We start from the raw sequence: 57,671 nt of genomic DNA on the forward strand, positions 1-57,671 counted from the left end.
AGCGCCCAAAACGAAAAAACCCGCACTGGGCAGGATTCGTAAGTCTTTGATTTAGATGGGGAATATTGGGGTGGCTGACGGGGATCGAACCCGCGACCTCAGGAGCCACAATCCTGTGCTCTACCAACTGAGCTACAGCCACCATCAATTTGTCTAGTTCAGCGCCTTGTGGCAACGCCGACTCACACCCTGCTTGTATGTCTAGCGTCTGTGCAGGGGGACCAGACTAAGCACTAACTTTGAGCCAAGACTGGCCAGATCAGCGTCATCTACCTGAAACCATTCCGAAAGAATGGCGCACCCGGCAGGACTCGAACCTGCGACCATCCGCTTAGAAGGCGGATGCTCTATCCAGCTGAGCTACGGGCGCTAGGCAACCCTGTCCTGGTCGGGGCAGAGGGATTCGAACCCCCGACATCCTGCTCCCAAAGCAGGCGCGCTACCAGACTGCGCTATGCCCCGAATCTACCAAGTTGGCAACGGAGTCTTGCAAACACCCTCCGCGATCTCTTTGGTCGGCTGTCACCTCCCGTCGAGAGCGCGCATGATACTTGCGCCCCGGGAGGGAGTCAACGCCGCTAAGCTGTTCTTTTTACAATAGTTTAGCCCTGAGTATGGAATCCCGGGCGAGGTGGGATTTTGTCGGCCCGCTGTGCGAAAATAGCCCGCTTTTGACAAGGTCTGCCGACCTGCGGGTGGGCGTGACGAAGCTCCCACTGCCGCCCCGCCATTCTCCGCAGGGTGGCTACGGCTCACTGACTGATAGAGAAATCCCTATGTCTGCACTGGTTCTGGACGGCAAGGCCCTGGCACAGAAAACCGAACAGGAACTCTCCGCAAGGGTTGCGAAACTGAAGGAGAGCAGTGGTGGCCAGACACCGATCCTCGCCACCATACTGGTAGGTGACGATCCGGCCTCGGCCACCTATGTCAAGATGAAAGGCAATGCCTGTCGCCGGATCGGCATGGATTCGCTTCAGGTGGAAATGCTGGCCTCGACCACCACAGAGCAGTTGCTGGCCAAAATCGAAGAGCTGAACAGCAACCCCAATGTCCACGGAATCCTGCTGCAGCACCCGGTACCATCCCAAATAGACGAACGCGCCTGCTTCGATGCGATCCGGCTGGATAAGGATGTGGATGGCGTCACCTGCCTCGGCTTCGGCCGAATGGCAATGGGTGAGAAGGCCTACGGCTGTGCGACCCCCAAGGGCATCATGCGCCTGCTGGAGGCCTATGACATTGAGCTAGCCGGCAAGCACGCGGTGGTCGTCGGGCGCAGCCCCATTCTCGGCAAGCCCATGGCGGCCATGCTGCTGAACGCCAATGCCACGGTCACCACCTGCCACTCACATACCCGGGATCTGGCCGATCACGTCCGCCGTGCCGATATTCTGGTGGGCGCAGTTGGCCGGCCAGAGTTTATCAAGGCGGACTGGGTTGCGGACGGTGCGGTGGTTGTGGACGCCGGCTACCACCCCGGCGGTCTCGGTGATATCGAACTCGCCCCCCTGTTGGACAGAGTTGCTGCCTTTACACCAGTTCCGGGCGGTGTGGGGCCCATGACCATCAACACGCTGATCTACCAGGCGGTGGATTCGGGCGAACGCAAGATCGGTTGACGCCGTTGCCCCAGACTATCAGGCTGGACAAGGCGGTAAGCCAGGTGACCAATCTGTCGCGCGCGGACGTCAAGCGCGCGGCCAGGTCCGGACGCATCACCGTCAATGGGGAAGTTATCACCAACCCGGCCACGAAAGTGGTGGATGGGGACATTCTATGCCTTGACGGCAGGCAGCTGAGCCAACCGGGGCCTCGCTATTTTATGCTACACAAGCCTCTGGGCTACGTCAGTGCCAGCAAGGACAGTGAACACCCCACGGTGCTGGATCTGATCGACGAGCCCAACAAACACCTGCTACATGTGGCGGGCCGGCTGGATATCGACACCACCGGCCTGGTACTGATTACCGACGATGGGCAGTGGTCCCACAAGATCACCTCCCCCCGGCATCATCACCACAAGGTCTATCATGTGCACCTGGCGGACAGTATCGCAGAGAATGCGGCGGACAAATTTGCCAAGGGTGTCTGGCTGGACGGAGAACAAAAGCGTACCAAGCCGGCACAGCTGGAGGCACTGTCTATGAAGGAGGCGCGCCTCACGATCAGCGAGGGGCGCTATCATCAGGTAAAGCGCATGTTCGCCGCGCTCGGCAACCGGGTACTACAGCTGCACCGTGAGCGCATCGGGACCATTGTACTGGACGAAGAATTGGCCGAAGGTGATTACCGGCCACTGACAGGTATCGAGGTCAATTCCATTCAATAGCTTGCCGGTGTCAAACCCGGCGAAATGGCGGTACCCGCAGGGCCCCAGCCGACACAAATGAAACCGATTCGCCAATGACTTTTGCTTTGCTTACACAACTCCTGCAGCAAAACCCGTCCGAGACCCTGTGGATTGCGGATGAAAACAGCAAGCCACTGCTGGTGCAAGGGGTGGATTTTCGCGGCGATCTGTTAACCAACCGATGGGATATTGCCAAACTCTCCGAGCACCAGACGGCCCGTACCTTTTTCAACGACTTTCGCATAGACGAATTGAGCCGGCGCTACCGATCCGTTGTCTACCCGCTTTCGAAGGAAAAAGCGGTAGTGCACCACATAATCAACTGCTGTCCTTCGATGCTTGGCCAGGGCGGTGAACTGAAAATGCTCGGTAGCAAACGGAGTGGCATCAAGTCCTATGCGTCCAAGTCAGCCGCCTACTTTGGCTCTGCGCCACAGCTACGCAAGTGTGGCAGTGATTACATCAGTGTCAGCCTATTTAATAGCGATGCGGAGCTTGGTAAAACGCTCGATGGCGACAACTACCCGGAATTGAGAAAACCACCGGCACTGGGTGGCCTGATCAGCAAACCGGGGCAGTTTGGCTGGGACAAAGTCGATATAGGCAGTGATCTGCTGGCGACTCAATTCGAGCAGTACCTGCCACCAACCGGTGCACGAATCGTAGACTTGGGCTGCGGTTACGGTTATCTCAGCAGCCGCTTGAAAAAACTCGGCAACTTCCATATCACCGCCACAGACAATAATGCCGCGGCGTTGCTGGCCTGTGAGAGGAATTTCAAGCTATTGGAAATCGAGGGGGTGGTGGTCCCCTCGGACGCCGGTGCTGACCTAGAAGCAAATATCGCTGATTTTCTGGTTTGCAATCCACCATTTCACCAGGGGTTCCAGGTGGAGGGTGACTTGACGGATCGCTTTTTGAAACAGAGCGCGCGACTGCTTTGCGATAGGGGGCAGGCTTTGTTCGTGGTCAACGAATTTATACCTTTGGCACGCAAGGCCAAACAGTTTTACGCCGAGGTGAAGCTCCTCTGCAAAGCACAGGGCTTTTGTGTTTATCGGCTTACCAACCACTAGCAGGTTGTTGAAAAAGGCATCCTGCCTGTTTCAAAATACGAAAAATGTGATTTTCACTTTTCTCCCAAAATCAACGACTAAGGCGTCGTTGATTTTGCCGGAACATCCATATTCCGGCACCAGGCGTCGAAATTCTTCGAATTTCGACAACCAGTTAGAGAAAATGGCTTGCGGTTGCAACCAGTCCTTTACTGCCAACTGGTTGCTGAAAAGACTTTAGCTGCAGATTGCTGTTCCGAACAGCTAGGTTGAGGCCGCTAAGCCTGGCTGAAATAAGCCAGGAATCGCTATTTTCAGCAAGCTGCGAATATTGACCCAGCAACTGAATAAGTTACCGGATTAATAGTCGCGCAAATTGAACAGATCTATAGAGAGCGCGTGTTCCTCCAGCTCCTCCAGTTCCAGCAGCCGCTGGAAGGCGTCTTTGGCCGAAGGGGTATCCGCACCCTGCAACAGGTCCCGGTACTGATCCGAAAGATACATATCGATGTCCATGGCCAACTTGGCGATACCCTCCAGGTCGTTGACGTTGAGGTTGCGCGCCCGCTGCAGGAACTCCGGCTCCCGCCCCTCGGGTGCAAACTGAACCCAGGTATGCAGGGCACCGGGGGAGATATCCTGGCGGAAATTCTCCAGCGAGTGCTTCATGGAGTCCTCGCGACGGTGAAGCTGGTCCAGTAGTAATTCGACACGCTTGTCCGTCGCCAACTGCTCGTATTCCCCATACTGGCGGGCAAGCTTTGCATGAAAATCCTTGCCTTCCTGAATGACATCTTCCACAGTTTTGTAGCGCATCGGGACTTACCAGAAAAGCACCCAGATACAACAAAGTATAGACATGCAGTGACAATAAACGCCAAGTGAAGCTTGGGGGTAGGCACCGGAAAATCAGTTGCTCAACGCAGGCGCCTTAAAAGACCGGTCAGTCGCCTTGTCGGATTCCCTGGATTTAGTGCGGCCGGGGCCCGCTGCTTGAGGTGATGGATAGAAAGTGGTTGACGGCTCACTGCAATCACACTGTTCTCGTAGCCCGGTAATTCGGCGGACCAGCTTCCCTTAAGCTGGTCACGTAGTGGCTTTTCCCGCCAACCACTGGCAAGCAGCTGCCGCCGGCTGCCGAAATTGGCCACCAGCAGACCATGGACTTCGGTAAGCCCCAACAATTGCTTACACCAGCTGAGATCGGCAGCGACACTCCGCTCCGGCTCTCCCTTGCCATGGCCAAAGAGATCGTCGATAACCAGGTCAAAACGCCGCTGCGTACGGGAAAGGCAGTTCACGAAGCGGACGGCGTCGTCGTGGACCAGTTGAATACCGCTCACACCAAAATAGCGCCGCGCTATGTGCAAGTGTGTCTTATCTATGTCTACACCGATGATTTCAGTGGGATCGAAAAACCGTTGCAAAAGGCGAATCAAGGCACCGCCCCCCACGCCCAGCATCAAGATAGAGCGGATCTGCTGTGAGGGCAGAAAGAATACCGGCAGTAACATCAATTCCCACAAGCTACCCTTCAATGGGTCCCGGGGATTCCATTGCGAGTGAAGCACTCCGTTGCTGTACAAACGGACGCTGGCACCATGGCTGCGCACCTGATACAAATCGCCACCGAGGTGTTTCTGCCACAGCAACGCCATCAGAACGCAGGAAGATCGGAGCTGTCAAGCAGGATCTGTACAAATGCCTGGAGGCCGGTGAGGTCGTCACTGGAGAAGCGGGCCAGCCTGGGGCTGTCCACATCCAATACACCGAGACAGCGGTTGCCGTCATAAAGCGGAATCACCACCTCGGAAACGGACACTGCATCGCAGGCGATATGCCCGGGAAACTGATTTACATCCTGTACCAGCTGCGCTTTGCCACTCGCCACTGCGGTGCCGCAAACCCCGGTACCGACCTGGATCCGCGTGCAGGCGGGTTTGCCCTGAAAAGGGCCAACCCGCAACTCGTCACCGTGGAGGAAGTAAAAGCCTGCCCAATTGATTTCAGGCAGTTCCATAAACAGCAGAGCGCTGGCATTGGCGGTATTGGCCAGCCAGTCGCGCTCACCGGACAGAAGGCCCTCAAGTTGCGCGTTTAGAGAAGTGTAAAATTCGTTGCTGGACATTCTGAGCCTTTCTCACTAAATGGCAAATAAAACCGTTGATCCGGCAATCCAATTGACGATTCCTCATCGGTCGGATTGTCGCCCATAAAAAACCTGCGCAATTCCACTAAGTTGGTGGCTGTTCAATGGCTCACGCCGGCCTCTGCCCGGCGGTGGTCACCTCTGTGCCGCATTAACCCGGCAATTTATTTAATTGCCGGGTCAATAGTGCCCCTATCGCCTACTTTCAGACCATAACCCCTTGTCCAGCAAAGTTGCTGAAGCTGCTTCTTTGTGAGGCCCCTATTGGGACCGGCATTGGCGTGCAGGGGCCAATTTTACTGATAGGGGTCCACTGTGGAAGCGTCATTACCGTTCTGTCTCTGGTATTCCTCCGCGTCCACGGTAGGGCGGCTCCACTCCCCCCGGTCCTCGGCTTCCTCATCCCGGCGGATTACCGGTGGCGCTGTGGTCACATCCGATGCAATCAATTCCCGTTCACTGCCGGGGCTAGCCTGGTGCCCCTGGCTGGGCGGGATTTGCACCGGGGCGGCGCGCTGGTCTGGCCGGGCCCTGGCCCTGAGACTGGGCTGACGCCGCCAGGCGAGCTTCGCCGCTTCCAGTTCGCCGTTGAGGCGAGTTACCTCGGCTTGCAAATCACCCAATTGGGCCTGCAACTCGGTGAGCTGGGTCAATACCCCTTTGACCTTGCGACTTTCCTGCTCATACAGAATGGCGGCGCCACCCAATATCACCGCAACTATCACCAACATCGAAAACTGACGCATACCTCCTCCCCATCCCCTAAGGCGACTCTACCAATCGGTGGTCAACTTGACAGTCCAACATCTTCGGTTATGGCAGCTGGCCGGTGCAAGTACAGAGTCGGCATTTTTGAACCTTCCCATATGCCTTATCCGGCTTTGGTGGCCATCTTCCTCCGGGCCTACAGCTTCATCCCTCCACCAGTTCCAAAAAATCCAGCGATACCTGCTGGCGAATGGCGCGGCGGTGATTGGCCCAAAGAGTGGCGATCTTGTCCCGGTTGCAGACCTTGCGATCCACATAGACGCGGGTGTGGAGTTCACCCACCGGCTGCGGGCTGGGGCACTTGCTGAACACGAACTGGTTCGATATCAGGTCCATAAAAGGTCCCGACTTGCTGCTGGGCATAATAAACAGCAACTGTAAGCCCAGTGTTTCAGTCAGGTAGCGGATCACCTCCCGGGAGCGCACCTCGTCCATCTTGGAAAAGGCCTCATCCACCAGCACCATCTGCAAATGGGTATTGCCGTCGTTGAAGCGGAAAGCGGACGTCACCGCGGCGGAGCGGATGATGTATGCGGGGGTTTCCAGCTGGCCGCCGGATCCGGTGCCATACTGGCTGAGGGCAATGGGTTCCTTGCCCTCCGGCTCCTTGTAGATCTCGTAACTGCGGTAGTTGCGGTAGTCGCTGATACGGTCCAGCTCGCGGCGGGCCAGCTGTTCGTCCTCACTCAGCAACATCGCCAGCAGCTTGTCGCGCACCTGTCGGTGGCGCGGCTCCAGCTCGGCATCGAACAGACTCTGCTCTTCCCCCAGGTTGGGCAGGTCGATCACGGCCTTGAAGAAGCCCCAGTACTCACGAAATTCCGGTACCCACTGGTAGTCAAAGCGGAAGCGCTCACGGTCGGCACCAAAACGATGGAATTCCAGTTCCTTGTTGAGATCGTCGAGAACCCGCTTACCGTCGTTGATGGACTGGTAGATGGCATGGCACAGATGGGTCACGAAAGTGGTGTTGAAGGACTTTTTCAGCCCCCGTAACTGCTCGTGGCGATCCACCAGCAGGTTGTTTTTCAGTCGGTTGCGCAAGGCCTCAACCTGACTGTGTAACTCACACACCAATTTGAACAGCGCTTCACCGTGACCATCGCCGTAATCCGGTTCGAATGCCAGAGCATCGCCGGCCGTGGTCGAAGTGTTGTGATCCATTACCCCCCGGTCCAGCTGGCGGCAATACTTTTCCAGCAGCCCCTGCCACTGCTCGATATCAGCGCCAAAATCGAACTTGTCCCCGGCCTGAGCGGCCTGCTCATCCGCCTGCTGCAACGCCTGCTGGACATCGAAATCCGGGTGGATATGGGCGATACACCGCACCGCCCCCTCGCTGTGGTCGAGCGCCTCTCCCAGCCTTTCCAGGTCGTCCGCCAGTACCTTTAGTTGTTTGGCGGTATTGTCCAGGTCCCGCTCCAGCCTGCCCGCATCCTGCAACAGGCCCGCGTGGTTTTTTTGCTGTGCCTGTTGCTGCGCTTTCACTTCCACCAGCTGTTGCTCCAACAGGCCGCTATCACTCAGGTCGAGATTCTGCAGCCCCTGTTCAGCACTGCGCCAATCCCGCTGCGCCGCCAGAGCGGCGTCCACCTGCACCTGCAGGGAAGGCGGGGCAAGCTCCCGCAACGCCGATGCCACGCGGCGCAGCAACTGCAGCTGCTGGTTGACCTGGCCGGCCTCCTGCAACAGCTGCTCCATGGCCTGCTGCTGGGCCGCCAGTGCCCTGGCCCGCGCGCCCTGGCCAAACACCAGATCGCTGTCGTCGATATCGCAGCGCCACATACTGTAATTCCCACTGGCCAGGCCATCGGCTGTGAGCCCGCGCCGGGTGCCGCGCAATTCCTGCTCGTCGCGCACCTGTATCACCGAACCGTAGGAGGCGCGCAGATAATACTCGGCCGTGCGGTGGCTAAATTCCATCAATTCGACGATGGAACCCCTGGGCGGATCGCTGCGCTCGGCATCGCGCCTGGCCCTGTCTCCCTGCACCACGCGCGCGCGATTGTTCCGCCCCGTCAGGCCGCGGACTATCCGGATGGCGGCCGCCTCGTATTCGGGTTCCACCAGGATGGCAAAGCGCGCACCGCCCAGATAGCCTTCCACCGCCATTTGCCAGCGCTCGTCCAGCACCTCGATATAGTCGCATAGCACGCGGGGATCGGCCTGAGGACACTGTTCGCGAATGGCCGCCAGAGCCTGCTCCACCGACTGGGGATAGCGGACCCGGTTGGCGCGCAGATGCAGAATCCGGTTCTCCTGCGCCTGCAGCTGTTTTTGCAGCTGCTGCACCCGCAGATCCCAGCGGGAAGCCTGCTGATTGATCTGCTCCCGCAACGGCAGCTGGCCTGCGGCAGCGCTGTCGATCGATCCGCACAATTGCCCGTGCAGGCTGTCGGTGGACACGGCGCTTGCCCGCATGGCTTCCAGGGCCTCAAGATCTATCCAATCCTTGCCCAGCAGTTTGTGCAAATCTGGCAGCTCGTCCTCGCGGCACACCTGCCTGACCTGGAACAGTAAACCCGGATCGCGCAGGGCGGGAATTTCCAGCTCGGCACTGGTCTCCGTCAACAGTTTTAACAATTCACCGGCTGCCTGGCGGTTGCGTCGCCAGATAGACTGCTGCGCCGACAGTGAGGCGCCCAGGGCGGAAAGCTGTTGCTGGGCGCTGGCGATACGCTGTTCCAACTCATCCTTGGTGCGGAGGGCGGGAATGCCCAGCCGCTGGGCCTGCAACTTCACCAGTTCCTGTCCCAGCTGCTCGACCCGCTCCTCCGCCAGCCGCGCCTCGCGTTCATTGTTCTGCTGGTCGGCGCGCAGTTGTCGCTGGGCATTTTTGCCGGCCACATAGGTTTTCTGTACCCGCATCTGCCGGTGGCGGGCATGCAGGTATTCCTGCACCCGCAATTGCAACCACTGCTCCCGATACAGATTGGCGGAACTGGCGATCTGTTCCAGGGACGCAACGCGCTCGACGATCTGGCGCGCCTCCTGCTCCATCCCGTGGATAGTCTTCATCAATTCGGAAACCGAGCGAATGGCCTCGCCCAGGTCGCGCTTTTCCAATACTTCCTGGGCCACAAAGTCATTGATACTTTTGACGGGCTTGTAGGCCATAAAGTTGGAGAAGGTCCGCGCCGCATGAATCGCCTCGCGGTCCGGCACGGCATCGCGACGGCCCCGCATGGCTCCGTAGAGCCGGCGCAGATAGGCCTTTTTCTTGTCGTACTGCTCTACCCTCTCGAATTGCTTGCTGACAATGCCGTAGAACTTGTCCAGAGGCAGAAGGTGGCGGCCGTCTTTGTAATCTCGAATAAAATCACCGAGCGAGAGCTGTTCACCGGGGAGGATAAAAAAACGCAGCTCGGACTGTCGCGCCTGGGCGGGCTTGGCGCTGCGATCGAGATGTGCCCGGATGGCCATCACCGCCGTAAAGGGCTCGCCCTCCTCGCCGCTGGTGGGATAGAAAACCCCGGCGATATAGCAGTCAGTAGGCTGCAGTCGCGCGTAGCTGCCGTCATCACAGCCCAGGACATAGGATGCAAGTGTGCGCACCTGCTTGCCACCCCGCCCCCTCTGGGTGGTTTCATCCTGCCCGGGGTTGAAACTAAACAAGGTATCGTGGGCCGCTGTCATCAAAGCCTGAATGGCATCCGCCGCAGTGGTCTTGCCGGAGCCGTTGCCACCGGAAAACAGGTTGATGGGGCCGAATTCATACTCCAGTTGCGGTATGTTGCCCCAGTTCACCAGGATCAGCTTTTTAAGAAACACTGTCGCTCTCCTCCAATTCCGCGACCTCCCCGCCGCCTCCGCTGTCGGCGTCCGCAGCCGGGTTGAACAGGCTGTGGTCCTCCACTGTTGGAGTCAGTCTCTGCGGGGATTCCGTCGATCTCCCTCCCTGGGCCAAACCGGAATCTTCGCTTTCGCTGTGTTCCCTGTTCCCGGTCGGGTGCGGCTGGTCCGCGCCGTCCAGCAACTGGTGCAGATTCTCCTCGGTGACAAACCGCACTATGGTCGGGCGCACACGCAACAACACATCGGCGGCGACCTGACTGTCGTCATCACTGTACTGCAGCAGGCGCAACTGGCGCAGCCTTTTCAGCAGGCTCCTGCGCTCCGCGATCCGCTCCGGCAGTGACATTTTCAGCAGGTTGCGCAGACCCAGCTCAAGGGCTTCCAGGTTTAGGGCGACACAGCCGTGATCATCCACCTGCCCTTCCCTCAGCGCCTTGTCATATTCGACACGCAGCACCAGTATCGCCGCCACTTCCTGCTGAGACAGGCGCGCGCGGAACCCTCCGTGGTGCGGCTCCTCTTGATCGGCCATTCCCGGCACTTCTGCGCCCGGCGGATACAAGCGAATAAACTGGAAACGCCCGTCGTGCTGCAAACGCAGGCCCAGTGGCCCCAACCATTCCCGCACCAGCGACTCACAGCGCTGGAAGCGGTCGTACAGCACCCCCTCTATCTGGCTCTCGTCCCGGCATATGACGCCGTAGTCCAGCAACCGCACCAACAATTCGGAAAACTCCGTCCGGGTAACACGGCACTCCCGCAGTGCTTCTTCCAGTGCCTGTTCAATCACTTTCTTTCAACTCGAGATAGTATTCGTCCAATTGTGCGAAATAATCATTGCTCGCTACTTCGCCGGTAAAGGTCACCGTCAGGCCGGCGGAACCGGTTGCCTGGCCGACCGCAGCGGACTCCAGTGCATGGCTCATGGCGAGCAGGTCGCGGGCATCGCGCAGTGGCAGGTCGCGGCTGCTGACGCGGCGCCCGCGCCCCAGTGCTTGTTGCAGATAATCCCGCAGATCGCCGCTGTTGAAGTTGAATGCCTGATCCAGCATCTGCTGCAACAGGATCTCCCGGCGGCTGTCCTCCTCCAGCGGCACATCCTCTGCCACGCGGGTATTGACCGGGGCGCGGCGCTGGCGCTGCCACAACTGGGTTTGTTTAGGGTCGAACAGCCGCAATTGAAAAGCAGCCAGCTGATCCCCCAGCTGGCTCAGCAGTACACCGCGCTGCGGCGCATTGCTGAGTCGTTGGCAGAGATCGGCGAAGCCGCCCTCTCTCTGGTTGGTGAGAAAGCTGAGCTGGCGAATAATGATATCGGCGCGTTTGGTGAACGCCTGCAGCGAGCGGCGCAACGCCGGCAGCTTGACCTCACAGGCCCGGCGCATCCGGTCCTCAATGGTATCCAGCATCAGCCACAGCAGAGAGCGGCCCTCTTGCACCAGCTCCGGCAACAACTGCCGCAGCTTTTTCTCCCAGACCGCCTTGCGTTCGCGGTCCTTGCGCCGAATGCGGTCTATCACCCGCCCTATGGCATCGCGGTGCTTTTCGACACTGTCGGCAGACAGGCGAATCGCCAGATCCGGCTGGAAACGGCTTTCCATAAATGAAAAAAACTCGTCGGTGGCCTGTTGCACCAGCAGCTGGGCCTCCACCTCGCACACCAGTTCCCGCTTGCGCTCCTCCAGTTCGGCGATCATATCGGTAAAATCTGCGACGATGCGCTCTGAATACTCCCAGGCATCGATCAGGTCGTGAACCTCGCCGCGGCTGGCAAAAGCCTCCAGTGCGTTCAGGGTATTGCGGGTATTGCGATGGCGCGTTCGTACGCGGGTGCTGTTGATTTCCACCAGTGGCTGGGTAAACAGGCGGCCGCGGCGGCTGAAAGGATAGGCGGTGCTGAGTGTGGCGCTGTCCACCTGCTTTTCCAGCCAGCCGTATTCCAGCAAACTGTTGAGCACCCACAGGGCCTGTTCGCGCAGGTTGCGAAAGCGGCTCTCCGAGTCGCCGCCGTCATCGCCGTCGAGCTGCGGCGCGCGGGTCAGCGCCTCCGCGAAAATTTCCAGGATCTGCTCGCGCGTCAATGACTCGCCGTAATCCGCCTTGGCCGTATAGAGGCGCTCGTAGAGAAGGCGCAGACACTCTACCACCTGTTCCCGGTATTTGCCGGTGAGAGGGCGAAAGAAATGCTGGTGGGAACCACTAAAAAACAACAGGGTGATCCCAATCAGCTGCCTTCGGGTTTTTGGTTCAGCACGCAGTACTTGGTGTAATCGCCCACATCTTCCAGGGTCCACTCCCCCTTGGGCACTTCATCCATTTTCTTGCACCAGGCATCGGAACCCCGCTTGGGCTCACAGGCCGTCAGAAAAATCACTGCCAGCACCGCCAGCCCCAAACTGCAGACTCTGCTCATCGGTCAACCCCCTCTGTTGTTATCTTGCTGTTACTGCTGACCCGGCCAGCAGACTGCCGGATCCATACGGCGTGAGGCCAGGCAAAGAGCGGCACACGCCATTAACTATCAAGCCACCGGGCGCCGTAGCGCAGCATTTAAAGGGTGACAATCCAATCGATGAATTTACCTTGTCGCTGCCACCGGCATGCCCGCAAGACGCCGGTCTATTCCCGGCGCCACTTGGTGCCTTCGCGACTGTCTTCCAGTACCACACCCTTGCCTTTGAGTATCTCGCGAATCTCGTCCGCGCGGGCGTAATTCCTATCCTGCTTGGCCTGATGGCGCTCGGCAATCAGCTGTTCAACCTTCTCTGCCGAAACCTCCTCGCCACCCCGCGCCTGTTGGAACCAGGTCTCGGGATTCTGCTGCAGTAGGCCAAGCATCTCACCGGCACGCAACAGCACTCCTTTTAGCCGCGGCTTTTCGGAAGCCTGTGCTTTGTTGAGCTCCTTTGCCATCTGGTGCAATTCGCTGATGGCTACGGGTGTGTTGAGGTCATCGTGCAGTGCCGCCAGGAAAGCGGTGCCGTCCAGCTCTACTGCTGCCGCGTTAATACTCTCTACATCGCGCAGAAAACCATAGAGTGTATCCAGGCTGCGCCAGGCCTGATCCAGCAACTCGCCACTGAAATTGAGCTCCGAGCGGTAGTGCGCGGACAAAAGTGCGAAGCGCAGCACCTCGCCGGGATACTGCTGCAGCAAATCATGGACCAGGCGGAAGTTGCCGAGCGACTTGGACATCTTCTCGCCATTGATATTCACATAGCCGTTATGCATCCAGTAGCGCACAAAATCCACGCCATTGGCACAGCAGCTCTGGGCGCGCTCGTTTTCGTGGTGCGGAAAAGTCAGATCCCGACCACCGCCGTGAATATCGATGGTGTCGCCCAGGTGTTTTTTGATCATCGCCGAACACTCCAGGTGCCAGCCGGGGCGGCCGCGGCCCCAGGGGCTATCCCAACCCGGTTCGTCGTCCCGGGACGGCTTCCACAGCACAAAATCGCCGGCATATTTTTTGTAGGGAGCCACCTCCACCCGGGCGCCGGCCAGCATGTCATCCAGCGACCGCCGGGAAAGTTGCCCGTATTCGGGCATGGATTCCACCGCAAACAACACATGCCCTTCGGCCTCATAGGCGTGGCCCTTTTCAATCAGAAGCTCCACCATGGCAATCATTTCCGGCAGGTGTCCGGTGGCGTAGGGGATTACATCCGGCTGGAGATTGTTGAGGGCGGCCATATCCTCGGCATAGGCTCCGGAAAAACGCTGTGAAAGTGCACCGATGTCCTCGCCCTGATCGCGCGCGGCCTTCATGATTTTGTCGTCGATATCAGTGATATTGCGCGCATAAATCACATCGTCGTATTCCCTTTTCAGTAGCCGGTAAAGGGTGTCGAACACTACCGCGGGGCGCGCATTGCCAATATGTACCCGGTTGTACACAGTGGGGCCGCACACATACATACGCACTCGCCCCGGCTGCAGGGGTTGGAAAACTTCCTTGGTACCTGAAAATGTGTTGTAGACCTGTAGGGACATTGCTCTCTGTCAGATTCCGTTTATTTCGTAGATGTGTATCGGGCGCCCCTGCTACTTATCCCGCTCTTTGGCCCAGGAGTCCCGCAGGCCGATAGTGCGGTTGAACACGGGTTCGCCGGCGGTGCCAACTCGATTGTCGCGGCAAAAATAACCGTTGCGCTCAAACTGGTAGGGCTGTTCGAGCATTGCGCCGGCCAAACCGATCTCCGCCTTACAGCCGCGCAACAGCTGCAAACTGTCCGGATTGACATGTTGGAGGAAATCCCTGCCGCCGGCATCGGGTGCCGGCTGATTGAAAAGGCGGTCGTAGAGGCGCACTTCACAATCCAGATTTTTTTCCGCGGACACCCAGTGAATCACGCCCTTGGGTTTTATGCCATCCGCCGGATCCCTGCCCAGTGTATCCAGATCCACACTACAGTGGATTTCCTGAATTTCACCTGCACTGTTTACAATCACTTCATCCGCCTGGATTACATAGGCGTTGCGCAGTCGTACCTTCTTGCCGAGCACCAGTCGCTTGTACTTTTTGTTGGCCTGCTCGCGGAAATCCTCCCGCTCGATATACAGGGTGCGGGTGAACGGCAGTTGCCGCGCGGGCAGGTCTTCACGCACCGGATGCCCGGGCGCAGTGAGCTGTTCCATCTGCCCTTCGGGATAGTTGGTCAGGGTTACCTTCAGCGGCTGCATGACGCACATGGCTCGCGGCGCATTCTTGTCCAGGTCGTCGCGGATGGCGTATTCCAGCATACTCACATCCACGACCGAATCCGAGCGGGTCACGCCGATCATGTCACAGAAATTACGAATTGCCGCCGGAGTGATACCGCGCCGGCGCATTCCCGACAGAGTCGGCATGCGGGGATCATCCCAACCGTCCACATGCCCCTCATCCACCAGCTGCTTCAGCTTGCGTTTGGAAACCACGGTGTAGCTGAGATTGAGACGCGCAAACTCGTATTGGTGCGGGCGCGACGGAACCGGCAGATGCTCGATAAACCAGTCGTAAAGCGGCTTGTGATCCTCGAACTCCAGGGTGCAGATGGAGTGGGTGATGCCCTCGATAGCATCGGATTGCCCATGGGCGAAGTCGTAGCTGGGATAAATGCACCATTTGTCGCCGGTCTGGTGATGTGCCATCTTCTTGATGCGATAGATCACCGGGTCGCGCAAATTAATATTTGGCGCCGCCATATCGATCTTGGCACGCAGGCTGCAGCCGCCCTCCTCTATCAGGCCGTTTTTCATTTGCTCGAACAATTCCAGGTTCTCCGCCACTCCGCGATCGCGGTAAGGGCTGTCGGTACCCGGCTCAGTCAGAGTGCCACGGTAGTGGCGCGCATCCTCGGGGGATAAATGACACACATAAGCCCCGCCCTCACGAATCAGGTACAGCGCCCACTGGTACAGCTGGCCGAAGTAGTCGGAGGTGTACTTCACCTGGCCGGCCCACTGGAAACCCAGCCAGGAGACGTCGCGCTTGATCGCCTCCACATATTCCCCCTCCTCTTTGGCGGGGTTGGTGTCGTCAAAGCGCAGGTTGCAGCTGCCGCCAAACTCCTGAGCCAAACCAAAGTTCAGGCAGATGGATTTCGCGTGCCCAATGTGCAGGTAACCGTTGGGTTCCGGCGGGAAGCGGGTTTCCAGCCGGGAAATCCGGCCCGCAGCCAGGTCATCGCGAATCAGGTTCTGTAGAAAGTGAGCGGGTTTGCTCTCGGACGCCATGCTAATCTCTGTTACAGCTTTGCAAATGTAAACGCCGGATTATAGCCCAGTTGAGGGGGGAAACGTCAGGCCCATCCCGCAGTTTGCAGCGGCGTGCACCGGAGGCATGCCCGGACTGATCGCTTTTTGAACGCTCCGAACTATCCGCACAGATTGCCATTTTACCGCTACCGCTGAAGAGGTATCATGCCGCCCCTAAATGGGCCCAAAGGACAGTTTATGATCACCCTACACACGACTCACGGCGATATCGCCATCGACCTGGACTTCGACAAGGCACCCAAGACTGCGGCCAACTTTCTGCAGTACTGCCGCGATGACTTCTATACCGGCACCGTCTTTCACCGGGTGATCGACAATTTTATGATCCAGGGAGGCGGCATGACTGCCGATATGGAGCAGAAGCCTACCCGCGAAAACATCGAGAATGAGGCGGATAACGGCCTGAAGAACGAGACCGGCACCCTGGCCATGGCCCGCACCATGGACCCGCACTCTGCCAGCTCCCAGTTCTTCATCAACGTCAAGGACAACGACTTCCTCAACTACCGCAGCAAAGACTCACAGGGCTGGGGCTACTGTGTATTTGGCAAGGTGGTGGACGGCATGGATGTGGTCAACAAAATCAAAGGCGTCAAGACCGGCAACAAAGGGTTTCACCAGGATGTCCCGCTGGAAACCATCGAGATTACCGGCATAACCATTTCCGACGCCTATACCGACAAATAACCTAGCAGTCAGGCCGGGCACCTTGGTCAGTTACCTGATTTCCGATCTGCACCTGGACGGGAGCCGCCCGGACGTCACCCGCGCGTTTTGCGACTTCCTGCGCCGGCGTGCGGCGGGCGCGGAAGCCCTGTATATCCTGGGAGACTTCTTCGAAGTCTGGATCGGCGACGATGACGACGCCCCACTGGCTGCCCGGGTGGCCACCGAGCTGAGGCGCTTCGCTGACACCGGTGCCCAAGTCTACCTGATGCACGGCAACCGGGATTTTCTCCTCGGCCAAGCCTTCGCCCAGCGCTCCGGGGCCCTGCTGCTGCAGGATCCGAGCCCAGCCACTCTGGGCGGCCGCCGGGTCCTGTTGATGCACGGCGACAGCCTCTGCACCCGCGACCGGGACTACCAGGCCTTTCGCCAACAGGCCCGCGACCCCGACTGGCAGCAGGCGCTGCTGGCCAAGCCGCTGGAGGAGCGGCGCCGGATCGCCGCACAGATCCGCACAGTTTCCAAAACCATGAACAGCCGCAAGGCGGAAGACATCATGGACGTCACCCCGGAGGAAGTGGAGGCCGCGATGCGCCGCTACGGGGTACACACCCTGATCCACGGCCATACCCACCGACCCGGGCGGCATCAGCTGACTCTGGATGGCCAGGCGGCCGAACGTATCGTGCTGGGGGACTGGGGCGAGCTGGGCTGGTGCATCAAAGCCGACCAGAAATCCCTTGAACTGATCCACTGGCCCACGGCAAGATAAGCGAAGCACCCAATCTGCCTGCCGCTGTGGCATAAAGAACAACACTGGGATGCAGTGAGTCGGGAGCCGCACCGGTCGTGAAAACCTTGAACAAGCGCGTATTGATCCTGGGCGGCTATGGCACCTTTGGCTCCCGCATCGCGCAGCTGCTGGGCAGTGATCCCTCCATCCACCTGATCATCGCCGGACGGGACAAGCTGAAGGCGGCGGAGACCGCCTCGGGACTGCCGACTTCCGCCGAAGGCCTGCGGCTCCAGCGCGATGCCATCAACCTGAGCGCGCAGCTTGAAGACCTCCACCTGGATCTGCTGATCCACTGTGCCGGGCCTTTTCAAAATCAGGACTATCGGGTGGCGCGCGCCTGTATCGATGCCCGCATCCCCTATATCGATATCGCCGATGCACGCCGCTTCGTATGCGATTTTCCACGCCTATCCAGTGCCGCGCAGCGGGCCGGAGTCACCCTGGTATCCGGGGCCAGCAGCCTGCCCGCCCTCAGCTCCGCCGTCCTGCAGCAGGCGCAGCGGGAGCTAGCGGAAATCCACACTGCCGACATCGCTATAGCGCCGGCCCATCGAATCTCCCGCGGACCGGCCACGGTGCGCGCCGGCTTTGAGTCTCTCGGCCGGGGTTTTCCGGTGTTGCAGGATGACCGCTGGCACGAAACTTTTGCTGGCGGAAGTTTGCGACATACCAGACTGGCCCACCCGGTAGGTGGGCGCTATGTGTGCGATTTCGACGTGCCCGACCTGGAACTCTGGCCGCGCCAGTTACCGGCGTTGAGTTCGGTGCGCTTCGGCACCGGGGTACAGCCCCGCGCCCTGCAACTGGGACTGGCCCTCTGCGCCCGGCTGGCGCGACTGAACCTGCCCGCCACTACACCCCGGCTGGCGCGGCTGGCCGGCGGTTTGGCGAGCCGGTGGCCCGGCGGCTCGCCCCATGGCGGTATGAAAGTTCTTATTAGCGGCAGAGACGGGAGTAGTATGCCCTGCACTTTTCAGTGGCAAATTCTGGGCCTGAACGCCGACGGGCCCTGGATACCGGCGGCGCCGGCCGCAGCGTTGGCGCGTAAGTTTCTATCCGGGCAGGCACCGGCGCAGGGCGCCCATACCTGCTGGCAACTGCTTACACTGGAGGACATTCTGGCCGAACTGGCGCCCTACTCTGTGGTCACCGCCACACAAAAAAAGACCCCCACTGAATTGGCCCGCAAAAGGGCCAACAGCGTATGAATACCTATCTGGTGCTCAAAACCCTGCATGTGCTCAGCGCGATGGTGGTTCTCGGCACCGGTATCGGAATTGCCTGGTATACGTTAAGGGGTTGGCAGAGCAGAGACCGGCGGATTCTGAGCTGGATCAGCCGTGAAACCATAATCGCGGACTGGCTGTTTACCGCCACCGCCTGTCTCCTGCTGCTCGCCAGTGCGGCGGGCATGCTGATCAGCAACCCCGCCTGGCTGCACCAGCGCTGGCTGCATCTGGCTATGATGCTGACAGCCGCTGTGTTCCTGCTGTGGCTACCAGTGCTGGCACTGCAATACCGATTACGCAAAGCCAGCGCCGGACCAGGCGAAGTCGATACCACCCCTATCATGGGTCTGTGGTGCCTGTTGGGGGCCTGTGCCCTGCCTCTGATGGTTGCTATCGTCTACCTGATGGTGGCCAAGCCGGCACTGTGATCAGAGTATTTTGCAGACCTCGTCAAATTCAAACCGCGGACTGCGCGGATGCAGCAGTTGCGGATCGCCATAGCCCAGGTTACAGAGAAAATTGGACTTGATCGGGCTCTCCGGAAGATGTTCCTGCTGAAAACAGGCCCCCTCGGCCGGTTCCTGGAAAAACTCCAGATCCACCATTGCATTGTCGAAGCCGGACATGGGGCCACAGTCCAGGCCCAGAGCACGCGCCGCCATAATAAAATACCCCCCCTGCAAAGTGCCGTTGCGAAATGCCGTGGCGGCCGCCAGTTCCGCATTGTCCAGATACCAGTCCCGCGCCGGTGTATGGGGAAACAATTTCGGCAGATAGTCGTAGAAGCGCATATCGTAGGCAATGACGGCAGTCACCGGCGCCGCCATGGTCTTGGCGATATTGCCCTCGTTTAACGCCGGCCTCAGTCGCTCCTTGGCCTCTTTACTGCGCAGAAACAGCAACCGCGCCGGGCAACAGTTGGCACTGGTCGGCCCCATCTTCATCAGGTCGTAGAGTTTTTGCAGAGTGGCGTCGTCAACCGGCTTGTCCAGCCAGTGACTGTGAGTGCGCGCGTTACAGAACAGCTGATCGCGAGCTGTAGAAGAAATCTCATCGGCCATATCTTTCTCCCAAATAAAATCCATTCCACCACTTTCAACCAAACCGATACGGCGACTGGCTTTCGCCCGGGGCATCCTCACCAATTAACAGGTTGCAGAAAAGCCGGGGGAAAGCTTTTCTCAGTCCGGATTTGCGACGCGGCAACAGTGATGTCCCCGCTGCCAGACCACTTTAGTCCCGGATTTCACTGCCACACCTCCAGCGCCAACATCGACAGATGACAGGCGATCACCACATAGGTGACGCGGCTGCGGGTCTTGAAATAGCCCGGCAACTGGCACCCGTTGGGATTGAGCCGCGCCTCCGCCCAGCGCATATAAGCAAAGCCCGATGCCAGTATCACAAGACCCCAGGGCGTCCTGTAAACCAATAACCCCAGCCAGGCAATCAGGCACACCAGGTTACTGAGTAAAGTCAGGGCCAGCCGGTGGGGATGGTCGGCGCGGTTCAGCGCAGCGGCCCACCAAATGCCGCACAAAAAACTCAGGATGCAGGCACTGTAGGCGGCAAACAGGAAGCCACCGTCAATACCACCCAGGTTTTCCCCGGTGGCTTCGAGCCAGATCCCCAGCACAAAAGGACCTATGCCAGCGTAAGCGAGCAAATCAAACAATCTGGTCGATTCCGTCGCTGGTTTTTTGGGTTCGCGGTACTGACTCATGTGCGCTAAGCTGACAGGTTGCAAACACCCTCGGGAAACCGGGACCGGAAAAATAATCTTAGCGCAAATGGGAACGGTGACAGCTTGGAAACTGAGCATAAAATCGACGTCAAGCAGGCACTGCGGGTGTTCGACAAAGTGACCCGGGAAGGTGAAAAGCGCGATGGCAGCTGGTACTACCGCGGCCTGACGGTAAGTACCGATTTCGATGGCTATACGGTGTTCATCTCTTCAGGGAAGGTGCAACTGACCATCTTCTTTCACAACAAGTACACCGTAGACTGTGGCAATGCGCGGGATCTGCAGGACTTTATCCACCTGCTGGCAATCGTGGACCGAGCCTGAACTGGCATCCCCAGCCATACACGGCTAGTGGCTTTCCCGGGCCCCGTTCACCGGCACGCCGCTGTGAAAACGGAAGTCCCCGTCATCCCCCTGTACCAGCTTCCGCTCTACTTGGAGCAGCTGCTGCACCCTCGGTGCTATATCCTCGCCGCCCGCCGCCTGCTGCGCCAGGTGGAGATAGTCGCGAAAATGGCGCGCCTCGGACTTTAGCAGCGACAGGTAAAAATCCTGCAGTTCTTCATCCAGCAGCGGCGCGATGCGGGCAAAGCGCTCGCAGGAGCGCGCCTCTATGATGGCACCACAGATCAGTGTATCGATCAGCCGGCCCGGCTCTGCGCCGCGCACTTCCGCCCGCAGACCGGCGGCATAGCGGGAGGCACTGATATGCGGGTACTCGATACCCCGCCGCTGCATAATTGCCAGCACCTGTTCGAAGTGACGCAGCTCTTCCCGCGCCAGACGGGACATTTTGTGCAACAATTCAAAGTTGTCCAGGTAACGGAACATCAGATTGAGGGCCGTGCCAGCGGCCTTTTTTTCGCAGTTTGCATGGTCCACCAACATCAACTCCGGCTGTGCCAGCGCCGCCTGCACCCAGGCATCCGGGGTCGGACAAAGCAGAAATTCGTGGATGGCGGACAGATCGGGCACTTGGGGGTTCATGCTGCTTCCAGGGGATTGAACACTGCGGGCTGAGCGTGGCGGGATTATACCGGCGGCGGCACCTGAATGGCAGTCACAGCAGCTTCAGCATTGCCGGGATAAACCGCCTCACCGGGACACAGAGGCGGAATCCGCCAGGCCACATGCCCTGGCCACATCGTCGCGATAATGCTGCCAGCCACGGGACACCAGACCCATCCACTGCAATACCCTTGGGCGGGCATTTTCCGTCACCAGATCCAACATCAGATGCCAGGCCTCCCTGCGGCTGGATCCCGCCAGGGCACAGCCGGCCCGCGTCAGCGCCGCAGCCGTATCTGACCGCCGCCGTGACGGAGACTGGTGTGATGGCCTGACCGGTATAGGCCTGCGCCCAAGTGGCGCTTCAGTAAACCCCCCTTCCGAACCCTCGAGGAACAGGATGGTGACGGCAGCCGCCACCTCCCACCCCTGATCGCAGGTCGCCCTATCCAGTACTGCGCGAAATTCAGCTGCCTTGGGCAACAGAGTGATCTCCTGGAAACGCGTCATATTCATCCCCAGGCCCCGGGGACAGGCGAGGAACAAGTCCTCGTGGGGACCGCTGCCACTCAAGCTGCCGGTCTCCAGCTCGAAAAGGTGTTCCGCCAGTATCCGGCGCGCTTGGCGCTGTCCGCACTGCACATAGGCGCGCCCCAGGAGGACCGGGAAATCCCGCACATAGGTGGCATACTCCTGCTGCAGATGAATAGGCAACAGTGCCTCCGCCACCTGACCCCGGACAAACGCCGACCAGGCCCAGTGTTCCTTGTGTTTCACTACCCGCAACAGGGAGTCCCTGAATTCTGAACGGTTCATGGTGGCCTATGTTAGGCGGTAACCGGTCCCGGTAGTAGTTTCGGAGAGGGCCCAGCACTGCCGTGGTTAGCGATTGTTGGGGATTGAAAATTAATAAGCTGATAACGGCTTAATAAGTGTATTATTATTTTGGAAGCCAAATAGACTGCGAGATAGACGCCACGCAAGGATTCGCAGCCTGCAGGCGGAAAACCGATGCAGGCCATTGAGAGTTCAGGAGTTCGAATGATCACCCAGGTTTCTAACAGGCTGTTGAAATTCGCAGAATTTCGACGCCTGGTACCGGAATATGGATGTTTCGGCAAAATCGACGACGCCTAAGTCGTTGATTTTGTTAGAAAAGTGAAAATCACATTTTTCGCTTTTCGCGTTTTGAAATAGGCAGGATGCCTTTTTCAACAACCTCCTAGGGCGGCAATCCACCGGGGATCACCGATGTGATTGCTGAACAAATGCTATTTCAATGTGGACATCGCCGGATAACACCATGCGCACAACCCACCGGCTGGCTGCACAGGTCAGCGCTCGCCTGGAAGAGCTCCACCGCAGTGCTGCCGTGCTGCGAAAGGCCATGGAGAATCTGCAGGAGTCACCCAAGCCCTGGCAGTCCTACCTGCTTGAGCCGCCTTTTGCGGTGGAGGCAGCGAATCGGCTCGACGTCACCTTTGCTGCGCCTTTCGCCCTGGCCGGGGCCCTGTTCGCACAGCTGGACCACAGTGGCCAATTCGGGGAGGCCGGCGATGCCCGTGTCACACTGCAGATTCCCGGTTTGCTGGCGGTGCCCGCCGGCACCATCCGCAAAGCCACTCAGTTGAACCGGGACAAAGAGGCTTTTGCCGGGGCGGTTGCGGACTACCGGCGCGCGCTGGGCCATTTGCCGTCACCGGAGCGGGACCGCCTGTTGCGCGATCTGCTTGTGGCGGCTGGCTACCCCCGCGCCCACTTGCGCCAGTGTTATCGACAGGTTCTGGTGTGTCCCCGCCGGCCCCATGCCATTGCCCTCAGCTGGGTCAAGGCGCGCAAGTCGATCCGCAAGGTTTCTCCGCAGTGGTGTGAAAAGAAACTGATACAGCTGGACCCCACTGGCGCGGACGCCGGCATTCAGTACCAGTTGCAGCTGCTGGGGGAGATGCAGCACTCCCAGCACCAGGATCTGCGCCAGGTACAGGTTCAAAGCCGCCCCAACCTGCAGGTGGCGGAAATTTTTCGTACGAAAAGTGGGGACGACTACCGGCAGGTTGGCTATGGGGCCATGCCGGTACTGGTGCTCGGCGACGACGCTGGCAACCTGCCGGACTTCACCCGGGTGGACCACCAGCCCAGCGCCGGGCAGCGCCGGCAGCGGCGGGACCTGGCCTTGGGGCGGGAGCCTTTTCTGCCGGCACTGAGGGTATTCCTGCGGCAAACCCACTGAGACTGAGGCGGCATTCGCCCACTGACTCCACTACCGCAGGGGATTTACCCTCGTTTGGCTCAGCGCAAACCGGGCGCCACAAAACGGCGGTAGTAAGCCACCGACAGCGCGTAAAATTCCTCATCGATACGGCGTCGCAATTCCACCAGGGAAACGCCTCTGGCCTGCCCAGTCAGTCTCAGGCCGAACTCCGCCGGATCCCCGATCTGGCTGGCGCCGGCCCGCAACAACTCGAACACCCAGCAGTAGGGGTGCAGGGTTTCGTCGAAACGAATCTGCTGGTGCTTCAATTGGCGCAGCAGCAGCGCCCGATCCACAATCTCCAGCTGATTGCGCACCGCACTGGCCAGATAGGTCTCGCGGCGCTGCGCGATGACGCGGCGCTGCTCTTCGCTGTAGCTATTCCAGTCAATCACTTCGTGGGCGAAGCGCTTGCAACCCCGGCAGACATCATCGCCGATACCGGTGGAGCAAACACCAATGCAGGGAGTGCGAACTTTTTTATACATCGGGCTTTGGTCACGCCATTTGGTCTGAGTCTGTGCGCGGCCAGACTATTTGGTTTCCGGCTGGAAGAAAAGGCCGCTGCCCAGGCTTCGGTAAAATTCACCGTATAAATAGCGAAAATTGGCGTAAGTTATTGATTTTTCAATAAACTTAACAGGAATAGTGCTTTCCTGTAGAATTCCCGGCCCACATCCAGCGGTCACCACTGGAAACCCCGGGCCGGCATAGCCAGCCATACTTTCGCCAGCTGTCGGTGTCACCGAACCACTAAGAGGGACTTATCCGTGCTTGAAGCCTATCGCAAACAGGTCGCTGAACGCGCCGAACAGGGTATTCCGCCCAAACCTCTGAATGCAGAACAAGTGGCCGGGCTGGTGGAGCTGTTAAAGGCCCCACCCGCAGGCGAAGAACAGGAGCTGGTGGAACTCCTCACCCACCGGGTGCCACCGGGGGTGGACGAGGCCGCCTACGTCAAGGCCGGTTTTCTCTCCGCCATCGCCAAGGGCGAAGAAAGCTGCCCCCTGATCGACCGCGAACATGCCACCCGGTTGCTGGGCCAGATGCTCGGTGGCTACAACATCACCACCCTGGTGGAGCTGCTGGACGACAGTAGTCTGAGCGAACTGGCCGCGGAGCAGTTAAAAGACACGCTGCTGATGTTCGACGCCTTTCACGATGTGGAAGAGAAAGCCAGGGCCGGCAACGCCAACGCCAAGGCGGTGATGCAGTCCTGGGCGGATGCCGAGTGGTTCACCAAGCGCAACCAGGTGCCCGAGAGCATCAAGGTTGCGGTATTCAAGGTCACCGGCGAAACCAATACCGACGACCTCTCCCCCGCCCCCGATGCATGGTCGCGCCCGGATATCCCGCTGCATGCGCTGGCGATGTACAAGATGGCCCGCGACGGCCTGACGCCGGAGGAGCCGGGAGTTACCGGACCGCTAAAACAGATAGAGGAAGTGCAGGCCAAGGGTCTGCCGGTCGCCTTTGTGGGCGATGTGGTCGGCACAGGCTCCTCGCGCAAGTCCGCCACCAACTCGGTGCTGTGGTATTTCGGCGAGGATATTCCCGGGGTACCCAACAAGAAAGGCGGCGGCATTTGTATCGGCGGGAAAATAGCGCCGATCTTCTACAACACCATGGAAGATGCCGGTGCTCTGGTATTCGAGGCCCCGGTGGATGCACTGAACATGGGCGACGTCATAGAGATCCGCCCCTACGAGGGCAAGATACTGGCGGAGGACGGTGGAATACTGTCTGAATTCGAGCTGAAATCCCAGGTACTGCTGGACGAAGTACAGGCTGGTGGCCGCATCAATCTGATCATTGGCCGCGGTCTCACCACCAAGGCGCGGGAGTCCCTCGGCCTGCCCCCCTCGGAGCTGTTCCGCAAACCGGAGCCGCCCACGGAGACCGGCAAAGGCTATACCCTGGCACAGAAAATGGTCGGCAGGGCCTGTGGTGTCGATGGCATACGCCCGGGCACCTATTGTGAACCGAAAATGACCACCGTGGGCTCCCAGGATACCACCGGGCCCATGACCCGCGACGAGCTGAAGGATCTTGCCTGCCTCGGCTTCTCCGCCGATCTGGTGATGCAGTCCTTCTGCCACACCGCGGCCTATCCCAAGCCCGTGGATATCGACACCCAGCACACACTGCCGGACTTCATTATGAACCGCGGTGGTGTCTCCCTGCGCCCGGCCGACGGCATTATCCACAGCTGGCTAAACCGCATGCTGCTGCCCGATACAGTGGGTACCGGTGGCGACTCCCACACCCGTTTCCCCATGGGTATTTCCTTTCCGGCGGGTTCCGGCCTGGTGGCCTTTGCCGCCGCCACCGGCGTTATGCCGCTGGATATGCCGGAATCAGTACTGGTGCGTTTCAAGGGTGAAATGCAACCCGGCATCACGCTGCGCGACCTGGTCCACGCCATCCCCTACTATGCGATCCAGCAGGGTCTGCTGACTGTGGAGAAGAAGGGCAAGAAGAATGTCTTCTCCGGTCGCATCCTGGAAATCGAAGGCCTGGAGAACCTGACTGTAGAACAGGCATTCGAATTGTCCGACGCCTCCGCCGAGCGCTCCGCCGCCGGCTGTACCATCAAGTTGTCCGAGGACACCATTGCCGAATACCTGCGATCCAATATCACCCTGCTGCGCTGGATGATCGCCGAAGGCTATGGTTCCAAGCGCACCCTGGAGCGCCGGGCGCGCGCCATGGAAGCCTGGTTGGAGAAACCGGAACTGCTGGAGGCCGACGCCGACGTCGAGTATACCGCGGTGATCGACATCGACCTGGCCGAAATCAAGGAGCCCATCGTCTGTGCGCCGAACGACCCGGACGACGCCCGCCCCCTGTCCGAAGTGGCCGGCGACAAGGTGGACGAAGTCTTCCTGGGTTCCTGTATGACCAATATCGGCCACTTCCGCGCTGCCGGCAAACTGCTGGAGCAGGTAAAAGGCGGACTGCCTACCCGCATGTGGATAGCCCCACCCACCAAGATGGACGAACACCAGCTGATGGAAGAGGGTTATTACAATATCTACGGTCGCGCCGGCGCACGCACCGAAATGCCGGGCTGCTCTCTGTGTATGGGCAACCAGGCGCGCGTCGCGCCAAACAGCACAGTGCTGTCCACCTCGACCCGTAACTTCCCCAACCGCCTGGGTGACGGCGCCAATGTGTACCTCACTTCGGCGGAGCTGGCCTCGGTAGGCGCCATCCTCGGCAGGCTGCCCACGCCGGAGGAATACCAGGAGTATGCGAAAAACATCAACTCCATGGCGGCGGATATCTACCGCTATATGAATTTCGACCAGATCGAGGAGTTCCAGAAGTCAGCCGAAGAGGGCAAACGAATCGCCGCAACGGAGATTCAGGAGGTGCGCGTCTAGCAGGCTGTTGAAATTCGAAGAATTTCGACGCCTGGTACCGGAATATGGATGTTCCGGCAAAATCAACGACGCCTAAGTCGTTGATTTTGGGAGAAAAGTGAAAATCACATTTTTCGCTTTTCGTGTGTTGAAACAGGCAGGATGCCTTTTTCAACAACCTGCTAGGGAACCCCTGATCAATTCGGTGCAACCTCTTTGGCTTTTATCAGCCCGGCAATCCAATAGATGATCCCTCATCCATTGAATTGCCGCCCTTGAAAACCTGCGCAATTACCTGGAATCGGTTGCTTCTAACAAGCTTGTACAGGCCCCCTCCGGGCGGAGGCACATCCTTGTGCCGCATTAACCCATTTAGTTACCAGGTTAACAGTTGCCGGCCACTCCCCTTACGACAGTTCAAACTGCTGTAACCTGCCAGCGCGCTTTTCTTCCGCAAAATCACAACTGGTGAGGCGAAACATCAGCATGTAATCAGACAGACAGCGGGTATCATGGATGTCACCGGGCAGAAATGCACTGCAGTCCCCCACCCTCATGGTATAGGCTCCGCGGCTGACCAGCTTTTCCCCGCCACCCGGCTTCCCAAACTGGCCATAGGTGGCCATTTGCACTTCGCCGTGCTGCAATCCATAGAACACCCAGCCGTTACCGTGGTTGTGTGGTTTGCGATACTGGCCCTGATATTCCACATGGGCCAGTAAAATAAAACCCTGGTCCGGATCCCGGTACAGCTCCTCCGCGGCTGGCTTCTTCTCGTGCAACTGGGCGAGCCAGGGCTCGGTGCTGGCCGCGCCCGCCAGCCTGGCGACAGCCGTGCGGCAGCGGCTAATGGCGTCCGAGTTCAAACCGGTCCAGTAGCTGCGCAAGTCCGCGATACACTGATCCAGAGCATTTACAGTCATGATCTTTCTCCTCAGGTTAAAACAAAAGTTACAGTAATCCGGGCAGACAACTTCGCCTCTGGCAGGGTGCTGCCTCCAGATTTTTCTCAATCCGGATTTGCGGTCCGGACAATACTGTTGGGGACAGCAGCCTGTGGTATTACCTTTGTATAGAAGCAGGATACGAATTGAAGCCGACTTTAAGTCAAATCCAATAAGGTAAATTTTTTCCTGGCAATCCAAAAATTCACTATCGGCAACAGTGCGGATTTTTGGTGGAGACTACCCAATAGATAGAGGACCATCTATTGAATTGAACCGTGAGTGTCACGGCCGAATACTGCCACCAATGCCCGAATCGCCACCGCCAGGACCAATAGCAACAGTGCCAGCACATAAACCTGATTCAGTCCCGTCATCACCGGAGCCGGGTCCACCTTTTCCACCCGAGACAGCCCCGAGGCCACCGCAAACACCACACCCATGATGGAAACACCCGTGAGCAGACCCAGATTTCTGGACAAATTCAGCAGGCCGGAAATATTGCCCCGCTGCTCCGCACCGGCGTCGTGCATTGTGAAGGCATTGTTCGAAGACAAATAAGTGCCGTAACCCGCCGCCGTGACGGTCGCATACAGCAGGTAACCGGGTACACCGTCCTCCAGTTCCAGATAGATCATTCCCAAGGCCCCGGACACCATCAGGCCCAGACCGACAAGTATGGCCAACCTGGACCTGAAACGATCCACCAGCCGCCCCGCCACATGGGCGAAGATGGCCACGGAGAAGGATCCCGCCGACATCACCAAACCGGTCCGGGAAAAATCCAGTCCCAGAGCCATGGTCAGATAAAAGGGTGCCACTACCTGTGAACTCATCACCGCTGCACCTACCAGCAGATTCCCGGCCAAATTGCCCCAGAGGGAATAGTCCCGCTGGCTGGCGTTCACTGGAGAAAATGTACGCGATAGCCGCTGCTTCAACACCAGCAGGCTCAACAGCGCCACACCGGACAGGACTGCGGCAATCACATTGACCACGCCATAATTGCTGTTGAGTGGTTTAATGGACAGGGTGTAGAAAAGCACTGCGGAAAAAACGCCGATAAAAATCGGCATCTCCAGCTGCGGCCGGACAATAGCCGTACCACGGGCACCCGCATCATCGGGCAGAACCCTTTTCGCCAGCAGAAAGATGAGCATCCCTATTGAAGCCTGCACCAGGAAGACCGACTGCCAACTGAACACCTCCAGCAACAGCCCACCCAGCACCGGCCCGGTGCCGGTGCCGACAGCCGAGGCACTGCTGAGCAAGCCGATAGCCGTACCCGCGCGGGACTTGGGAAAAATATCGCTGGCGATTGCCATGGCGACGGCCACAAACATCGCCGCACCCATGCCCTGCAGGGCGCGGAAAAATACCAGCATCCAGATATGCGTGGAAATTCCACAGCAAAGTGCGGACAGGGTGAAGATGACCACTCCGACAACAAAAATATTTGTACGCCCAGTCCTGTCGCTCACCCGCCCGGCGACCGCCAGGGTTGCGGTGAGAAAGGTCACAAAGGAAATAATGGTCCATTGGGCCCGGCCATAGGTTGTGTCGAGATCCTGGATCAGTGCGGGCAGCACGATATTGACACTGCTGACCGCCAGCGCGTTGACGGTGGTCGCCAGGCACAAAACCGCAAGAATTCCCCTTGTGGAGACGTTTGCGCAGTCCTTGCGCGAACGCGAATTAAAATATTTTTTGACTGCAAACATCGATTGTGAACTCGCCTTGCCAGGGGTGATGGGAGAGGCTAGCATACAAATTCAAGTCGACTTGAGGTCAATACGGATGGCAAACCGACAGGACATTGATATCCGCGAAGTATCGAAACTTTCTGGGCTGCCGGCGTCAACGCTGCGTTACTATGAGGAAAAGGGCCTGATCAAATCCATCGGCCGGCGGGGCATCACGCGGGTATTTCCCGCCAGTGTGCTGCAGCAGCTCCCGCTAATCTCCCTGGCCCGCTACGCCGGTTTTTCCCTGGATGAGATAGGCACCATGTTTATTCACGGGGACAGGCCGGATATCGACCGGGAGCGATTGCTGCACAAGGCCGGCGAACTGGATAAAACCATCGGCCGCCTAAAAGCCATGCGCGACGGCCTCAGACATGTGGCCAATTGTCCCGAGGAAAATCAATTGGAGTGCCCCAAGTTTCAGAACCTGATCAAGAAGGCCGTGAGATTGCAACACAGGGAAGAGCGCAAAGGAAAACCCAGGGCGCGAATAACCGATCGCCATTGAGTTGTCGCCGATGCCCTGCCGGTGAAGAATCCTTTCGCTGCAGCGGCCTGGCCGGATGCCATGCAGCCACCCAGCCTCCGGGTTCGCGAAACCGTTAGAAGCTTATCTATATCAAGTAAACCCCCATATGCAGATACAAGTGTTACCCAGCTATAAATTTCATAACACCGGCGACCTGGGCCGGGCATTCAATCGCCTGGGGATCACCGATTTTCCCGCCGTTTGCCGGTATGTGCAGGAATTGCCCTATGGGCGCACCACAGACCGGGCAGACTGGCTCGGCGTGCTGCGGGAAAACCGCGGCAGCTGCAGCACCAAGCACGCGCTGGTGAAAGCTCTGGCTGCGGAAATTGGCATCTCCGTTGCTTTGTATCTGGGCATCTTTCAAATGTGCGAGAAGAATACACCGGGAGTTGGAAAAATATTGTCAAACGCGGGGCTGGAGTATATTCCCGAGGCCCACTGCTACCTGAAATATCGCGGCCACAGGATCGACCTTACCGGCCTCAGCGCTGCCCCCGTTGAACTCGAATTTCTGCAGGAGACAGAAATAGAAGTGTGCCAGATCGGCGCCTTCAAAGTGAACTATCATCAAATGTTTATAAAACAATGGTACGGCGAAGCTGAATTTGACCGAATCTGGTTACTGCGGGAAGCGTGCATAGCCGCCCTTGGCACAGGGTAAACCAGTCGCGCCCAAGTCCAGAGCCGTAGAATGGAAAAAATGCTCAGAACTGGCCGTCGATAGTTTGATCCCGCCAGTAGCGCTGCATCTTCAGAAACATAAAAGACGCTGTCCAGGTGATCATCACCAGACCGGTCAGGGCCTCCAGGCCGGTGGTAAAGCGCAGGTTGCCCAGGGGCCAGATATCGCCGAAACCCAGAGACGTATAAGTGGTAAACGAAAAATAAATGCAGTCCACCAGTGATCCGTCGAAATTGCCCTCCAGAGTTTCGAAATGCTCGGAGCGGACCATATAGTAATAGCCGAGCCCGAAGAGCACGATTTCGGCGATATGCGCTAACAGAGCACCAAATATGCCCACCAGCATCGCTGCATTGCGGCGCATTGCCCGCTTCTGGCTCAGGCGAAAAAGCCAGTTGAGCACTTCGTGGTGAATAACCACCACGGCTGCGACCAATGTGCAGTTGAGCAATAATGCAACCAACATCTCACCGCCTGTTCCGGAAAAATTCCTGCACCATGGCTGCTGTTTCCTCAGCCATGACGCCGCCCTCTACTTGAATACTGTGGTTGAAAAAATCCGCCGCCGCCAGCTTCAGGCGACTCTCCACTGCACCGGCGCGGGGCTCACTGGCACCATAGACGAGGCGCTGGACACGTGCATGTACCATGGCCCCAAAACACATGGTGCAGGGCTCGATGGTCACATACAGGGTGGAGTGCGGCAAGCGGTAGTTGGCCTCGCACCGGGCGGCGCTGCGCAGGGCAATGACTTCGGCATGGGCACTGGGATCACAGCTGCCAATCGGGCAGTTACTGCCCTCACCGATGATCTCGCCGTTGCGCACCAGAACTGCGCCCACCGGAACCTCCCCGCGCTCGCCCGCCATCCCCGCCAGCTCCAGCGCCCGCTGCATAAAAGAATAATCTCTGGGTGTCGCCATGCTGTTGCTACTTCTTCTGCGTGACCAGTTTGCGCACTACGAAATCCGCTTCCAGTTGCAAGCTCTCTCTCAGTTCCAGCTCCCGGCGCACCTCGGCGCTGCCCTTCCAGGCAAACGGCGTCATCGCCAGAAAATCACCGATAGCGTCGCGTCCGCGCAGAGTAAACGGAAAGCAGCAGCGCATTTCCATTATGGGCGTGAATCCCGATAGCGGTTTTGGTGGCGCATGTGTCCGCGCGCGCGGATAGAGCGCCTGCTTCAGGGGCCACAGGTGCTCGGGACCGGGCGCCACATCCAACAGACTGCCGCCGGGGTTGACCACCCGGTGCAGTTCGCCGGCTGCGGCCGGCGCGAAAATCCTGAGCAGGTGATCGACGCTGTCCCCTGCCAGTGGCAGTTCACGACTGCTGGCCACCACATACTGGGCACCGGGCAACCCCTTGGCCGCCAACCTCGCCCCGGCTTTGGCGATGTCGACACCAGCCAGGGCGTCCTGAGGCCAGCCGGCGATATGCAGCTGACGCGTGTAATAACCTTCTCCACTCCCCACGTCCAGTAACTGCCGGCCGGCCACATAGGGTAAAAATGCGTTGATGGCCTCAGTCAACGGCCGGTAGTGGCCGGCCTCCAGAAAACGGCGGCGCGCCTGCAACATAGCCGGCACATCACCCGGTTCCCGGCTGCGCTTCTGCTGCACCGGCAGCAGGTTGACGTAGCCTTCGCGGGCGACATCGAAGCTGTGGAGGTTTTCGCAACGCCAGCTGTGCCGGCCGGGAGATAAAGGCAAGTGGCAGTGGGGGCATTGCCAGATCATTCCGCTTCCTTAACCAGCCGGCTCTCCGGCACCACCCTCTGCTGTCGCAATATCATGTCTGCGGCCTTCTCCGCGATCGCCATGACCGGAGCGTTGGTGTTGCCACTGATGAGGGTGGGCATTATGGAGGCATCCACCACCCGCAGTCCATTCACACCGCGCACCTTCAGCTCCGCATCCACCACCGCCATGTCATCCCCGCCCATTTTGCAGGTGCCCGCCGGGTGGTAAATGGTCTCCGCATATTGACGGATAAAATTCTCTATCTCGCAGCGGTTCGGCAGCCGCTCGGTGGGGCTCCAAAGGCGCTTCCGGTATTTTTTAAGGTCCTCCTGCTCCAGGATTGCGGCGGCCATCTCGTAGCCCTCCGCCATCACCGCCAGATCCTCCGCCGCACTGAGGTAATTGGGTTGGATAAGCGGCTGTGCCCGCGGGTCGGTACTTTGCAGCTTTATCTCGCCGCGGCTGTGGGGGCGCAGGGCACAGGTATGCAGCGAGTAACCGAAGCCTTTGGTTTTCCTGCGACCGTGGTCGAACAGCGGCGCCGCCGACAGGTGAAACTGCACATCCGGGAAAACGCCGGCCTTGCTGGAACAGGCAAAGCCCCCCGCCTCTGCCACATTGTTGGTGAGCGGCCCGGTACCCGCGAGCAAAAATTCCGGCAGGTGCAGCGCCATCTTCAGCTTTGCGCCCAGCGACTCAGAAAAACCTATAGGCGCTGAGGTCTCGACCACCTGGGTGATATCCAGGTGGTCCTGCAGATTTTTGCCCACACCCGGTAGATGGGCCTGGGTGGCGATACCCAGGGACCTGAGTTCAGTTTCGGGGCCTATTCCCGACAACAGCAATAATTGTGGTGACTGAATCGCACCGGCACACAGCAGCACCTCCCGCTGGGCGAGAACCCTGCGCCCATTGAGCAACTGCACACCGCAGACCCTGTCGCCGCGAAACAGCAGCTTCGCCACCTGGCTGTTCGTAGAGACTTTTAGGTTGACGCGATTTCTTACCGGACGCAGGTAGGCACCGGCGGAGGAACAGCGGCGGCCGTGCCGCTGGGTTACCTGGTAAAATCCCACTCCCAGTTGCCGGTCGCCGTTGAAGTCGTTGTTCAGAGAGTGGCCGGCGGATTGCGCCGCGCGCAAAAAAGCGCGGCCCGCCTCCGATGTCCATTTTAGATCCGACACCGCCAGTGGGCCGCAGCTGCTATGGAATGCACCGCCACCCCTTGCATTGCCCTCCGACAACAAAAAGTAAGGCAGCATACCGGACCAACCCCAACCGGGATTGCCGGCGGCTTCCCAGGCGTCATAGTCGCCGCTATTGCCGCGCATATACACCATGGCGTTGATGGAACTGCTGCCGCCAAGGGTGCGCCCCCTCGGCCAATACAGTCGCCGGCCCTTTAGTTCGGTTTGCGGCTGGGTATAGTGGTGCAGATTGTAGCGCTGCCCGGGAACCAGGTAGCCAATGCCTGCCGGCATCCGGATCAACAGGCTTCGGTCCGGAGGGCCTGCCTCCAGCAGGCATACGCTATCGCGCTCGTTCGCGCTCAGGTGGTTGGCCAGTACACAGCCGGCGGACCCACCGCCGACGATCACATAATCAAACACCTGCTGACGGGGCATGGTTTCTCCGCTCTTTTTCGTTGCTGCCACTCCAACAGTACACTCGCCACTGGGCCCCGTTCAAGGTATGCCACTGGCAGATGAGCGCCATCCCTATTCTGTCAAACAGGAAAGCCAACAAAACCCGTGGAAGCCCGGTATTGCACTAACCGCGACCCTACTTCGCGACTTTACATGCAGGGGCTTCAGTGCCGGCGCAGTTCCACAGCCCGTCCCGCTCTTTGGCCGTCGGCGCTGCGGGCCCGCAGCGCCAGCGCTGCGCCAGCTGCGGAGGAGTCCACGAAAGGCCGCCAGTGCTCCCCGTCAAAATACTCCAGTGGCAGCCCCGGATAGGGCAATGCCGTGTGCAACCGGTCGGTTCCTGCCACAGCGCCCGGCACCGGAATGCGGTAGCGGATCGTGGCCAAATCCAGTTTGAACAACTCCTTGTGTCCCAGAGCCGCGGTAAACTGATCCCAATCCGCCTGCAGAGCATCTCGATCCACCGCTGCAGTCCCAGCTGAAAACGCCTGCCCCACCATCAACGGCAGCTCCCAGTCGGCCCGGTGCCAGGCGCGCTCCGCCAGTGCCAGCAGCCGCGGGAAGACCATATATTCCACCTGCTGGTCTGTGCGCACCACCTCGCTCCACAATTGGCCCTGGATACCCCGCACCCGCGCGGCAAACTCCGCCGCAGGCGCTTCGGCAGCCCAGGTCCCACCATCGCGATCCGTAGATATTTCTGCCAATTGGGCGGTGTTCAATGGTGCGTAGCTAAAAACCTTGCGGGTGTCGATATAGCGGGAAGCCCAATAATAACCGCTCTCCTGCGGGTCCACCTCGTAGGGCATGTCAAAATAGAGGAAGTCCGCGTGGGACTGCACCACATCGAACCCGGCTTCAGCCAGTCGCACACTCTCATCGCCCCCGCCCGAAAACAAGGGGGCCCAGGCATTCGCGTAATTTTCTCCCGTCGCCAGTGACGCCACATCGTCAATGCGTTTTACACCGTCGTTCCAGGCTCCCATGGTGGCAATACCGGCATCCTCGACCAGCAGGCTCGCGCGCCTTGCGTAGTATTCGCCCAGCTCAATCACTGAAGCGACCACTCCACTGTCGATGAGACGCTGGCACTGAGGAGAACCACTCCAGGGCTGCCGGCGGAATTCAGCGGGGACGTCCCCTTTTTCCGGATGGCTGCCGGGTGCCTCTTCAAAGGCCCCCCCGGCGAGAATATTGATGGCCTCGTCGCCACCAAAATGCCAGGTGGACAAGGTCTGACCCGCGGCGCGATGCATTGCCCGTACCTCGCGCATCACCCTGCCCACAAATCGATAGGTGGATTCCATACAGGGATTGATATAACTGTCGTCGTAAAATTGCACCGACAGGAAACGGGTATCATCTTGGGGGTCTATCAGACGGTATTCCGCCGCTCGCTGCGGTGCGGACTTCTCCAGGCGCCGGTACCTGGCCTCCATAGCCACCACCGCCGCGCGCGCGTGGGCTGGCATATCGAATTCGGGGATCACCTGGATGTGGCGGGCGGCGGCATAGCGCACTATCTCGATATAGTCCTCCACCGAGAAATAGCCGCTGCCGTTGTTGTCACTGTAGGGGCCCGAGCCCAGTTGCGGCAACAGGCAACGGCTTTCGCTCAGATCGAAACAGCGCCGGGCGCCCACCTCGGTCAGCTCCGGTAAGCCGGGAATTTCCAGGCGCCAACCTTCGTCGTCCGACAGGTGGAAATGAAAGCGATTCAGCTTGTATGCGGCCATCTGGTCCAGCAGCTTCAGGATCAGGCCCTTGCTGTGGAAATTGCGGCCCACATCCACAAACAGCCCCCGGTGTGTAAAACGCGGAGCATCCTCGACCTCTACCAGTGGGAGAGTCCGCGTGCGTGCATCCAGCAGTGCCAGTAGCGACTGCAGGCCGTAGAAGGCCCCGGCCTGGTCGCCGCCTATCACCTCAGCACCCCTCTCTCCAACCCGCAGCCTATAAGCACCGGCGACCGGGTTTTCGAGGCTGTCCTTTTCCAGCGACACAACCACTGGGTAGGCGCCATCGCCGCCGGGGGCCAGATCCAGTTGCGCCAGCCGCCTCTGCACCGCCGCCAGACTACCCGGCTGTAGTGACGCTCCCTTTATCTCCACTATCTCCACACCCTGGGTCAGTGTCACCGCCCCTCCCAGTTCGCGGGTGCGCAGGGGTTTGGGAATAATGCGTGTCGACCAGCGCTCTTGGTCACCCGCGGCGGAATAAGCTGCGTAGCGGCTGGCCGCGGTGGCCAGGGTATTCTTGTCCTCCGCAGTGCGCTTCCAGTTGTCCGGATGGTTGTGGGTGACCGGTTTTACCAAACCGGCAACACTGTCACTGTCGGTGGATTCGATGATGTGTGCCTCGCCCGCCGCATCCACGACAAACAGCCGCGGCATAAAGTCCGACTCGAACTGCATCCAGTTTTCCGCCAATAGATCAAACTCAACCGTCGCACCGGGCCCAATACCGGTGAAATCCGAGTTGGGCGTCAGACGGTGCAGGTCGCCTTTGACATGCTCCAACTCAAAATCATAGCGATTCCGCAGCTTGAAGGTGCGGCGAATACTGTGGAAATACAGGCTCCAGTCCCGCTCCCGGGCATTGATGGCCGGCCCATTGTTGATCAGTGAGATGCGATAAGTGGAACAAATGGCACCGCCGCCACCGGCACGCTTGCAGTCATCGCGCAGGTCTCCATCTACACCCTGGAAATTGGTGAGCACTTCCAGAGTCACAGCAAAATTCTGTGCTATCCGCTGTGGGGCTGAAACGCCACTTGACCGGTCGGGTGGGGAGGAATCGGTGCAGGCGGTGACGATACCGAGGACCAGGGTGGCAACGAGCAGGGTACGGGTCATGGCATGGCTCTTATTGGTTTTGTGAGGGCTTTGTGGCACCACGATAACGCAAAAGACAACGCTGTCAATCCAGGCTTCCGGATGGATGGACCTCTATTCCCAGGACCCCCTGCAAACAGGCATGAATGGCAAAGATGAATAATCTGCCACATCAGGTCTTCAACAACCCTGGGTTGATTGGCTGCAACCCATCTTCCCAAAATCGGCTGTAACAGGTGCCGGCAACTTAACCCTGCTCTCCCCCGCCCTGTTCGATTGGGGCCAGACCAATATTCAATGCAAACGGATGAAGCGTTAACGGCGCAAAAAATAACATCGGTTTACCGCACCCCTCTATTCGATATCGACCTCCCGAACGGCAGTGTCCAAAAAACTAGATCATGTTTTCATAACAAAAATTCAAATACCCTAGGGAGGGCAATAAAAAACTCTGGCGCAGCGCTCAGCAAAACCAGGCTGGGATCAGCGACAATTAGCTCAGCCTTTCGCAATGCGGCCTGCAGAGAAGTGACCACAATACAGAATATGTTCACAGAAATTTATTGCACCGGGTACCGCAACTGTGAGATACACAGGTTTGTCATGGGTGAACCATAATAAATTCAGCGGTTGACGATCAACCGTCGGGCAAGAAGTAAACACCCCAGGATAGATCCAATGGAATTCTGCAGTCACCGTTTCATTCGCGGCAAACACTTGTCAGCGGTGTTTTCCCTGGTCTTTCTCCCTCTCCTCCCCAACCACTGTCCAGCCAACGACCAATTTATTCCCGACTCGGTCGGCGGGCTCAACCTACAGGCGGACAGCACTTTTTTTACCGACAGCGCCTTTGGCATGGACAATACGGCTCTCTACCAGTCAGCCGCGAGCCTGCGCAACAATTCCATGGGCACTGTCCAGCGCCAGCTGAATTACCAGTGGCTGCAAATGCATACCAATCCGGACGAGTTCACTCCCACCACCGGCGGCAAGGTGCTGAACGAAATCCTGCGTATGGGTTGGGACACTTATCGGCGACACAACAGGCACACCAAGGACAGTGCTCTACTGCGCTATACCAGTGGTAGCGGCAGGATAGGCAAGGCCTTTGACTATGACCTGCGCCTGTCCGACGACAAATTCCGGTTTTCGTTCGAATACGAATTCTGATCTGCGATCGCCGCGGCAGGCTCCTGTCAGCGGCGACTGTTTGCTAGAATCTCCGCCCCCAGGTCAGGCGGAGAGCACTGTGAGCAACCCCAATTCACCCACCAGTTTCTGTCAGCTTCCCATTGCCGGAGTCGGCCGCCGCCTGGCGGCGCTGGGATACGACGCGCTGATTATTGTCGGGTTGCTGATGGTTTTTATGTTCCTCGCCCTGATGATCGCCTCATCCTTTTCCGGTCTCAACTGCAACCCCCAGACCGCCGACTACACCCCATGCGTACGCGGCCCGCTGCTGCAGTTCGGCATGCTGGTGGTCATCGCCGGGTATTTTGTCTGGTCCTGGCGCGCCGCCGGACAGACCATCGGCATGCGGGCCTGGCGCCTGATTCTGGCCAGTCCACAGGGAGTACAACTCGGCTGGCGACAGTGTGGGCTGCGGCTCCTGGTGGCGCCCGTGTCACTGGCCTGCTTTGGTATCGGTTATTTCTGGGCCTGGACCCGCAGTGACCGGGCCAGTTGGCAGGATCTGGCCTCCAACTCACAGGTACGCCTGTTGCCGAAAAAATAAACAACCGAATGGTGGGGGAAAACGGCAGCTGGGCACTGAACGGGCGCTAACGCGCCCGGCGCAGCAGGTACCAACCCAGAGCGAAACACAGCAAAATCGGCACTGCCACGGCGATAAAGGGTGGAAAGCCGTATACCAACGATGATGGACCCAGCATGTCCTGCACCGTTTTGAACACAATGCCAACAATCACACCGCTAAATACCCTGAGACCTGTCGTCACTTCCCGCAGCGGGCCAAAGATAAAGGAGATGGCCACCATTACCAGGCTGGCAATGGTCAGCGGTTGCAGTATCTTCTTCCAGAATTCCAGCCAGTAACGGCTCGAATCCTCCGCCTTGCGATCCAGAAAGTTCGCGTAGGACCAGAGATTGCGCGGCGACAGATCCGACGGCAGCGGCACTATCAGAGAAAACAGGCTGGGCGCGACACTGGTCTGCCAATCGCTCTTTGCCCTCGACTCGCTACGCACCGCCTCCTCGCCAAACACCGTGGTACGACTGTTGTCCAGCTGCCAGCCCTCATCCAGAAAGCGCGCCTTCTCGGAGAAGGTTACCCGCTCCAGCTCGCGTTTGTCGCCAAACCGGTAACGGGTGATACCGAACAGCTCGCCATCCGGCATGGCGGCGTTGAAGTGTACAAATTCACCCCCGTCGCGCATCCACAGACCCTGTTCCAGACCGCCCCCCTCCAGATTTCCCAGGGCGACCGCCTTGCGGTTCTCCGCCGTCTGGCTGGTGATCGGCACGACCAGTTCCGCCAGCAGCAAGCCGCAGGCAATCAACACTACGACCGGTTTCATCACCGCCCAGGCGATACGACCAATGGACACACCGGCGGCCCGCATCACCGTCAGCTCGCTGGTGCCCGCCAGGGTTCCCAAACCAATCAGGCAACCCACCAGTGCTGAAAAACCCAATTGTTCATAAACCCGGCCGGGGATACTCCAGACCACATACTGCAACACCTCCCCCAGCTGATAATCGAGCTTGCGGTCATCCAGTTCATCGAGGAAGGCAAAAGTGAGATCCAGCCCCACGATCACCAGCAGTACGCCGGCGATTGCCACCGCCACAGTGCGGGCAATATAGGCATCCAGCTTACGCATTCGCTGGCCCTCCATTGAGAGGCTCTACCGGGCGCGGCTTTCGGCCCCAAATGGGGCCTTCCAGCAACAGCAGGCCGAGAATCAGAAAGGGCAGATGCACCAGCCAGATAGAGGCGGGGTCCTCTATTTTGCCGTCCTCGATAGCCCCACGCACACGCAGCAGCAGCAACAGATAGGCCAGGTAAAGCAGCACCGCCGGGATCATCTTGGCATAGCGGCCCTGTCGGGGGTTGGTGCGACTGAGCGGAACCGCCAGCACCGCCACCACCAGCACCAGTACCGGCAGGGAGAAGCGCCAGTGCAGGAAGGCCTGTTCCTGCCGGTCATCGCTGCGCCACAATTCCAGCGTGGAAGCGGACTGAATCTGGTCACTGCGACGCTGGCGCACCTGGGGAATATCCAGCAGGATTTCGTAACTGGAGAATTTCATCAGGCGGTAATCCCGCTGGCCGGGCACGCCCTCGTAGCGATAGCCATCCCGAAGCACTAGGTAACGCAGACCGGTTTGCGCATCAATTTTCTGCACCCCCTCCTTGGCAAAATGCACCGTCTGGTAATCGGTCTCGGTGTCGCCGCGGGCGGTGCCCAGCTCGGCCAGGAAAACGTCGTACATGGTAGAGCGGTCCGCGCTGAGCGCGTCCGCATAGTACACGGCCCGGTCGCCCTCAGTGGCGATAAATTTTTTCGGTACCAGGTGATCAAACTCGTTGCGGGACTTGTCGGCGGTCAGCAGACCCGAGGAGCGCTCTATGCCGGTGGGTGTGAAATACAGGCTCAGGCCCGCCACCAGCAGAGCTACCATCAACGCCGGCGCCAGGGTGTAGACGAGCAGCTGGCGCTCGCTGAAACCACAGGCGCGCAGCACCGTCATCTCGCTGTCGATATAGAGGCGGCCGTAGGCCAACAGTATGCCGATAAAAAATCCCAGTGGTAGTACCAGCTCGAGAAATCCGGGCAGGCGGTAGCCCATCAGCGAAAACAGGATATTTGCGGAGAGATCCCCGGCGGCGGCCTCGGCCAGGTACTTTACGAAGCGCCCGCTCATCACTATCAGCATCAACACGGCAGTGACCGCCAGGGTGGCATACAGCAGTTCGCGGCTGAGGTAGCGAAAAATAATCACTGGGCGAGAGAATCCCTTGGCAGCCACAATGCGCTTCAGTCTGGATCAATTTTAGGTGGATTGCAGGCACTTACAGCAATCCAGACGCGCTCGGGTTAAACTTGTGCCGCGCATTATCACCAAAAACATTTCCAATGTCTCCTTCTGGGGCATTGTTTCAGAACCAGCGAAAGGATAGGAATCATGCGGTTTTCTGCCAAAGTCTCCGATATCAGCAAGCAGCGCGCTGCCTGCGTCATCATCGCCGTCGACAGCAAGGGCAAGCTGGGGGCCAGCGGCAGAGCGCTGGATGCCGCCTGTGGCAGCACAATAGACGAGATTCTGAAACGCGGTGACCTGGGCCTCAAGCTGGGCAGCACCATGGTGATTCCTCTCACCGAAGGGCCCGCCCAGCGGGCGCTGGTGGTGCGTAGCGGTCCCGGAGCCCTGAGCCAGGCGGAGTTTCGCAAGCTGGCCAGCGCCACTGCCAACGCCGTCAAGGGATTCAAGGACGCCTGCAGCTACCTGCTGGAACTGGAAGTGGATGACGCCGACATTGCCTGGCAGGCACAACAACTGGCGGTGGCCGTGGGGCTTGCCAGCTACAAATTCACCCGCTACCAAACTGGTGCCGACCCCTACCCGCTGGCCAAGTTCACACTGCATGTCCCCGCCAGCAAAATGCTGAAGACCGTGAAAGCCGGGCTCGCTGTAGGCGCGGCCCAGGCATCGGGCAGTAACCTGGCGCGGGAACTCGGCAACCTGCCGGGCAATACCTGCACCCCCAGCTATCTCGCCGCCCAGGCACGCGCCATGGCAAAGAAGCACCCCAAGCTGACCACCACCGTGCTGGACGGGAAAAAAATGCAATCCCTCGGCATGGGGGCGTTTCTCAGCGTGGCCAAAGGCAGTGATGAGCCACCGGCGCTGATCGCCATGCACTACAAAGGTGCCAGTAGCAGCACTAAGCCGGTTGTACTGGTGGGCAAGGGAATCACATTCGACACCGGCGGTATCAGCCTGAAGCCGGGCCTGGCCATGGATGAAATGAAATTCGACATGTGCGGCGCCGCCAGTGTATTCGGTGTCATGCAGGCGATCGTCGAACTGGAGCCGGCCCTAAACCTGGTGTGTCTGGTGGCCGCCGCGGAAAATATGCCCAGCGGCGGCGCCAGCAAGCCCGGCGATATTGTCACTTCCATGTCCGGCAAAACCATCGAGATACTCAATACCGACGCCGAGGGTCGCCTGGTACTTTGCGATACCTTGACCTACGCCGCCAAATACAAACCCGAGATCGTCATTGATGTGGCCACCCTGACCGGGGCCTGCGTAATTGCCCTGGGCAACCACGCCACCGGTCTCTACGCCAACCAGGACCAACTGGCACAGGATCTGATCGCCGCCGGTGAGCGCACCGGTGACCGCGCCTGGCGCATGCCCCTCTGGGACGAATATCAAACCGCACTGGATTCCAATTTTGCCGATATGCAGAATATCGGCGGTCGCGAAGCGGGTTCCGTCACCGCTGCCTGCTTTCTGGCACGCTTTACCGAAAGCTATGCCTGGGCCCACCTGGATATCGCCGGCAGTGCCTGGAACAGCGGTGCCGCCAAGGGCGCGACCGGGCGGCCGGTGTCGCTGCTGCTGGAATATTTGCTCCAGCGCTGAGCCCACAAGCCACAAGGGGCCGACGGCCGTTCCATCGGGTCCGGCAGTCGGAGCCTGTTCACACTTTCACTTGCCATTTCCGCGCAGAGCTGGACATTCCCCCCAAGCCGTGTCTTGATGGTGGGCCTCTCTGCGCGCCAGGTTTGTCGCCACTGAGCCACAGGTTGCCGAGCAATGACCCGTATCGATTTTTATGTTCTGCCATCCGACCTGTCCCGGGATGGTGACAGCTTTGCCTGCCGGCTGGCTGAAAAGGCCCACCGCGCGGGGCTGCGGATACTGATCGCGGTGGACGACGAAGAGCGGGGCCGGCAGCTGGACCAGCTTTTGTGGAGCTTTCGCGAGGACAGCTTTCTGCCCCACGACCTGCAGGCACATGAAACCGGGGCGGAAATCGAAATCAACTGCGGCCAGGATCCGGGCCAGCACCACGGTCTGCTGATCAATCTGTGCAGTGAGACACCCGGCTGGTTCAGCCGCTTCGAGCGACTGGCCGAAATAGTGGTGCAGCAACCGGAGGCGCTGGCGAGATCGAGAGAGCGCTTCAGCCTGTTTCGCGACCGCGGCTATCCGTTACAATCACACCGTATCGGTGGCAGCTGATGGTCCCTGAGACAAGCTGGCCGTCTGGCCCGGGACAGTTCCAGAGCCGCAGACACAGGGATAGCGGGACGGCGAATTGCCTGCCGGGCTGAAAGTCGCCGGCGAACAACAACTTCATAGACAGCTCAGAAGCATGTCCGGTCGAAAACACAAAAACAGGCAGCGCGGACAGCGACGCGAACAACCCACGGAACTGCTGCGGGAGCTGAGTGCCCTGCAGGAACTGCTGGGTAGCGGCGAAGCCGGCGATATTCCCCTGCTGGACCAGGTGGCGGACAAACCCCGTGCCGGTGGAAGTCAGGACCTCGAAGCTGAACTTGACAAGGCCCCCAAAACACCCACTGCCGGAACGTCAGTGCCCGAATCACCGCAAGGGGGCGAACTGCCGGTCCTGTTCGCACAGGTGGGCGGGACAACCAGCGAGGACTCCCGCGCGGAACTCAGTGCAACCGAGCGCGCGCTGCTGCGCCCACTGCAGGACCTGCGCAAAAAGGCGGAGCCCGAAAAACCCCCATCCGCGGATACGAAGCCAGGTGCCCCCCCCAAAGGCCAGGAGCAACAGGAACTGTTCCAGGCCCCGCCAGCACCAGCAGCGGAGGAAAACCCTTTTTTACCGGCCCATATCCGCGCCCGCCTGAGCAGCCGACAGCCGGACAAAACGCCGACCCCGGTCGCAGCGGTGGCCAGCGGGGATACGACTGAGCGGCGCCCCCAGTCAAGCGCAGAGCCGGTGCCGTTGAGCAACGGTGCCTCCCCCCCTGCGGAGCATCCGAAACCGGAAAATGGCGAAACAGCACTGGTCGGGCCCCCAGCCCCGGCAGAAAGTGTCGATCAGCGGCGGCAGCTGGTCGACCGGCTGGTGGCCCGGCAGCTGCCGGAGCTGGAACGCCAATTGCGTGCCCGGATCGAAATGATGGTGGACGAACTGGAGGCACAGAGCTGAGTTCCCCCAGCAGCCGGTGACCTTTTGCCGCCAGGGCCGCAGCGGTATAATTGCCGCTTTTTTGGCGCAGCCCCTTCGCTTCCCGCACTGTTCCATACCCACAAGGCATGCGCCCGCAGTCAGTCACTAAAAGGTTTCCCACCCGCATGGACAAAACATACCAGCCCAACGCCATCGAACAGCAGTGGTACAACACCTGGGAGGAGAACGGCTACTTCAAACCCTCCGGGGATACGGAAGCCAGATCCTACTCGATCATGATCCCACCTCCGAACGTCACCGGCAGCCTGCATATGGGCCACGGTTTCCAGGAGTCCATCATGGACGCCCTGATCCGCTACCACCGCATGCAGGGGGACAACACCCTGTGGCAGGTGGGCACCGACCATGCAGGCATCGCCACCCAGATGGTGGTGGAGCGACTGTTGGCGGCAGAGGGTGTATCCCGCCATCAATTGGGCCGCGACAAATTTATCGACAAGGTGTGGGAGTGGAAGCAACAGTCCGGTGGCACTATTACCCGCCAGCTGCGCCGCCTGGGCGCCAGTCCGGACTGGTCCCGGGAACGCTTCACCATGGATGAGGGCTTCTATAAGGCGGTACAGGAAGTGTTCGTGCGCCTGTATGAGGACGGCCTGATCTACCGCGGCAAGCGGTTGGTGAACTGGGACCCGAAGCTGCACACCGCCATCTCCGACCTGGAGGTGCTCAATGAGGAGGAGCAGGGGCATCTGTGGCACCTGCGCTATCCCCTGGCCGATGGCTCAGGCTACTTGGTGGTTGCCACCACCCGCCCGGAGACCATGCTCGGTGACAGCGCCGTAGCGGTGCATCCGGAAGACGAGCGCTACCGGCACCTGCTCGGCAAAACTATCAATCTGCCCTTGAGTGACCGCGAGATTCCCATCATCGCGGACGATTATGTGGACCGCGAATTCGGTACCGGCTGCGTGAAGATCACCCCGGCCCACGACTTCAACGACTACGAAATGGGCCAGCGCCACAGCCTTGAGATAATCAATATTCTCGACGCCGACGCCAACCTCAACGAATCAGTGCCGGAAAAATACCGCGGTATGGAGCGCTTTGCCGCGCGCTCCCAGATTGTCGACGACCTGGAGGCACTGGGACTGCTGGAAAAAGTGGAGCCCCACACCCTCAAGGTGCCCCGCGGCGACCGCTCTGGAGTCGTGATAGAACCCTGGCTCACCGACCAGTGGTATGTGAGAACCCAGCAACTGGCTGCAGAGGCCATCGCCGCAGTGGAGGACGGCCGGGTTAATTTCGTACCGAAAAATTACGAAAACATGTACTTCTCCTGGATGCGCGACATCCAGGACTGGTGTATTTCCCGCCAATTGTGGTGGGGCCACCGCATCCCCGCCTGGTACGACGAGGAGGGCAACGTCTATGTGGGGCGCAGCGAGGAAGAGGTGCGCCGCAAGCACAGCCTCAGCGCTGATATCACCCTGCGCCAGGACGAAGATGTACTGGATACCTGGTTCTCCTCCGGTCTCTGGACCTTCGGCACCCTGGGCTGGCCCGAGGACACCCCGGAGCTGAGAGACTTTCACCCAAGCTCTGTGCTGGTAACCGGCTTCGACATCATCTTCTTCTGGGTCGCGCGCATGATGATGCTGACCCTCTACCTCAAAAAAGAAGTGCCCTTTCACACTGTCTATGTCCACGGCCTGGTGCGCGACAGCCACGGCCAGAAGATGTCCAAGTCCAAGGGCAATGTGCTCGATCCCATCGATCTGATCGACGGTATCGACCTGGAAAGCCTGGTGCAGAAACGCACCACCGGCATGATGCAGCCGCACCTGCGCGAAAAGATTGAACAGCAAACCCGCAAGGAATTCCCCCAGGGTATCGCCGCCTACGGTACCGACGCCCTGCGCTATACCTACTACTCCCTCGCCTCCACCGGTCGCGATATCAAGTTCGACGTGGGTCGTATCGAGGGCTTTCGCAATTTCTGTAACAAGATATGGAACGCCTCCCGCTATGTGCTGCAAAACTGCGAGGGGCAGGATTGTGGTCAGGACAACAGCAGCGACTTTGAACTGACCCTCGCCGACCGCTGGATTATCTCCCAACTGCAGCGCACGGAAACCACCGTGCGCGAGGCCATGGATAGTTACCGCTTCGACCTGGCATCACAGGCCTTATATGATTTTATCTGGGGTGAATACTGCAGCTGGTACCTGGAGCTGTCGAAGCCGGTACTCTGGGACGAAACCGCTGCGGCCGCTGTGAAAAAAGGTACCCGCCGCACCCTGATCCGCGTACTGGAAACCCTGCTGCGCCTGGCGCACCCGCTGATGCCTTTTATTACCGAGGAAATCTGGCAGAGGGTGAAGACCCTGGCCGGCAGCGGGGGCGAATCCATCATGCTGCAGCCCTACCCGCAGCCCAATGCAAACAAATTTGACCAGCAAGCGGAAGCCGCGGTCGGCTGGCTGAAACAGGTGATCGAAGGTGTGCGCAACATCCGCGGCGAAATGAATATCTCCCCGGCGAAAAAAATCCCGCTGCTGCTGCGCGGAGGCTCCAGCCGCGACCGGGAACTGCTGGATCAGGCCCGGAGCCTGCTCACCAAACTGGCCAGCGTGGAAAGCATCTCCTGTCTGGATGCCGGTGAATCCGCGCCCGCCTCTGCCACCGCACTGGTGGGCGACATGGAGCTGCTGGTACCCATGGCCGGTCTGATTGACGTCAATGCTGAGAGCACTCGCCTGCAAAAGGAAATCGACAAACTGGCAAAAGACCTCACGCGGGTCCAAGGCAAACTCAACAACCCCAAATTCGTGGACAAGGCGCCGGCGGAGGTTGTTGCCAAGGAAAAAAACAAACTGGCGGACATGCAAAGTGCCTATGACCGCCTGCGCGAAAAATTGGAGCAGCTCAGCGGTCTCTGAGACATCTTTGCAGCCCAGAGGGCTCCGCTGTTAGCCATGCGCCCGGCCGCCATCAACGCCGGGCGCATGGCCTTGAGACTGCCACCGACGTGAGCCCAGCGGCGACGGTCGAACCCAGCGCCAAAAAACCACCACCGGGTCTGTCGCCTCCCCCCTCCCCCGACAGATGTCGCACGAAACTACAGAACTTTTCTTCATATGCATGGGCTTCAAAAGAGTCAAACATTCTATGGCGCCTCTGGCGTAAAACCCTTTTAGCCTTTATAAAAAGGCCTGCACGACAAAAAGTATTTTCGGGAAAGACGGGCAGCCATAAAAATTGAGTAAACCCCCTGGGGAAATCCACGGGATTCGCGGTTTTTATAAAAAGTTTTGCGCCAGCAGGCAGTGGCTGAGTCGGGACCCAAGTAGCAACCCCAGTCCTTTCCGATCTTTGCACAAGAGCGATTTTGCGCCACCTGCGTCGAACCCCAAAGCGCGGACAGGCGACAAAAAAATAACGGGGGAAGAAAAAGTTGAATAACCCAGCTCAGCTCGACCCGGACGTCTGGCCACTGCTCGCCTATGCGCTCGCGGTTTTAGGACTGATTCTGCTGATGCTGGTGGCATCCCACTTTCTCGGCCAGCGACGGCGCGACCCCGCCACCGACGAACCCTATGAATCTGGCATTGTCTCCCAGGGAGGTGCCCGCCTGCGCCTTTCGGTAGCCTACTACCTGGTCGCCATTCTGTTTATCGTCTTCGACCTGGAAGCGATCTACCTGTTCAGCTGGGCCATCGCTTTTCGGGAAACCGGCCTGATGGGCTTTATCGAAGCGGCGATCTTTATATTCATACTCCTGGTCGGACTGATTTATCTGTGGCGCCTCGGTGCGCTCGACTGGGGCGGAAAGCAACAAAGCCTCGTCGGGGACGGGCGACACCCGGAAAAGTAATTTCCAGACTAGCGAAAGGAATCCAATATGCGCTGGCAGTTGAGCAAAGTCGAAACGGAAGACAATCTGATTGCCGCCAACGGTGATAGCTTTTCCTGGGAAATCAAAAAAAATATTCTCCTCACCAAGTTGGAGGATTTGGTCGCCTGGGGTCGCGCAAATTCCCTCTGGCCATTCAATTTCGGCCTGTCCTGCTGTTATGTAGAGATGGCCACCGCCTTTACCAGCCGACACGATATTTCCCGCTTTGGGTCAGAAGTGATTCGCGCAACACCCAGGCAGGCGGACCTGATTGTCATCTCCGGTACCGTATTTATCAAAATGGCCCCGGTGCTGCAGCGCCTCTACGAACAGATGATGGAACCGCGCTGGGTGATTTCCATGGGGTCCTGCGCCAACTCCGGCGGCATGTACGACATCTACAGTGTGGTACAGGGTGTGGACCGTTTTCTGCCCGTGGACGTCTATGTGCCCGGATGCCCGCCGCGCCCCGAGGCACTCATGCAGGGCCTCACCCTGTTGCAAAAATCCATCGCCTCCGACCGCCGCCCCCTCAGCTGGGTGGTGGACGATCAGGGCCAGCGCCAAGTTCCCAAGCCGAGTCAGCGGGACCTGCACCGCGACAGGCGTATGCGCGCCGAAACGCTGCGCACACCCGACAGCGTTTAGGTTAAGCGGCCATGAGCAGCGTGATCGCCGCCAGCGTTTTCAGCCAGAGTCCATACCGCGCCGCCGCCGAAGCGTTCGTCAGCGACCTGCGTGCGGAGAGCCCCAGCGACAGCTACTGGCTGCAGCCGGACTACACGGCTATGCCGACCCTGTGGGTAGACCGGCAGCGACTGCTGCCACTGCTGCGCTTTCTCAAGAGCGAAATCTCCCGCCCCTTCCCCATGCTCTACGACCTCACCGCCATAGATGAGCGCTTGCGGATCAACCGGGACGCGGGGCCCAAGCAGCAGCCCCAGAGCGACTTTACCCTGGTCTATCAACTGCTTTCGGTGGAGCGCGATCTGTTCATTCGGATAAAAGTGGCGCTGCCGGAATCGGCGCTGGCCATAGCGTCGGTCACCGGAATCTGGCCCAACGCCAACTGGTATGAGTGCGAGGTCTGGGATCTGTTTGGCATCCACTTCACGGACCACCCCCACTTGCGGCGCATCATGATGCCCGAGACCTGGGAGGGCCATCCGCTACGCAAGGATCATCACGCCCGCGCCACTGAGGAAGACCCCTTCACTTTAACCGCGGACAAGCAGAACGCTGAGCAGGAGGCACTGCTATTCCGCCCGGAACAGTGGGGCATGGCGCGGGCCAGCGACAGCGCCGAATTCATGTTTCTCAACCTGGGACCCAACCACCCCAGTGTGCACGGAGTCTTTCGCGTCGCACTGCAACTGGATGGCGAGAGGATTGTCGATGCGGTGCCGGATATCGGCTACCACCACCGCGGCGCGGAGAAAATGGCCGAGCGCCAGGCATGGCACACCTATATCCCCTACACCGACCGCATCGACTATCTCGGCGGTGTTATGAACAACCTGCCCTATGTGCTGGCACTGGAACAACTGGCGGGAATAACCGTGCCGCCGCGGGCGGAAACCATTCGGGTGATGCTGTGCGAATTGTTCCGTATCTCCAGCCACCTGGTTTTTTACGGCACCTTTGCCCAGGACGTTGGGCAGATGTCGCCGGTGTTCTATATGTTTGTGGACCGGGAGAAGCTGTTCGGGATCATCGAGGCCATTACCGGCGGACGCATGCACCCCGCCTGGTTTCGCATTGGCGGTGTGGCGCAGGACCTGCCGCGCGGCTGGGAGGCCATGATCCGCGAGTTTCTCGATTACATGCCCGCGCGGCTGCGCGAATACGAAGCCATGGTGCTGGACAACAAGCTGTTGCAGCGGCGCACCCGCGGTATCGGCGTCTACGACACCAGTGAGGCGCTGGAGTGGGGAATCACCGGGCCGGGTCTGCGCGCCACCGGACTGGAGTGGGACCTGCGCAAGCGCCGCCCTTACAGCGGTTACCAGAACTTCGAATTCGAAGTGCCTGTTTTTGACGGCGGCGACTGCTTCGACCGCTGCCGGGTAAGGGTTGAGGAAATCCACCAGAGCCTGCGCATCATTCGCCAGTGCCTGGAAAACATGCCCCCGGGTCCCTACAAATCGGATCACCCGCTGACCACGCCGCCGCGTAAAGCGCGCACCATGCACGACATAGAAACGCTGATTCAGCACTTCCTCAACAACAGTTGGGGGCCGGTGATGCCGGCCGGCGAAACCTTTTTTGCGGTGGAGGCCACCAAGGGCATCAACAGCTACCAGATTGTCAGCGACGGCGGCACCAGCGCCTATAGGACGCGCATCCGGACCCCTTCCTTCCCCCACCTGCAGATGATTCCGCTGATGAGCAATGGCCTGCTGGTGGCGGACCTGATTGCCATTATTGCCAGCATCGATTTCGTCATGGCGGACGTGGACCGATAGGGGCGCACAATGACCAGTACCTTCGAAGAAGCGGAAGTGATCGATCTGATGGAGCACAACACAGCAGCCAGGCCCGGCGGCAGCTCCCTGAGTGAAGCAGAGCGAAGGGAGATCGACGCGGAGTTTGCGCACTATGAAACCAAAGCCTCGGTGGGCCTGGAAGCGCTGCGTATCGTGCAGAAACATCGCGGCTGGGTGTCGGACGAGGCCCTGCAGGCCGTATCCGCTTATCTGCAGATCCCCGTCGCGCAACTGGAGGGTGTCGCCACCTTTTTTCAGTTGATCTTTCGCCAGCCGGTGGGCAGGGAAGTGATCCTGTTGTGCAACAGTGTCAGTTGTTGGATCAAAGGCTGCGAGCAGCTGCAGAGAAACATAGAACAGCGACTCCAGATCGCGCCCGGACAAACCACCCCCGATGGCCTCTTCACGCTGTTGGAAACCCCCTGTCTGGGGGACTGCGACAAGGCGCCGGTGATGATGATCGGCGAGGAGACGTACAGCAACCTCGATGAGCGCAGCATCGAGAAAATCCTGGAAGATAAGAAACACCACCATGCTGACCAAGCCCCTGACTAAAAATATCGGCACGGAAAACGTAGCTGCGGATATTGACCGTTATCGCGACAATGGCGGCTATCGGGGTTGGCTTAAATCCCTCTCCATGTCTCCGCAAGAGATCGTCACCACCGTACAGGACGCCGGTTTGCGCGGCCGCGGCGGGGCCGGATTCAATACTGGCCTGAAGTGGAGTTTCGTTCCGCCCGTCGGCCAGGGCCCCGAGATCAGATACCTGGTCTGTAATGCGGACGAGATGGAACCGGGCACCTTCAAGGACCGGCTGTTGATGGAGCGGGACCCGCATCTGTTGATTGAGGGAATGGCCATCGCCGCCTACGCCATCGGCGCCACCAGCGCCTACATCTTTATTCGCGGTGAATACCATTTGGCCGCAACGCGTCTGCAGGAAGCCATCGCCGCCGCCACTGCCACCGGCCTGCTGGGCAAACAGATACAGGGCCGCGACTACAGCCTGACTATCCATGTACACCGCAGTGCCGGCAACTACATCTGCGGCGAGGAAACAGCACTGTTGAATGCGCTGGAGGGCAGAAGAGCTATCCCCCGGGCCAAACCCCCCTTTCCACAAGTGAGCGGTCTATGGGGCAGGCCCACAGTAGTCAACAATGTCGAGACACTCTGCAACCTTCCCGACCTGATCGAGATGGGCGCCGACTGGTATCGCTCCCTGGGGCGCGGCCAGGACTCCGGAACCAAACTGTTCGGCGTCAGTGGCATGGTGAAAAACCCCGGTACCTGGGAACTGCCCATGGGGACACCGATACGGGAAATTATCGAAGAACACGCCGGCGGCGTGTTCGACGGCCTGAACCTGAAGGGCTTTCTGCCCGGCGGCGGCTCCACCGATTTCCTCGGCCCGGAGCACCTGGACCTGCCAATGGACTACGACGTAATCGGCAGGGCCGGCAGCCGCATGGGTACCGGCACCATCACGGTGCTGGACGACCAGACCTGCCCGGTGGGGATGGTACTCAATCTCTCCCGCTTTTTCGCCCGCGAGTCCTGTGGCTGGTGCACTCCCTGCCGCGACGGACTGCCGTGGGTGGTGCAGTTGCTGGAGCGGATCGAGTTCGGCCACGGGAGTCGCGAGGATCTGCGGCTGTTGCAGGAACAGGCCCAGCGTATGGGACCCGGCAACACCTTCTGCGCCCTCGCCCCGGGGGCCGCGGAACCTCTGCAGAGTGCGCTGAAAATGTTCGCACAGGATTTTATCGATCACGTCACCGGCGGCTGTTGCCCCTACGACAGGGTGCAGGCGATCGAGCACAGAACCACCGGCTAGCAAGGACCCGGATAGATGCCGAACATCACCATAGACGGCAAGGAGTACCAAATAGGCGACGGGCAGAATCTTCTCAGTGCCTGCCTGTCGCTGGACATTGACCTGCCCTATTTCTGCTGGCACCCGGCCATGGGCTCGGTGGGCGCCTGCCGCCAGTGTGCACTGATCGAATACCGGGATAAGGACGACCGGCAGGGCAAACTGGTCATGGGCTGTATGACCCAGGTGAGGGATGGCGGAATCTACGGTGTGGAGGCAGAGACAGCGCGGGAATTTCGCGGCGGCATCATCGAAGATCTCATGACCAACCACCCCCACGACTGCCCGGTGTGCGAGGAGGGCGGGGAGTGCCACCTGCAGGATATGACCGAGATGAGCGGCCACACCCAGCGGCGCTACCGGGGGCTGAAACGCACCCACAAAAACCAGTATCTGGGCCCCTTCATCAACCACGAGATGAATCGCTGTATCACCTGCTATCGCTGCGTGCGTTTTTACCGGGACTACGCCGGCGGTACCGACCTGGAAGCCCTTGGACGCAACAGCCAGATATACTTTGGCCGCCAGCGGGAGGGACTGCTGGAAAACGGCTTCAGCGGCAATCTGGTGGAAGTCTGCCCCACCGGCGTCTTCACCGATAAAACCTTCAGCCAACACTTTGTCCGCAAGTGGGACCTGCAAACCGCACCCTCGGTCTGCGAGCACTGCGCCGTTGGGTGCAACACAGCGCCGGGGGCGCGCCAGCCGGGCAACGGCGGCGACACCCTGCGCCGGGTGGTCAACCTGTTCAACCGCGATATCAACGGCTATTTCCTGTGTGATCGCGGGCGCTTTGGCTACGACTATGTCAGCAGCGCCGGGCGCATCAAGGGCGTGCTGTGCGCCCGGCAAAGCGAATTGATCGGCAGCACCGCCGCCAGCGGCGACAAGCTGCACCGGGAAATCGCCCCCCCCAAAGCACTGCAACAGTTTGCCGCGGCACTGGACGCGGCGGGAAAATCACAGCGCCGCCTGGTCGGCATCGGCTCTCCCCGCAGCTCACTGGAAAACAACTTCGCCCTCAGGCAACTGGTGGGCCCGGACAACTTCTACAGCGGACTGGCAGCGCCGGACCTGCACCTGCTGCACCTGGTGGACACCATTCAGCGGGACCCGAGGGTGTCCAGCCCGTCAACACCGGAGATAGAGGAAGCGGATGCTGTACTGATCCTCGGTGAGGACCTGGACAATACCGCTCCCCGCATTTCCCTGGCCGTGCGGCAGGCGGCGCGCAATGTACAGCGGAGAGAGGCTGAAGCCCTGGGCATTCCGCTGTGGCAGGACGCCGCAGTGCGGCAGCTGAGCGAACCGCTGACACCTGTCATCTACGCCGGCAGTTACGCCCCCGCCTGTGCGGATCTTGTCGCGGAAACACTGCTCGGCACGCCGGAACAGACGGCCCGATTCGCCTTTATGGTGGCCGAGTTGGTATTGGAGCGCGAACCGGAAACAGATGGCGCCGGCCCGGAACAGATCGCCCTGGCGCGGCGCACAGCGCAGGTTCTGAAGACTGCCGCGCATCCGCTGATAGTGTCCGGATGCAGCAGCCGCGACGAAGGTATTCTCAAGGGCGCCGGCACCCTGGCCGCGGCGCTTGGGGAGGTGCGGCGCTCCCCCTGTGCTACCTACCTGGTATGCCCGGAAGTCAACAGCCTGGGGATAGCGCAGATGTTTGCGCCACAAAAGGGGAGCCTGGAGCAGCTGGTGCTGGATGGCGATGCCGGCACCCTGCCCACAACCCTGGTGGTGCTGGAAAACGATCTCACCCGCAGAGCCGACCCACAGTTGCTGGACAGACTGTTTGCACAGGCGGACCAGGTCATTCTGCTGGACAGCCTGTACAACGCCACCGCACGCTGCGCAGACCTGATTTTTCCCGCCGCCACCACCGCAGAATCCCAGGGAACCTATATCAACGGCAACGGGCAGGCACAGCGCTTCTACACAGTCTATGAGGGTGTCGGCTTTATTCAGGAAAGCTGGCGCTGGCTGGCCGACGCGGCGGCCCTGTGCCAAGCCGGGCGCGATTCGTCCGCGGTACTCCCCAAGTGGCAGCACGCACCACAGGTCACCGACGCCCTGGCTGTGGCCTTTCCCCAATTCATATCTCTGGCAGATCTCGGCCCGGACGAGAATTTCCGTATCGAGGGTATGAAGACTGCCCGCCAGAGCCACCGCTACAGCGGACGCACCGCCATCCACGCCGAGGCCGAAGTGGCGGAAATGCCACCGCATCAAGACCCGGACGCGCCCCTCAGTTTCAGTATGGAGGGTATTCACAACGCCAACAGATCGCCCCTGCAGGCCAGCATTTGGGCACCGGGCTGGAATTCGAATCAATCGCTGTACAAGTTTCAGGAGGGTGTGGGGGGGCCACGTAAAAGCGCGCCTGCGGATATCCGTTTGCAAAGGGCCGCAGAGCCCATCCCCCCCTGGCGCAGGCAGGGAAACAGTGCCCCCTCGGATTCGCACACAGAGCGGCTGGTGCCGCTGTACCGGCTGTACGGTTCCGGGGAACTGAGTAACAGCGCGGCTTCCATCGCCAGTATCCTGCCTCCGCCTTTCGCTCTTATCAGCGTCCGCGACGCCGCGCGGCTGAAGGTGGACGACGGCGGCCGGCTGCGCCTGTCGGTGGGTCGGGAAATTCTTGAAGTGGATGCGCGGATATCCAGCGAGCAGCCCGAGGGTATCCTGGCGGTGTCCTGCGGACTTCCCCATAGCCAGGCATTCTCCGCCGCCTTGCCCGTTGAAGGGCAAGTGGAAGCACTGGTCGCCGAAGACACCACTCACAGCGGAGATGTTCGATGACAGGCCCGGCTTCCATCAACCTGCTGCACATAGTCGGCATACTGGTCACAGTGGTACTGCTGGCGGCGCTGCTCACCTGGGGTGAACGGCGACTGCTGGGATTTTGGCAGGACCGTCCCGGCCCTAACCGGGTGGGCCCCTTCGGGCTGCTGCAGGTTGTGGCGGATATGATCAAGCTGTTTTTCAAGGAGGACTTTGTCCCCCGCTTCGCCGACATTCCGGTATTCATTATCGCCCCGACCATCGTTATGGCGGCGATGCTCCTGGGGTTCGTGGTCATTCCCATCACCCCCACCATCGGCGTTGTCGACCTCAATATCGGCCTGCTGTTCTTTATCGCCATGACCTCCCTGGCAGTGTACAGCGTGATACTCGGCGGCTATGCGTCGAACAACAAATACGCCCTGCTGGGCGGCCTCAGGGCCGGCGCACAGACGGTATCCTACGAAGTGTTTATGGGCATCAGCCTGATGGGCGTGGTGATGCTGGCCGGGTCCTTCAATCTGCGCGACATAGTAATGGCGCAGCAAAACGGCTGGTACATACTGCCGCAATTCGCCGGCTTCCTGGTGTTTTTCATCGCCGGCATCGCCGAAAGCCACCGCCTGCCTTTCGATCTGCCAGAGGCCGAACACGAACTCACCGCCGGTTTCCACACCGAGTATTCGGGCATGAAATTCGGCATGTTCTTTGTGGGCGAATACCTCTCTGTCATTTTGACCTCCGCTCTGATAACCACACTGTTTCTCGGTGGCTGGCTGGGACCCTGGCTGCCGCCCATCCTCTGGTTTTGCCTGAAAACCGCTTTTCTGGTGATGCTGTTTATTCTGCTGCGCGCCGCCCTGCCGCGCCCGCGCTACGACCAGCTGATGCGCTTCGGCTGGACGGTGATGCTGCCCCTTGCCCTGTTCAACCTGCTCGCGACAGGAGGAATTCTGCTGTGGCTCAACTAGACCTGGAGGCGCCCTATGCTGGCTAGCCAGTTGCGCAGCATGTGGCTGGTGTTCAAACACCTGTTCAGCCGCAACGCCACTGTGCAGTACCCGGATGAGAAACCCTACCTGGCCCCCCGCTACCGCGGACGCATTGTGCTGACCCAGGATCCGGACGGCGAAGAGCGCTGTGTGGCCTGCAACCTGTGTGCGGTTGCCTGCCCGCCGGACTGCATCTCGCTGCAAAAAACCGAGGACCCGGACGGCCGCTGGCGGCCGGAGTTTTTCCGCATCAATTTCTCCCGCTGCATCATGTGTGGCCTTTGTGAAGACGCCTGTCCCACCTACGCCATTCAGCTGACACCGGATTTCGAGATGTGCGAGTACGATCGCCAGAACATGGTGTACGAAAAAGAGGACCTGTTGATCAACGGGCCGGGGAAATACCACGAATACAGTTTTTACCAGGTCGCCGGCAAAGCGATCGGGGCCAAGGCCAAGGGACAGGCGGAAAATGAAGCCGCCCCCATTGATGTCAAAAGCCTGAACCTGTGAAAAAGGGTGTGGGCTGCGCACAACAATAACCGACCTGGAGTCATCGAAATGCCGGGCATTTCTTTCCACTTCGTCGCGATCATCGCGCTTATTTCCACCGCGCTGGTCATTTTCAGTCGCAACGCGGTACACGCGCTGCTCTACCTGATCGTTTCTCTGCTGGCGGTGGCGGTGATCTTTTACCAGTTCGGCGCGCCCTTCGCCGCGGCACTGGAAGTCATCGTCTACGCCGGTGCAATCATGGTGCTGATGATCTTCGTCATCATGATGCTCAACCAGGGGGATGCGGCGGTGGCGCAGGAAAATCAGTGGATGCAGCCGCGGGGATGGGTCGGTCCCGGCCTGCTGTCGGGGCTGCTGCTACTGCAAATGCTGTGGCTGTTGTTCGCGGATGCCGGCGGCGGTGACCCGGCACATCACCGGGTGGGGGCCAAGGAAGTGGGCATAGCCCTGTTCAGCCGGTACCTGCTGGCGGTGGAACTGGCCTCCATGCTGTTGCTGGCGGGCCTTGTCGGAGCATTCCATCTGGCGCGTCCCAGTCGCCATAACCCCGGGGAGACGGACCATGTGGATTGACGCCCTGGGCCCGGTGGGCCTGTACCAGGGACTGGCTCTGGCCGCGATGCTGTTTTGTCTCGGCCTGGTGGGACTGCTGATCCGCCGCAACATCATCTTTATGTTGATGAGCGTGGAAATCTGCACCAATGCCGCGGCACTGGCATTTGTGGTCGCCGGATCTCACTGGGGCAATGCCGATGGGCAGGTGATGTTCGTGTTTGTCATCACTCTGGCGGCGGCGGAAATCGCCATAGCCCTCGCCCTGGTACTCCAGTTTTACCGGAGCCGGCACACAGTCGACATAGACCGTCTCAACTGGTTGCGAGGCTGATATGCACCAACTGCTTTTGTG

At 59.5% G+C, this 57,671-nt stretch carries 54 protein-coding genes and 3 tRNA genes (1 of these 57 running past the window's edge); 29 read left to right on the plus strand and 28 right to left on the minus strand.

What is annotated here, in order from left to right; all coding sequences use genetic code 11:
* Positions 1-66: 66 nt before the first annotated feature.
* The 3 genes from ABVT36_RS08075 to ABVT36_RS08085 all read right to left on the minus strand — a co-directional run bounded on the left by ABVT36_RS08075 (position 67) and on the right by ABVT36_RS08085 (position 462).
* Positions 67-142 (minus strand) — tRNA-His (locus ABVT36_RS08075).
* A 151-nt stretch (positions 143-293) separates the two neighbouring features.
* Positions 294-370: transfer RNA gene (locus tag ABVT36_RS08080), tRNA-Arg, on the minus strand.
* Positions 371-385: 15 nt separating this feature from the next.
* A tRNA-Pro gene (locus ABVT36_RS08085) sits at positions 386-462 on the minus strand.
* Between the two features lie 314 nt (positions 463-776).
* On the opposite strand from ABVT36_RS08085, the gene folD reads away from it, so the two are divergent.
* The 3 genes from folD (at position 777) to ABVT36_RS08100 (ending at position 3,429) form a co-directional block, all read left to right on the plus strand.
* Positions 777-1,622, plus strand: a complete 846-nt coding sequence (gene folD / locus ABVT36_RS08090) for a bifunctional methylenetetrahydrofolate dehydrogenase/methenyltetrahydrofolate cyclohydrolase FolD (protein WP_368456099.1) — start codon at positions 777-779, stop codon at positions 1,620-1,622.
* Between the two features lie 5 nt (positions 1,623-1,627).
* Positions 1,628-2,332: a 16S rRNA pseudouridine(516) synthase RsuA gene (gene rsuA / locus ABVT36_RS08095; RefSeq protein ID WP_368456100.1), complete on the plus strand. Its 705-nt coding sequence runs from the start codon at positions 1,628-1,630 to the stop codon at positions 2,330-2,332.
* A gap of 74 nt (positions 2,333-2,406) precedes the next feature.
* Entirely contained in the window at positions 2,407-3,429 is a 1,023-nt protein-coding gene (locus ABVT36_RS08100; RefSeq protein WP_368456101.1) for a methyltransferase, read from the plus strand.
* Positions 3,430-3,768: 339 nt separating this feature from the next.
* Here ABVT36_RS08100 and ABVT36_RS08105 read toward each other — a convergent pair whose 3' ends face one another.
* The 10 genes from ABVT36_RS08105 to ABVT36_RS08150 all read right to left on the minus strand — a co-directional run bounded on the left by ABVT36_RS08105 (position 3,769) and on the right by ABVT36_RS08150 (position 15,838).
* Positions 3,769-4,224, minus strand: a complete 456-nt coding sequence (locus ABVT36_RS08105; RefSeq protein WP_367151237.1) for a hypothetical protein — start codon at positions 4,222-4,224, stop codon at positions 3,769-3,771.
* Between the two features lie 101 nt (positions 4,225-4,325).
* Positions 4,326-5,066: a spermidine synthase gene (locus ABVT36_RS08110; RefSeq protein ID WP_368456102.1), complete on the minus strand. Its 741-nt coding sequence runs from the start codon at positions 5,064-5,066 to the stop codon at positions 4,326-4,328.
* Positions 5,066-5,536, minus strand: a complete 471-nt coding sequence (locus ABVT36_RS08115; RefSeq protein ID WP_368456103.1) for a GAF domain-containing protein — start codon at positions 5,534-5,536, stop codon at positions 5,066-5,068. Before ABVT36_RS08115 ends, ABVT36_RS08110 begins: the two co-directional genes overlap by 1 nt.
* Positions 5,537-5,853: 317 nt before the next feature.
* Complete coding sequence (locus ABVT36_RS08120; RefSeq protein ID WP_368456104.1) at positions 5,854-6,303, minus strand: hypothetical protein; 450 nt, start codon at positions 6,301-6,303, stop codon at positions 5,854-5,856.
* Between the two features lie 166 nt (positions 6,304-6,469).
* Complete coding sequence (locus ABVT36_RS08125; RefSeq protein ID WP_368456105.1) at positions 6,470-10,096, minus strand: ATP-binding protein; 3,627 nt, start codon at positions 10,094-10,096, stop codon at positions 6,470-6,472.
* Positions 10,086-10,910 (minus strand): DUF4194 domain-containing protein, encoded by an 825-nt coding sequence (locus tag ABVT36_RS08130; RefSeq protein ID WP_368456106.1) that lies wholly within the window; start codon positions 10,908-10,910, stop codon positions 10,086-10,088. Before ABVT36_RS08130 ends, ABVT36_RS08125 begins: the two co-directional genes overlap by 11 nt.
* Positions 10,903-12,330, minus strand: coding sequence for a Wadjet anti-phage system protein JetA family protein (locus ABVT36_RS08135; RefSeq protein WP_368456107.1), 1,428 nt, complete (start codon positions 12,328-12,330; stop codon positions 10,903-10,905). Before ABVT36_RS08135 ends, ABVT36_RS08130 begins: the two co-directional genes overlap by 8 nt.
* A 14-nt stretch (positions 12,331-12,344) precedes the next feature.
* Positions 12,345-12,533, minus strand: a complete 189-nt coding sequence (locus ABVT36_RS08140; RefSeq protein ID WP_368456108.1) for a DUF3012 domain-containing protein — start codon at positions 12,531-12,533, stop codon at positions 12,345-12,347.
* A 206-nt stretch (positions 12,534-12,739) separates the two neighbouring features.
* Positions 12,740-14,113 (minus strand): cysteine--tRNA ligase, encoded by a 1,374-nt coding sequence (gene cysS / locus ABVT36_RS08145; RefSeq protein ID WP_368456109.1) that lies wholly within the window; start codon positions 14,111-14,113, stop codon positions 12,740-12,742.
* A gap of 51 nt (positions 14,114-14,164) precedes the next feature.
* Positions 14,165-15,838: a glutamine--tRNA ligase/YqeY domain fusion protein gene (locus ABVT36_RS08150; protein WP_368456110.1), complete on the minus strand. Its 1,674-nt coding sequence runs from the start codon at positions 15,836-15,838 to the stop codon at positions 14,165-14,167.
* 219 nt (positions 15,839-16,057) lie between these two features.
* Between ABVT36_RS08150 and ABVT36_RS08155 the strand changes: the two genes are divergently transcribed.
* The 4 genes from ABVT36_RS08155 to ABVT36_RS08170 all read left to right on the plus strand — a co-directional run bounded on the left by ABVT36_RS08155 (position 16,058) and on the right by ABVT36_RS08170 (position 18,999).
* Positions 16,058-16,567 (plus strand): peptidylprolyl isomerase, encoded by a 510-nt coding sequence (locus tag ABVT36_RS08155; protein WP_367151251.1) that lies wholly within the window; start codon positions 16,058-16,060, stop codon positions 16,565-16,567.
* Between the two features lie 22 nt (positions 16,568-16,589).
* Entirely contained in the window at positions 16,590-17,318 is a 729-nt protein-coding gene (locus ABVT36_RS08160) for a UDP-2,3-diacylglucosamine diphosphatase (protein ID WP_368456111.1), read from the plus strand.
* A gap of 77 nt (positions 17,319-17,395) precedes the next feature.
* Positions 17,396-18,550: a saccharopine dehydrogenase family protein gene (locus ABVT36_RS08165; RefSeq protein WP_368456112.1), complete on the plus strand. Its 1,155-nt coding sequence runs from the start codon at positions 17,396-17,398 to the stop codon at positions 18,548-18,550.
* The gene (locus tag ABVT36_RS08170) at positions 18,547-18,999 is read left to right on the plus strand and encodes a DUF2269 family protein (RefSeq protein ID WP_368456113.1); all 453 of its coding nucleotides are present in this window, start codon (positions 18,547-18,549) and stop codon (positions 18,997-18,999) included. The genes ABVT36_RS08165 and ABVT36_RS08170 overlap by 4 nt, the downstream gene beginning before the upstream one ends.
* Here the strand turns inward: ABVT36_RS08170 and ABVT36_RS08175 are convergent, their stop codons facing one another.
* Entirely contained in the window at positions 19,000-19,632 is a 633-nt protein-coding gene (locus tag ABVT36_RS08175; protein ID WP_367151255.1) for a malonic semialdehyde reductase, read from the minus strand. It abuts the gene before it with no gap.
* Positions 19,633-19,817: 185 nt separating this feature from the next.
* Entirely contained in the window at positions 19,818-20,294 is a 477-nt protein-coding gene (locus ABVT36_RS08180) for a DUF3429 domain-containing protein (protein ID WP_368456114.1), read from the minus strand.
* An 84-nt stretch (positions 20,295-20,378) separates the two neighbouring features.
* Here ABVT36_RS08180 and ABVT36_RS08185 point away from each other — a divergent pair, with 84 nt between their 5' ends.
* A complete protein-coding gene (locus tag ABVT36_RS08185; RefSeq protein WP_367151257.1) occupies positions 20,379-20,639 on the plus strand; it encodes a DUF3081 family protein in 261 nt (86 codons plus the stop codon).
* A 24-nt stretch (positions 20,640-20,663) separates the two neighbouring features.
* Here ABVT36_RS08185 and ABVT36_RS08190 read toward each other — a convergent pair whose 3' ends face one another.
* Both ABVT36_RS08190 and ABVT36_RS08195 read right to left on the minus strand, forming a co-directional pair.
* A complete protein-coding gene (locus ABVT36_RS08190; RefSeq protein WP_368456115.1) occupies positions 20,664-21,302 on the minus strand; it encodes a tRNA-(ms[2]io[6]A)-hydroxylase in 639 nt (212 codons plus the stop codon).
* Between the two features lie 108 nt (positions 21,303-21,410).
* Positions 21,411-22,139 carry a hypothetical protein gene (locus tag ABVT36_RS08195; RefSeq protein WP_368456116.1) on the minus strand — a complete coding sequence of 243 codons (729 nt, stop codon included), beginning with the start codon at positions 22,137-22,139 and terminating at the stop codon, positions 21,411-21,413.
* Between the two features lie 487 nt (positions 22,140-22,626).
* Between ABVT36_RS08195 and ABVT36_RS08200 the strand changes: the two genes are divergently transcribed.
* Positions 22,627-23,553, plus strand: coding sequence for a hypothetical protein (locus ABVT36_RS08200; protein WP_368456117.1), 927 nt, complete (start codon positions 22,627-22,629; stop codon positions 23,551-23,553).
* A 59-nt stretch (positions 23,554-23,612) separates the two neighbouring features.
* Here the strand turns inward: ABVT36_RS08200 and ABVT36_RS08205 are convergent, their stop codons facing one another.
* Positions 23,613-24,062 (minus strand): DUF1289 domain-containing protein, encoded by a 450-nt coding sequence (locus ABVT36_RS08205; protein ID WP_368456118.1) that lies wholly within the window; start codon positions 24,060-24,062, stop codon positions 23,613-23,615.
* Between the two features lie 45 nt (positions 24,063-24,107).
* The gene (locus ABVT36_RS08210; RefSeq protein WP_368456119.1) at positions 24,108-24,296 is read right to left on the minus strand and encodes a hypothetical protein; all 189 of its coding nucleotides are present in this window, start codon (positions 24,294-24,296) and stop codon (positions 24,108-24,110) included.
* Positions 24,297-24,344: 48 nt separating this feature from the next.
* On the opposite strand from ABVT36_RS08210, the gene acnB reads away from it, so the two are divergent.
* Positions 24,345-26,960, plus strand: coding sequence for a bifunctional aconitate hydratase 2/2-methylisocitrate dehydratase (gene acnB / locus ABVT36_RS08215; RefSeq protein ID WP_368456120.1), 2,616 nt, complete (start codon positions 24,345-24,347; stop codon positions 26,958-26,960).
* Between the two features lie 386 nt (positions 26,961-27,346).
* Here acnB and ABVT36_RS08220 read toward each other — a convergent pair whose 3' ends face one another.
* Both ABVT36_RS08220 and ABVT36_RS08225 read right to left on the minus strand, forming a co-directional pair.
* Positions 27,347-27,862 (minus strand): hypothetical protein, encoded by a 516-nt coding sequence (locus tag ABVT36_RS08220; protein WP_368456121.1) that lies wholly within the window; start codon positions 27,860-27,862, stop codon positions 27,347-27,349.
* Positions 27,863-28,146: 284 nt separating this feature from the next.
* Positions 28,147-29,604, minus strand: coding sequence for an MFS transporter (locus ABVT36_RS08225; RefSeq protein WP_368456123.1), 1,458 nt, complete (start codon positions 29,602-29,604; stop codon positions 28,147-28,149).
* 76 nt (positions 29,605-29,680) lie between these two features.
* On the opposite strand from ABVT36_RS08225, the gene ABVT36_RS08230 reads away from it, so the two are divergent.
* Positions 29,681-30,136 (plus strand): helix-turn-helix domain-containing protein, encoded by a 456-nt coding sequence (locus ABVT36_RS08230; RefSeq protein WP_368456124.1) that lies wholly within the window; start codon positions 29,681-29,683, stop codon positions 30,134-30,136.
* Between the two features lie 139 nt (positions 30,137-30,275).
* A complete protein-coding gene (locus tag ABVT36_RS08235; RefSeq protein WP_368456125.1) occupies positions 30,276-30,821 on the plus strand; it encodes a hypothetical protein in 546 nt (181 codons plus the stop codon).
* 43 nt (positions 30,822-30,864) lie between these two features.
* On the opposite strand, the gene ABVT36_RS08240 is transcribed toward ABVT36_RS08235, so the two are convergent.
* From ABVT36_RS08240 to ABVT36_RS08260, 5 genes are all read right to left on the minus strand, one after another.
* Entirely contained in the window at positions 30,865-31,308 is a 444-nt protein-coding gene (locus ABVT36_RS08240; protein WP_367149476.1) for a potassium channel family protein, read from the minus strand.
* A 1-nt stretch (position 31,309) separates the two neighbouring features.
* A complete protein-coding gene (gene tadA / locus ABVT36_RS08245) occupies positions 31,310-31,738 on the minus strand; it encodes a tRNA adenosine(34) deaminase TadA (protein ID WP_367149492.1) in 429 nt (142 codons plus the stop codon).
* A 34-nt stretch (positions 31,739-31,772) separates the two neighbouring features.
* Positions 31,773-32,579: a putative RNA methyltransferase gene (locus tag ABVT36_RS08250; protein ID WP_368456126.1), complete on the minus strand. Its 807-nt coding sequence runs from the start codon at positions 32,577-32,579 to the stop codon at positions 31,773-31,775.
* The gene (locus tag ABVT36_RS08255; RefSeq protein ID WP_368456127.1) at positions 32,576-34,207 is read right to left on the minus strand and encodes a GMC family oxidoreductase; all 1,632 of its coding nucleotides are present in this window, start codon (positions 34,205-34,207) and stop codon (positions 32,576-32,578) included. Before ABVT36_RS08255 ends, ABVT36_RS08250 begins: the two co-directional genes overlap by 4 nt.
* Before the next feature lie 185 nt (positions 34,208-34,392).
* Positions 34,393-37,083, minus strand: coding sequence for a family 20 glycosylhydrolase (locus ABVT36_RS08260; protein ID WP_368456129.1), 2,691 nt, complete (start codon positions 37,081-37,083; stop codon positions 34,393-34,395).
* A gap of 657 nt (positions 37,084-37,740) precedes the next feature.
* Here ABVT36_RS08260 and ABVT36_RS08265 point away from each other — a divergent pair.
* Entirely contained in the window at positions 37,741-38,232 is a 492-nt protein-coding gene (locus ABVT36_RS08265) for a hypothetical protein (protein ID WP_368456130.1), read from the plus strand.
* Between the two features lie 79 nt (positions 38,233-38,311).
* Positions 38,312-38,797 carry an RDD family protein gene (locus ABVT36_RS08270; RefSeq protein WP_367149470.1) on the plus strand — a complete coding sequence of 162 codons (486 nt, stop codon included), beginning with the start codon at positions 38,312-38,314 and terminating at the stop codon, positions 38,795-38,797.
* Positions 38,798-38,843: 46 nt separating this feature from the next.
* Here ABVT36_RS08270 and lptG read toward each other — a convergent pair whose 3' ends face one another.
* Both lptG and lptF read right to left on the minus strand, forming a co-directional pair.
* A complete protein-coding gene (gene lptG, locus ABVT36_RS08275) occupies positions 38,844-39,905 on the minus strand; it encodes an LPS export ABC transporter permease LptG (RefSeq protein WP_368456131.1) in 1,062 nt (353 codons plus the stop codon).
* A complete protein-coding gene (gene lptF / locus ABVT36_RS08280; RefSeq protein ID WP_368456132.1) occupies positions 39,898-41,028 on the minus strand; it encodes an LPS export ABC transporter permease LptF in 1,131 nt (376 codons plus the stop codon). Before lptF ends, lptG begins: the two co-directional genes overlap by 8 nt.
* A gap of 183 nt (positions 41,029-41,211) precedes the next feature.
* Between lptF and ABVT36_RS08285 the strand changes: the two genes are divergently transcribed.
* From ABVT36_RS08285 to nuoL, 15 genes are all read left to right on the plus strand, one after another.
* Positions 41,212-42,678, plus strand: a complete 1,467-nt coding sequence (locus ABVT36_RS08285; RefSeq protein ID WP_368456133.1) for a leucyl aminopeptidase — start codon at positions 41,212-41,214, stop codon at positions 42,676-42,678.
* Between the two features lie 174 nt (positions 42,679-42,852).
* Positions 42,853-43,281 (plus strand): DNA polymerase III subunit chi, encoded by a 429-nt coding sequence (locus ABVT36_RS08290; RefSeq protein ID WP_368456134.1) that lies wholly within the window; start codon positions 42,853-42,855, stop codon positions 43,279-43,281.
* 133 nt (positions 43,282-43,414) lie between these two features.
* Complete coding sequence (locus ABVT36_RS08295) at positions 43,415-44,224, plus strand: hypothetical protein (RefSeq protein WP_368456135.1); 810 nt, start codon at positions 43,415-43,417, stop codon at positions 44,222-44,224.
* Positions 44,225-44,370: 146 nt separating this feature from the next.
* The gene (locus tag ABVT36_RS08300; protein WP_368456136.1) at positions 44,371-47,145 is read left to right on the plus strand and encodes a valine--tRNA ligase; all 2,775 of its coding nucleotides are present in this window, start codon (positions 44,371-44,373) and stop codon (positions 47,143-47,145) included.
* Positions 47,146-47,660: 515 nt separating this feature from the next.
* On the plus strand, positions 47,661-48,080 hold the full coding sequence (ndhC, locus tag ABVT36_RS08305; RefSeq protein WP_368456137.1) for an NADH-quinone oxidoreductase subunit A: 420 nt from the start codon (positions 47,661-47,663) through the stop codon (positions 48,078-48,080).
* A gap of 27 nt (positions 48,081-48,107) precedes the next feature.
* On the plus strand, positions 48,108-48,749 hold the full coding sequence (locus tag ABVT36_RS08310; protein WP_368456138.1) for an NADH-quinone oxidoreductase subunit B family protein: 642 nt from the start codon (positions 48,108-48,110) through the stop codon (positions 48,747-48,749).
* An 11-nt stretch (positions 48,750-48,760) separates the two neighbouring features.
* Positions 48,761-50,566: an NADH-quinone oxidoreductase subunit C/D gene (gene nuoC, locus ABVT36_RS08315; RefSeq protein WP_368456139.1), complete on the plus strand. Its 1,806-nt coding sequence runs from the start codon at positions 48,761-48,763 to the stop codon at positions 50,564-50,566.
* A 48-nt stretch (positions 50,567-50,614) separates the two neighbouring features.
* The gene (nuoE, locus tag ABVT36_RS08320) at positions 50,615-51,142 is read left to right on the plus strand and encodes an NADH-quinone oxidoreductase subunit NuoE (RefSeq protein WP_367149491.1); all 528 of its coding nucleotides are present in this window, start codon (positions 50,615-50,617) and stop codon (positions 51,140-51,142) included.
* A complete protein-coding gene (nuoF, locus tag ABVT36_RS08325; RefSeq protein ID WP_368456140.1) occupies positions 51,120-52,427 on the plus strand; it encodes an NADH-quinone oxidoreductase subunit NuoF in 1,308 nt (435 codons plus the stop codon). Before nuoE ends, nuoF begins: the two co-directional genes overlap by 23 nt.
* Before the next feature lie 15 nt (positions 52,428-52,442).
* Positions 52,443-55,274 carry an NADH-quinone oxidoreductase subunit NuoG gene (gene nuoG, locus ABVT36_RS08330; protein WP_368456142.1) on the plus strand — a complete coding sequence of 944 codons (2,832 nt, stop codon included), beginning with the start codon at positions 52,443-52,445 and terminating at the stop codon, positions 55,272-55,274.
* A complete protein-coding gene (gene nuoH / locus ABVT36_RS08335; RefSeq protein WP_368456143.1) occupies positions 55,271-56,227 on the plus strand; it encodes an NADH-quinone oxidoreductase subunit NuoH in 957 nt (318 codons plus the stop codon). Before nuoG ends, nuoH begins: the two co-directional genes overlap by 4 nt.
* A gap of 15 nt (positions 56,228-56,242) precedes the next feature.
* Positions 56,243-56,761: an NADH-quinone oxidoreductase subunit NuoI gene (nuoI, locus tag ABVT36_RS08340; RefSeq protein WP_368456144.1), complete on the plus strand. Its 519-nt coding sequence runs from the start codon at positions 56,243-56,245 to the stop codon at positions 56,759-56,761.
* Positions 56,762-56,809: 48 nt separating this feature from the next.
* Positions 56,810-57,337, plus strand: coding sequence for an NADH-quinone oxidoreductase subunit J (gene nuoJ, locus ABVT36_RS08345; RefSeq protein WP_368456145.1), 528 nt, complete (start codon positions 56,810-56,812; stop codon positions 57,335-57,337).
* Positions 57,338-57,341: 4 nt separating this feature from the next.
* Positions 57,342-57,650: an NADH-quinone oxidoreductase subunit NuoK gene (gene nuoK / locus ABVT36_RS08350; protein WP_368456221.1), complete on the plus strand. Its 309-nt coding sequence runs from the start codon at positions 57,342-57,344 to the stop codon at positions 57,648-57,650.
* A 1-nt stretch (position 57,651) separates the two neighbouring features.
* Positions 57,652-57,671: the beginning of an NADH-quinone oxidoreductase subunit L gene (gene nuoL, locus ABVT36_RS08355; protein ID WP_368456146.1), read on the plus strand. It continues 1,819 nt past the right edge of the window; the window shows 20 of its 1,839 coding nt (coding positions 1-20); its start codon is at positions 57,652-57,654; the stop codon falls past the right edge of the window.

The sequence above is a fragment of the Microbulbifer sp. TYP-18 genome (assembly GCF_040932045.1).
In the GTDB taxonomy this organism is placed as follows: domain Bacteria; phylum Pseudomonadota; class Gammaproteobacteria; order Pseudomonadales; family Cellvibrionaceae; genus Microbulbifer.

Excerpts from the sequence above, each read along its gene's own strand:
- folD (WP_368456099.1), top strand. The coding sequence starts at position 777 with ATGTCTGCACTGGTTCTGGACGGCAAGGCCCTGGCACAGAAAACCGAA.
- ABVT36_RS08100 (WP_368456101.1), top strand. The coding sequence starts at position 2,407 with ATGACTTTTGCTTTGCTTACACAACTCCTGCAGCAAAACCCGTCCGAG.
- ABVT36_RS08105 (WP_367151237.1), bottom strand. The coding sequence starts at position 4,224 with ATGCGCTACAAAACTGTGGAAGATGTCATTCAGGAAGGCAAGGATTTT.
- ABVT36_RS08110 (WP_368456102.1), bottom strand. The coding sequence starts at position 5,066 with ATGGCGTTGCTGTGGCAGAAACACCTCGGTGGCGATTTGTATCAGGTG.
- ABVT36_RS08115 (WP_368456103.1), bottom strand. The coding sequence starts at position 5,536 with ATGTCCAGCAACGAATTTTACACTTCTCTAAACGCGCAACTTGAGGGC.
- ABVT36_RS08120 (WP_368456104.1), bottom strand. The coding sequence starts at position 6,303 with ATGCGTCAGTTTTCGATGTTGGTGATAGTTGCGGTGATATTGGGTGGC.
- ABVT36_RS08140 (WP_368456108.1), bottom strand. The coding sequence starts at position 12,533 with ATGAGCAGAGTCTGCAGTTTGGGGCTGGCGGTGCTGGCAGTGATTTTT.
- cysS (WP_368456109.1), bottom strand. The coding sequence starts at position 14,113 with ATGTCCCTACAGGTCTACAACACATTTTCAGGTACCAAGGAAGTTTTC.
- ABVT36_RS08150 (WP_368456110.1), bottom strand. The coding sequence starts at position 15,838 with ATGGCGTCCGAGAGCAAACCCGCTCACTTTCTACAGAACCTGATTCGC.
- ABVT36_RS08155 (WP_367151251.1), top strand. The coding sequence starts at position 16,058 with ATGATCACCCTACACACGACTCACGGCGATATCGCCATCGACCTGGAC.
- ABVT36_RS08170 (WP_368456113.1), top strand. The coding sequence starts at position 18,547 with ATGAATACCTATCTGGTGCTCAAAACCCTGCATGTGCTCAGCGCGATG.
- ABVT36_RS08175 (WP_367151255.1), bottom strand. The coding sequence starts at position 19,632 with ATGGCCGATGAGATTTCTTCTACAGCTCGCGATCAGCTGTTCTGTAAC.
- ABVT36_RS08180 (WP_368456114.1), bottom strand. The coding sequence starts at position 20,294 with ATGAGTCAGTACCGCGAACCCAAAAAACCAGCGACGGAATCGACCAGA.
- ABVT36_RS08190 (WP_368456115.1), bottom strand. The coding sequence starts at position 21,302 with ATGAACCCCCAAGTGCCCGATCTGTCCGCCATCCACGAATTTCTGCTT.
- ABVT36_RS08195 (WP_368456116.1), bottom strand. The coding sequence starts at position 22,139 with ATGAACCGTTCAGAATTCAGGGACTCCCTGTTGCGGGTAGTGAAACAC.
- ABVT36_RS08200 (WP_368456117.1), top strand. The coding sequence starts at position 22,627 with ATGCGCACAACCCACCGGCTGGCTGCACAGGTCAGCGCTCGCCTGGAA.
- ABVT36_RS08205 (WP_368456118.1), bottom strand. The coding sequence starts at position 24,062 with ATGTATAAAAAAGTTCGCACTCCCTGCATTGGTGTTTGCTCCACCGGT.
- ABVT36_RS08210 (WP_368456119.1), bottom strand. The coding sequence starts at position 24,296 with ATGGCTGGCTATGCCGGCCCGGGGTTTCCAGTGGTGACCGCTGGATGT.
- ABVT36_RS08220 (WP_368456121.1), bottom strand. The coding sequence starts at position 27,862 with ATGACTGTAAATGCTCTGGATCAGTGTATCGCGGACTTGCGCAGCTAC.
- ABVT36_RS08225 (WP_368456123.1), bottom strand. The coding sequence starts at position 29,604 with ATGTTTGCAGTCAAAAAATATTTTAATTCGCGTTCGCGCAAGGACTGC.
- ABVT36_RS08230 (WP_368456124.1), top strand. The coding sequence starts at position 29,681 with ATGGCAAACCGACAGGACATTGATATCCGCGAAGTATCGAAACTTTCT.
- ABVT36_RS08240 (WP_367149476.1), bottom strand. The coding sequence starts at position 31,308 with ATGTTGGTTGCATTATTGCTCAACTGCACATTGGTCGCAGCCGTGGTG.
- tadA (WP_367149492.1), bottom strand. The coding sequence starts at position 31,738 with ATGCAGCGGGCGCTGGAGCTGGCGGGGATGGCGGGCGAGCGCGGGGAG.
- ABVT36_RS08250 (WP_368456126.1), bottom strand. The coding sequence starts at position 32,579 with ATGATCTGGCAATGCCCCCACTGCCACTTGCCTTTATCTCCCGGCCGG.
- ABVT36_RS08255 (WP_368456127.1), bottom strand. The coding sequence starts at position 34,207 with ATGCCCCGTCAGCAGGTGTTTGATTATGTGATCGTCGGCGGTGGGTCC.
- ABVT36_RS08260 (WP_368456129.1), bottom strand. The coding sequence starts at position 37,083 with ATGACCCGTACCCTGCTCGTTGCCACCCTGGTCCTCGGTATCGTCACC.
- ABVT36_RS08265 (WP_368456130.1), top strand. The coding sequence starts at position 37,741 with ATGGAATTCTGCAGTCACCGTTTCATTCGCGGCAAACACTTGTCAGCG.
- lptG (WP_368456131.1), bottom strand. The coding sequence starts at position 39,905 with ATGCGTAAGCTGGATGCCTATATTGCCCGCACTGTGGCGGTGGCAATC.
- ABVT36_RS08285 (WP_368456133.1), top strand. The coding sequence starts at position 41,212 with ATGCGGTTTTCTGCCAAAGTCTCCGATATCAGCAAGCAGCGCGCTGCC.
- ABVT36_RS08290 (WP_368456134.1), top strand. The coding sequence starts at position 42,853 with ATGACCCGTATCGATTTTTATGTTCTGCCATCCGACCTGTCCCGGGAT.
- ABVT36_RS08295 (WP_368456135.1), top strand. The coding sequence starts at position 43,415 with ATGTCCGGTCGAAAACACAAAAACAGGCAGCGCGGACAGCGACGCGAA.
- ABVT36_RS08300 (WP_368456136.1), top strand. The coding sequence starts at position 44,371 with ATGGACAAAACATACCAGCCCAACGCCATCGAACAGCAGTGGTACAAC.
- ABVT36_RS08310 (WP_368456138.1), top strand. The coding sequence starts at position 48,108 with ATGCGCTGGCAGTTGAGCAAAGTCGAAACGGAAGACAATCTGATTGCC.
- nuoC (WP_368456139.1), top strand. The coding sequence starts at position 48,761 with ATGAGCAGCGTGATCGCCGCCAGCGTTTTCAGCCAGAGTCCATACCGC.
- nuoE (WP_367149491.1), top strand. The coding sequence starts at position 50,615 with ATGGAGCACAACACAGCAGCCAGGCCCGGCGGCAGCTCCCTGAGTGAA.
- nuoF (WP_368456140.1), top strand. The coding sequence starts at position 51,120 with ATGCTGACCAAGCCCCTGACTAAAAATATCGGCACGGAAAACGTAGCT.
- nuoG (WP_368456142.1), top strand. The coding sequence starts at position 52,443 with ATGCCGAACATCACCATAGACGGCAAGGAGTACCAAATAGGCGACGGG.
- nuoH (WP_368456143.1), top strand. The coding sequence starts at position 55,271 with ATGACAGGCCCGGCTTCCATCAACCTGCTGCACATAGTCGGCATACTG.
- nuoI (WP_368456144.1), top strand. The coding sequence starts at position 56,243 with ATGCTGGCTAGCCAGTTGCGCAGCATGTGGCTGGTGTTCAAACACCTG.
- nuoJ (WP_368456145.1), top strand. The coding sequence starts at position 56,810 with ATGCCGGGCATTTCTTTCCACTTCGTCGCGATCATCGCGCTTATTTCC.